General features: G+C 58.7%; 54 protein-coding genes and 3 pseudogenes (1 of these 57 cut by a window edge). 32 read left to right on the top strand and 25 right to left on the bottom strand.

Going from position 1 to position 55,564, the window contains the following annotated elements:
* Both J7E41_RS22515 and J7E41_RS22510 read left to right on the top strand, forming a co-directional pair.
* A protein-coding gene (locus J7E41_RS22515) for a sensor histidine kinase (protein WP_214996353.1) crosses the window boundary here: on the top strand, positions 1-1,850 show its 3' portion. Its footprint begins 802 nt before the window's first position; the window shows 1,850 of its 2,652 coding nt (coding positions 803-2,652); its start codon lies beyond the left edge, outside the window; the stop codon is at positions 1,848-1,850.
* A gap of 37 nt (positions 1,851-1,887) precedes the next feature.
* On the top strand, positions 1,888-2,583 hold the full coding sequence (locus J7E41_RS22510) for a response regulator (protein ID WP_169353731.1): 696 nt from the start codon (positions 1,888-1,890) through the stop codon (positions 2,581-2,583).
* A gap of 155 nt (positions 2,584-2,738) precedes the next feature.
* Here the strand turns inward: J7E41_RS22510 and J7E41_RS22505 are convergent, their stop codons facing one another.
* Positions 2,739-3,776, bottom strand: coding sequence for a patatin-like phospholipase family protein (locus J7E41_RS22505; RefSeq protein WP_214996352.1), 1,038 nt, complete (start codon positions 3,774-3,776; stop codon positions 2,739-2,741).
* Positions 3,777-3,994: 218 nt separating this feature from the next.
* Here J7E41_RS22505 and J7E41_RS22500 point away from each other — a divergent pair, with 218 nt between their 5' ends.
* From J7E41_RS22500 to J7E41_RS22490, 3 genes are all read left to right on the top strand, one after another.
* Positions 3,995-4,273, top strand: a complete 279-nt coding sequence (locus J7E41_RS22500; protein WP_155584321.1) for a hypothetical protein — start codon at positions 3,995-3,997, stop codon at positions 4,271-4,273.
* A 92-nt stretch (positions 4,274-4,365) separates the two neighbouring features.
* On the top strand, positions 4,366-5,139 hold the full coding sequence (locus J7E41_RS22495) for a CHAD domain-containing protein (protein ID WP_214996350.1): 774 nt from the start codon (positions 4,366-4,368) through the stop codon (positions 5,137-5,139).
* 97 nt (positions 5,140-5,236) lie between these two features.
* On the top strand, positions 5,237-6,034 hold the full coding sequence (locus tag J7E41_RS22490; RefSeq protein WP_214996349.1) for an acyl-CoA thioesterase: 798 nt from the start codon (positions 5,237-5,239) through the stop codon (positions 6,032-6,034).
* A 19-nt stretch (positions 6,035-6,053) separates the two neighbouring features.
* Here the strand turns inward: J7E41_RS22490 and J7E41_RS22485 are convergent.
* The 3 genes and pseudogenes from J7E41_RS22485 to J7E41_RS22475 form a co-directional block, all read right to left on the bottom strand.
* A pseudogene (locus tag J7E41_RS22485) lies at positions 6,054-6,311 on the bottom strand (terminase); the annotation flags it as partial.
* A gap of 89 nt (positions 6,312-6,400) precedes the next feature.
* Entirely contained in the window at positions 6,401-7,882 is a 1,482-nt protein-coding gene (locus J7E41_RS22480; RefSeq protein WP_214996345.1) for a methyl-accepting chemotaxis protein, read from the bottom strand.
* A gap of 96 nt (positions 7,883-7,978) precedes the next feature.
* Complete coding sequence (locus tag J7E41_RS22475) at positions 7,979-8,785, bottom strand: TatD family hydrolase (protein ID WP_214996343.1); 807 nt, start codon at positions 8,783-8,785, stop codon at positions 7,979-7,981.
* A gap of 233 nt (positions 8,786-9,018) precedes the next feature.
* Here J7E41_RS22475 and J7E41_RS22470 point away from each other — a divergent pair, with 233 nt between their 5' ends.
* The 3 genes from J7E41_RS22470 (at position 9,019) to J7E41_RS22460 (ending at position 11,535) form a co-directional block, all read left to right on the top strand.
* Positions 9,019-10,440 (top strand): transglycosylase SLT domain-containing protein, encoded by a 1,422-nt coding sequence (locus J7E41_RS22470; RefSeq protein WP_214996341.1) that lies wholly within the window; start codon positions 9,019-9,021, stop codon positions 10,438-10,440.
* A 103-nt stretch (positions 10,441-10,543) separates the two neighbouring features.
* Positions 10,544-10,978 (top strand): DoxX family protein, encoded by a 435-nt coding sequence (locus tag J7E41_RS22465; protein ID WP_214996339.1) that lies wholly within the window; start codon positions 10,544-10,546, stop codon positions 10,976-10,978.
* A gap of 248 nt (positions 10,979-11,226) precedes the next feature.
* Complete coding sequence (locus tag J7E41_RS22460) at positions 11,227-11,535, top strand: class I SAM-dependent methyltransferase (protein WP_214996337.1); 309 nt, start codon at positions 11,227-11,229, stop codon at positions 11,533-11,535.
* A gap of 6 nt (positions 11,536-11,541) precedes the next feature.
* Here J7E41_RS22460 and J7E41_RS22455 read toward each other — a convergent pair whose 3' ends face one another.
* Genes J7E41_RS22455 through J7E41_RS22445 form a run of 3 tightly spaced genes read right to left on the bottom strand, consistent with a single transcriptional unit; the run spans position 11,542 to position 15,008 of the window.
* A complete protein-coding gene (locus J7E41_RS22455; protein ID WP_214996335.1) occupies positions 11,542-13,344 on the bottom strand; it encodes a Gldg family protein in 1,803 nt (600 codons plus the stop codon).
* A 15-nt stretch (positions 13,345-13,359) separates the two neighbouring features.
* Positions 13,360-14,085: an ABC transporter permease gene (locus tag J7E41_RS22450; protein WP_214996333.1), complete on the bottom strand. Its 726-nt coding sequence runs from the start codon at positions 14,083-14,085 to the stop codon at positions 13,360-13,362.
* Complete coding sequence (locus J7E41_RS22445) at positions 14,082-15,008, bottom strand: ABC transporter ATP-binding protein (RefSeq protein WP_214996331.1); 927 nt, start codon at positions 15,006-15,008, stop codon at positions 14,082-14,084. The genes J7E41_RS22450 and J7E41_RS22445 overlap by 4 nt, the downstream gene beginning before the upstream one ends.
* Positions 15,009-15,298: 290 nt before the next feature.
* Here J7E41_RS22445 and J7E41_RS22440 point away from each other — a divergent pair, with 290 nt between their 5' ends.
* Both J7E41_RS22440 and greB read left to right on the top strand, forming a co-directional pair.
* Positions 15,299-16,552: a hypothetical protein gene (locus J7E41_RS22440; protein ID WP_214996329.1), complete on the top strand. Its 1,254-nt coding sequence runs from the start codon at positions 15,299-15,301 to the stop codon at positions 16,550-16,552.
* Between the two features lie 141 nt (positions 16,553-16,693).
* Positions 16,694-17,170 carry a transcription elongation factor GreB gene (gene greB / locus J7E41_RS22435; RefSeq protein ID WP_214996327.1) on the top strand — a complete coding sequence of 159 codons (477 nt, stop codon included), beginning with the start codon at positions 16,694-16,696 and terminating at the stop codon, positions 17,168-17,170.
* 39 nt (positions 17,171-17,209) lie between these two features.
* On the opposite strand, the gene J7E41_RS22430 is transcribed toward greB, so the two are convergent.
* Both J7E41_RS22430 and J7E41_RS22425 read right to left on the bottom strand, forming a co-directional pair.
* Positions 17,210-19,720, bottom strand: coding sequence for an ABC transporter permease (locus J7E41_RS22430; protein ID WP_214996325.1), 2,511 nt, complete (start codon positions 19,718-19,720; stop codon positions 17,210-17,212).
* Positions 19,720-20,403 (bottom strand): ABC transporter ATP-binding protein, encoded by a 684-nt coding sequence (locus J7E41_RS22425; RefSeq protein WP_155584335.1) that lies wholly within the window; start codon positions 20,401-20,403, stop codon positions 19,720-19,722. The genes J7E41_RS22430 and J7E41_RS22425 overlap by 1 nt, the downstream gene beginning before the upstream one ends.
* 10 nt (positions 20,404-20,413) lie before the next feature.
* Between J7E41_RS22425 and J7E41_RS22420 the strand changes: the two genes are divergently transcribed.
* The 3 genes from J7E41_RS22420 (at position 20,414) to J7E41_RS22410 (ending at position 22,411) form a co-directional block, all read left to right on the top strand.
* The gene (locus J7E41_RS22420) at positions 20,414-21,019 is read left to right on the top strand and encodes an arylesterase (protein ID WP_214996323.1); all 606 of its coding nucleotides are present in this window, start codon (positions 20,414-20,416) and stop codon (positions 21,017-21,019) included.
* A 58-nt stretch (positions 21,020-21,077) separates the two neighbouring features.
* Positions 21,078-21,371, top strand: coding sequence for a hypothetical protein (locus J7E41_RS22415; protein WP_003218723.1), 294 nt, complete (start codon positions 21,078-21,080; stop codon positions 21,369-21,371).
* Positions 21,372-21,442: 71 nt separating this feature from the next.
* Positions 21,443-22,411 (top strand): L,D-transpeptidase family protein, encoded by a 969-nt coding sequence (locus J7E41_RS22410; RefSeq protein WP_214996321.1) that lies wholly within the window; start codon positions 21,443-21,445, stop codon positions 22,409-22,411.
* Positions 22,412-22,546: 135 nt separating this feature from the next.
* Here the strand turns inward: J7E41_RS22410 and oprI are convergent, their stop codons facing one another.
* Positions 22,547-22,798, bottom strand: coding sequence for an outer membrane lipoprotei OprI (oprI, locus tag J7E41_RS22405; protein ID WP_003172710.1), 252 nt, complete (start codon positions 22,796-22,798; stop codon positions 22,547-22,549).
* A gap of 614 nt (positions 22,799-23,412) precedes the next feature.
* Here oprI and J7E41_RS22400 point away from each other — a divergent pair.
* A complete protein-coding gene (locus tag J7E41_RS22400; RefSeq protein ID WP_155584405.1) occupies positions 23,413-23,694 on the top strand; it encodes a GNAT family N-acetyltransferase in 282 nt (93 codons plus the stop codon).
* Between the two features lie 81 nt (positions 23,695-23,775).
* Here the strand turns inward: J7E41_RS22400 and J7E41_RS22395 are convergent, their stop codons facing one another.
* On the bottom strand, positions 23,776-24,852 hold the full coding sequence (locus J7E41_RS22395) for a 3-deoxy-7-phosphoheptulonate synthase (protein ID WP_155584338.1): 1,077 nt from the start codon (positions 24,850-24,852) through the stop codon (positions 23,776-23,778).
* A gap of 136 nt (positions 24,853-24,988) precedes the next feature.
* Positions 24,989-25,128: pseudogene (locus J7E41_RS28150) on the bottom strand (PilZ domain-containing protein); the annotation flags it as partial.
* On the opposite strand from J7E41_RS28150, the gene J7E41_RS22390 reads away from it, so the two are divergent.
* The 5 genes from J7E41_RS22390 to cysB all read left to right on the top strand — a co-directional run bounded on the left by J7E41_RS22390 (position 25,127) and on the right by cysB (position 29,054).
* On the top strand, positions 25,127-25,513 hold the full coding sequence (locus J7E41_RS22390) for a thioredoxin (protein WP_214996319.1): 387 nt from the start codon (positions 25,127-25,129) through the stop codon (positions 25,511-25,513). The pseudogene J7E41_RS28150 and the gene J7E41_RS22390 overlap by 2 nt on opposite strands.
* Positions 25,510-26,472, top strand: a complete 963-nt coding sequence (locus tag J7E41_RS22385; RefSeq protein ID WP_214996317.1) for a putative 2-dehydropantoate 2-reductase — start codon at positions 25,510-25,512, stop codon at positions 26,470-26,472. The genes J7E41_RS22390 and J7E41_RS22385 overlap by 4 nt, the downstream gene beginning before the upstream one ends.
* A gap of 14 nt (positions 26,473-26,486) precedes the next feature.
* Complete coding sequence (locus tag J7E41_RS22380) at positions 26,487-27,404, top strand: 5'-nucleotidase (RefSeq protein ID WP_155584342.1); 918 nt, start codon at positions 26,487-26,489, stop codon at positions 27,402-27,404.
* A 70-nt stretch (positions 27,405-27,474) separates the two neighbouring features.
* Positions 27,475-27,975, top strand: a complete 501-nt coding sequence (locus J7E41_RS22375; protein WP_169353753.1) for a universal stress protein — start codon at positions 27,475-27,477, stop codon at positions 27,973-27,975.
* A gap of 104 nt (positions 27,976-28,079) precedes the next feature.
* Complete coding sequence (gene cysB / locus J7E41_RS22370) at positions 28,080-29,054, top strand: HTH-type transcriptional regulator CysB (RefSeq protein WP_179449628.1); 975 nt, start codon at positions 28,080-28,082, stop codon at positions 29,052-29,054.
* 5 nt (positions 29,055-29,059) lie between these two features.
* Here the strand turns inward: cysB and J7E41_RS22365 are convergent, their stop codons facing one another.
* Complete coding sequence (locus J7E41_RS22365; RefSeq protein ID WP_214996315.1) at positions 29,060-29,542, bottom strand: GreA/GreB family elongation factor; 483 nt, start codon at positions 29,540-29,542, stop codon at positions 29,060-29,062.
* A gap of 15 nt (positions 29,543-29,557) precedes the next feature.
* Positions 29,558-29,926, bottom strand: a complete 369-nt coding sequence (locus J7E41_RS22360) for a hypothetical protein (RefSeq protein ID WP_214996312.1) — start codon at positions 29,924-29,926, stop codon at positions 29,558-29,560.
* A 136-nt stretch (positions 29,927-30,062) separates the two neighbouring features.
* Between J7E41_RS22360 and earP the strand changes: the two genes are divergently transcribed.
* Positions 30,063-31,196 (top strand): elongation factor P maturation arginine rhamnosyltransferase EarP, encoded by a 1,134-nt coding sequence (earP, locus tag J7E41_RS22355; protein WP_214996310.1) that lies wholly within the window; start codon positions 30,063-30,065, stop codon positions 31,194-31,196.
* A 49-nt stretch (positions 31,197-31,245) separates the two neighbouring features.
* Complete coding sequence (locus J7E41_RS22350) at positions 31,246-31,818, top strand: elongation factor P (protein ID WP_003172723.1); 573 nt, start codon at positions 31,246-31,248, stop codon at positions 31,816-31,818.
* An 87-nt stretch (positions 31,819-31,905) separates the two neighbouring features.
* Here the strand turns inward: J7E41_RS22350 and J7E41_RS22345 are convergent, their stop codons facing one another.
* The 3 genes from J7E41_RS22345 to J7E41_RS22335 all read right to left on the bottom strand — a co-directional run bounded on the left by J7E41_RS22345 (position 31,906) and on the right by J7E41_RS22335 (position 33,953).
* Positions 31,906-32,325 carry an organic hydroperoxide resistance protein gene (locus J7E41_RS22345; protein WP_214996308.1) on the bottom strand — a complete coding sequence of 140 codons (420 nt, stop codon included), beginning with the start codon at positions 32,323-32,325 and terminating at the stop codon, positions 31,906-31,908.
* A 148-nt stretch (positions 32,326-32,473) separates the two neighbouring features.
* Positions 32,474-32,926: a MarR family winged helix-turn-helix transcriptional regulator gene (locus tag J7E41_RS22340; protein ID WP_214996307.1), complete on the bottom strand. Its 453-nt coding sequence runs from the start codon at positions 32,924-32,926 to the stop codon at positions 32,474-32,476.
* 76 nt (positions 32,927-33,002) lie between these two features.
* A complete protein-coding gene (locus J7E41_RS22335; protein WP_214996306.1) occupies positions 33,003-33,953 on the bottom strand; it encodes a LysR family transcriptional regulator in 951 nt (316 codons plus the stop codon).
* Positions 33,954-34,062: 109 nt separating this feature from the next.
* On the opposite strand from J7E41_RS22335, the gene J7E41_RS22330 reads away from it, so the two are divergent.
* The gene (locus tag J7E41_RS22330) at positions 34,063-34,812 is read left to right on the top strand and encodes a sulfite exporter TauE/SafE family protein (RefSeq protein ID WP_214996305.1); all 750 of its coding nucleotides are present in this window, start codon (positions 34,063-34,065) and stop codon (positions 34,810-34,812) included.
* Here the strand turns inward: J7E41_RS22330 and J7E41_RS22325 are convergent.
* The gene (locus J7E41_RS22325; RefSeq protein ID WP_214996304.1) at positions 34,802-35,683 is read right to left on the bottom strand and encodes a LysR family transcriptional regulator; all 882 of its coding nucleotides are present in this window, start codon (positions 35,681-35,683) and stop codon (positions 34,802-34,804) included. The two genes, J7E41_RS22330 and J7E41_RS22325, sit on opposite strands and share 11 nt — an antisense overlap.
* A gap of 70 nt (positions 35,684-35,753) precedes the next feature.
* Here J7E41_RS22325 and J7E41_RS22320 point away from each other — a divergent pair, with 70 nt between their 5' ends.
* A complete protein-coding gene (locus J7E41_RS22320) occupies positions 35,754-35,960 on the top strand; it encodes a DUF1127 domain-containing protein (RefSeq protein ID WP_353049422.1) in 207 nt (68 codons plus the stop codon).
* Positions 35,961-36,024: 64 nt separating this feature from the next.
* On the top strand, positions 36,025-37,254 hold the full coding sequence (locus J7E41_RS22315; protein ID WP_214996302.1) for a winged helix-turn-helix domain-containing protein: 1,230 nt from the start codon (positions 36,025-36,027) through the stop codon (positions 37,252-37,254).
* Here J7E41_RS22315 and J7E41_RS22310 read toward each other — a convergent pair.
* Positions 37,234-38,580 (bottom strand): class II 3-deoxy-7-phosphoheptulonate synthase, encoded by a 1,347-nt coding sequence (locus tag J7E41_RS22310; protein ID WP_214996301.1) that lies wholly within the window; start codon positions 38,578-38,580, stop codon positions 37,234-37,236. The genes J7E41_RS22315 and J7E41_RS22310 overlap by 21 nt on opposite strands.
* A gap of 142 nt (positions 38,581-38,722) precedes the next feature.
* On the opposite strand from J7E41_RS22310, the gene J7E41_RS22305 reads away from it, so the two are divergent.
* Positions 38,723-39,478, top strand: coding sequence for a spermidine synthase (locus J7E41_RS22305; RefSeq protein WP_214996299.1), 756 nt, complete (start codon positions 38,723-38,725; stop codon positions 39,476-39,478).
* Between the two features lie 9 nt (positions 39,479-39,487).
* Here J7E41_RS22305 and J7E41_RS22300 read toward each other — a convergent pair whose 3' ends face one another.
* On the bottom strand, positions 39,488-40,279 hold the full coding sequence (locus J7E41_RS22300) for a crotonase/enoyl-CoA hydratase family protein (RefSeq protein ID WP_214996297.1): 792 nt from the start codon (positions 40,277-40,279) through the stop codon (positions 39,488-39,490).
* 423 nt (positions 40,280-40,702) lie between these two features.
* Here J7E41_RS22300 and J7E41_RS22295 point away from each other — a divergent pair, with 423 nt between their 5' ends.
* Positions 40,703-42,376 carry a DEAD/DEAH box helicase gene (locus tag J7E41_RS22295; RefSeq protein WP_169353769.1) on the top strand — a complete coding sequence of 558 codons (1,674 nt, stop codon included), beginning with the start codon at positions 40,703-40,705 and terminating at the stop codon, positions 42,374-42,376.
* Between the two features lie 69 nt (positions 42,377-42,445).
* On the opposite strand, the gene J7E41_RS22290 is transcribed toward J7E41_RS22295, so the two are convergent.
* Complete coding sequence (locus J7E41_RS22290; RefSeq protein ID WP_214996295.1) at positions 42,446-43,213, bottom strand: DODA-type extradiol aromatic ring-opening family dioxygenase; 768 nt, start codon at positions 43,211-43,213, stop codon at positions 42,446-42,448.
* 103 nt (positions 43,214-43,316) lie between these two features.
* Between J7E41_RS22290 and J7E41_RS22285 the strand changes: the two genes are divergently transcribed.
* Complete coding sequence (locus tag J7E41_RS22285; RefSeq protein WP_214996293.1) at positions 43,317-43,973, top strand: thiopurine S-methyltransferase; 657 nt, start codon at positions 43,317-43,319, stop codon at positions 43,971-43,973.
* A gap of 63 nt (positions 43,974-44,036) precedes the next feature.
* Here J7E41_RS22285 and htpX read toward each other — a convergent pair whose 3' ends face one another.
* Both htpX and J7E41_RS22275 read right to left on the bottom strand, forming a co-directional pair.
* Positions 44,037-44,924, bottom strand: coding sequence for a protease HtpX (gene htpX, locus J7E41_RS22280; RefSeq protein WP_154745634.1), 888 nt, complete (start codon positions 44,922-44,924; stop codon positions 44,037-44,039).
* Positions 44,925-45,237: 313 nt separating this feature from the next.
* Positions 45,238-46,449 (bottom strand): pyridoxal phosphate-dependent aminotransferase, encoded by a 1,212-nt coding sequence (locus tag J7E41_RS22275; protein ID WP_214996291.1) that lies wholly within the window; start codon positions 46,447-46,449, stop codon positions 45,238-45,240.
* Positions 46,450-46,651: 202 nt separating this feature from the next.
* On the opposite strand from J7E41_RS22275, the gene msrB reads away from it, so the two are divergent.
* From msrB to J7E41_RS22260, 3 genes are all read left to right on the top strand, one after another.
* Positions 46,652-47,044, top strand: a complete 393-nt coding sequence (msrB, locus tag J7E41_RS22270; protein ID WP_214996289.1) for a peptide-methionine (R)-S-oxide reductase MsrB — start codon at positions 46,652-46,654, stop codon at positions 47,042-47,044.
* Positions 47,045-47,263: 219 nt separating this feature from the next.
* Positions 47,264-47,749: a glutathione peroxidase gene (locus J7E41_RS22265; RefSeq protein ID WP_214996286.1), complete on the top strand. Its 486-nt coding sequence runs from the start codon at positions 47,264-47,266 to the stop codon at positions 47,747-47,749.
* On the top strand, positions 47,746-48,207 hold the full coding sequence (locus J7E41_RS22260) for a MarR family winged helix-turn-helix transcriptional regulator (protein ID WP_214996285.1): 462 nt from the start codon (positions 47,746-47,748) through the stop codon (positions 48,205-48,207). Before J7E41_RS22265 ends, J7E41_RS22260 begins: the two co-directional genes overlap by 4 nt.
* Here J7E41_RS22260 and J7E41_RS22255 read toward each other — a convergent pair.
* The gene (locus J7E41_RS22255) at positions 48,191-50,515 is read right to left on the bottom strand and encodes a hybrid sensor histidine kinase/response regulator (protein ID WP_214996464.1); all 2,325 of its coding nucleotides are present in this window, start codon (positions 50,513-50,515) and stop codon (positions 48,191-48,193) included. The genes J7E41_RS22260 and J7E41_RS22255 overlap by 17 nt on opposite strands.
* A 168-nt stretch (positions 50,516-50,683) precedes the next feature.
* Between J7E41_RS22255 and J7E41_RS22250 the strand changes: the two genes are divergently transcribed.
* Positions 50,684-51,574, top strand: coding sequence for an ATP-binding protein (locus J7E41_RS22250; protein ID WP_214996283.1), 891 nt, complete (start codon positions 50,684-50,686; stop codon positions 51,572-51,574).
* Entirely contained in the window at positions 51,571-52,053 is a 483-nt protein-coding gene (locus tag J7E41_RS22245) for a GAF domain-containing protein (RefSeq protein ID WP_214996281.1), read from the top strand. The genes J7E41_RS22250 and J7E41_RS22245 overlap by 4 nt, the downstream gene beginning before the upstream one ends.
* Positions 52,054-52,102: 49 nt before the next feature.
* Here the strand turns inward: J7E41_RS22245 and J7E41_RS22240 are convergent.
* Positions 52,103-55,549: pseudogene (locus J7E41_RS22240) on the bottom strand (transporter substrate-binding domain-containing protein); the annotation flags it as partial.
* Positions 55,550-55,564: the final 15 nt, after the last annotated feature.

Raw genomic sequence — 55,564 nt, 5'->3', positions numbered from 1 at the left:
GTGTGGCTCAGCGTCGGCATTTGCCCTGGAGCCTGGTGCACGTGGACAACGGCCGGGTACGGGATGAGCAATCGCGACTGCGCCTGCAAAACGCTCAGCAACTGGCTGAACGCCTGGGCGGTGAAGTAGTGCTGCTGCGGGCGGGAGAAGTGGCCAAGACCCTGATCCAGCACGCCGTCGAACGTCGCGCCAGCCTGGTGTTGGTGGGGCAATCGCGGCCGCGTTGGCATCGCAGGGTGTTCGGTGGTGGACTGGCGTCGCGGCTATTGCGCAATGCCCGTGGCCTGGAGATCAACGTCCTCGACAGCGACGACGCACCGGCCCCGCCACGTATGCCGGATGTGCGTGGCCTGGTGTGGTTCGACTATGCCCTTGCCGTGCTGGCGACCATGCTGGCCGCCGGTGTGGCCTGGGCGGTATCCAGTGTCCTGCCGTTGCCCAACATTTCGTTGGTGTTCCTCGCCGCCGTGTTGCTGGTAGCTGTGCGCAGCAGTCTAGGCCCATCGCTGGCCTGTGCGGCGCTGTCATTCCTGACCTATGACTTCCTGTTTATTCCGCCGAATTTCTCCTTCGCCATCCAGCGGGAAGAAGACGTGCTGACCCTGCTGTTCTTCCTGCTGATGGCCGCGCTGACTGGTAACCTGGCCGCCCGCCAACGCAGGCAACTGCAAGCCCTGCGTGACACCCAGGAAGAAACCAGTGAGCTGCTCGACCTGTCGCGCAAACTCACTGCCGCCACTGACCGTCAGGCGGTGATCAGCGCGGCGGCTCATCACCTTGAAGACTGGAACGACCTGCACCTGTGCCTGGTCAATCGCGACGGGAAGGGTGACTGGAAAGTCGATACCGGCGGCCCGATCACCTTCACCGAGGCTGAGCGCGCCGCTGCCGATTGGGCTTGGCAGCACGATCAGCCGGCGGGCATGGGCACCGGCACCTTACCGTTTGGTCGCTGGTGGTGGTGGCCATTGTCCGGCGAAGAAGGTCCGTTGGGTTTGCTGGGCGTCAGCCCGAAAGCCGGCCGGGAGTTGAGCGGCCAACGCCGTCGCTTGCTCACCGCGTTGAGCCAGCCGCTGGCCCAGGCGTTGGCCCGGGCACAATTGGCCCAGGAACTGGAAGCCGCTCGCCTGCACGGTGAAACCGAACAATTGCGCAGTGCCTTGTTGGCGTCGGTGTCTCATGATTTGCGCACGCCGCTGACCTCCATGCGCGGCAGCATCGACAGCCTGTTGGCCCTCGGCGAGGCCATCCCCCTGGAAGATCGCCGGGAATTGCTGGAAGGTACACGCGACGAAGCCGAGCGTCTGGACCGCTATATTCAGAACCTGCTGGACATGACACGCCTGGGCCACGGTGCCTTGAAGCTGGCGCGGGATTGGGTGTCGCCCGGCGATATCGTCGGCAGCTCGTTGGGCCGCTTGCGCGCGGTGCTGGCACCGTTGCACGTCACGGCTGATGTTCCGGCCGAGTTGCCGTTGTTGTACGTGCACGCGGCATTGATCGAGCAGGCGCTGGTCAATGTGCTGGAAAACGCCGCGCGCTTCTCTCCGCCCCACGGCCGTTTGCAACTACGCGCCGGCGTGCTCGACCAGCAGTTGTTTTTTGCGGTCAGCGATGAGGGCCCTGGGATTCCCGAGGATGAGCGGGCGAAGATTTTCGACATGTTCTACACCGCCGCCCGCGGTGATCGCGGCGGGCAGGGCACCGGGCTCGGCCTGGCGATCTGCCAAGGCATGGTCGGTGCCCACGGCGGGCATATCAGCGTGGCTGAGGGCATTGAAGGGCGGGGCACGTGCATCACCTTATTTCTACCTTTGCAGGCCCAGCCTGGTCTGGAAAGCGAACCTTGAGCTACCCTCTTTTTTTCACGGATTTTGATTGGACACCATGAGCCAGACTGCGACGATTTTGGTCATTGACGACGAACCGCAGATCCGCAAGTTCTTGCGCATCAGCCTGGCCTCCCAGGGCTACAAAGTCATCGAGGCCGGGACCGGCAACGAAGGCCTGGCCCAGGCCGCCTTGAGTAAACCGGACCTGTTGGTCCTTGATCTCGGGCTGCCGGACATGGACGGCCAGCAAGTGCTGCGTGAGTTTCGGGAATGGTCGACGGTGCCGGTGTTGGTGCTGTCGGTGCGCGCCAGTGAAGTACAGAAGGTCGAGGCGCTGGATAACGGGGCCAACGACTACGTGACTAAACCCTTCGGTATCCAGGAGTTCCTGGCACGTGTGCGGGCCCTGTTACGCCAGGCGCCGGCAGGGGAGGCCCAGGAAGCGGCCTTGCGTTTCGGGCCGCTGACCGTAGACCTGGCCTATCGTCGGGTGTTGCTGGACGGCGCCGAAGTGGCGCTGACCCGCAAGGAATATGCAGTGCTGGCGCAACTGGCGCGGCATCCTGGGCGGGTCATTACACAACAGCAACTGCTCAAGGATATCTGGGGCCCGACCCATACCGAAGACAGCCATTACCTGCGGATCGTGGTCGGGCATTTGCGCCAGAAGCTGGCGGATGATCCGACCCAGCCGAGGTTTATCGTGACCGAGGCGGGGGTTGGGTATCGGTTGTTGAATACCGAGGGCTGATACCTGATAGATGTGTGGTGCCTGTATGGACGCCTTCGCGAGCAAGTCGAATCGTCGCACCGCCGCTCCCACATTCGACCGAGTTCCATCTTTGTAATACGGTCGAATGTGGGAGCGGGCTTGCTCGCGAAGGCGTCAGTAGCCACACAGAAAATTCATTGCTGCTCACTCTCATACCGATCCAGCGTATCGCTGGCAATCTCCCGCCCCAGGGCGATCAATTCCGGTGCTTTGTAGAACTCGAAAAATCGGCACACCCGTTTCGGCACGTTGATCAGAATGTCCGGCGGGTAACCGGCGATCTTGTATTGCGCCAGTGACGTCTGCATCACCTCGAAGCTCTGGTTGATCAAGTCCAGCAGCGATGCAGGGCCGACGTTGTCGATGATGAATGAACCGGTGGCAGACTTCGGTGCTCCTGCCTGTTCTGGCGCGGCGGCAGGTTGTTGTGCTTCGGGTTCGGCGGACTCCAGCCACGGATTGATGTCGGCGGCCTGAGCCTGCAGCGCTTCCTGCTCCAGCAGCAACAGCTGCTCGGCCTGCTTGCGGCGAAACGGCAAGTGCGAACCCAGCGAACGCACCAAGTTGTCAAAGCGGCTCTTGAACGCGGGTGGACGTTGAATCACCGGCAGTTGGTAGTGCTTCTGGTTGGTGGAGTTGAGGTTGACCGCGATGATCAGGTCGCAGTGGCTCGACACCACCGGCACGATGGGCAGCGGGTTGAGCAGGCCGCCGTCCACCAACATACGGTTGCCTTGCATCACCGGGGTGAACAGGCTGGGAATGGCGGCCGAAGCACGCATGGCCTGATGCAGGCAGCCTTCCTGGAACCAGATTTCCTGCTGGTTGGTCAGGTCGGTGGCTACAGCGGTGTAGGGGATACGCAGGTCTTCGATATTGATCTCGCCGACGATCTTGCGAATCTGCCCGAAGACCTTCTCGCCGCGTATGGCACCGAGACGAAAGCTCACATCCACCAAGCGCAGTACGTCCAGATAGTCGAGGCTTTCGATCCAGTTTCGGTACTCGTCCAGTTTGCCTGCCGCGTAGATTCCGCCCACCACCGCGCCCATGGAGCAACCGGCGATACAGGCGATGTCATAACCACGTTTTTCGATTTCTTCGATCACGCCGATATGGGCGTAACCCCGGGCGCCGCCGGAGCCCAGCACCAAGGCAACACGTTTCTTCATGATCTGAGCCCTTCGCAAAACAGGTGCCCACAATGCACCCATCGAGAGGTGGCTTCAATATTCGCCGCCCGCGTGGATTATTTTTGCGAGCGGGGCATTCTGCTCGGGTATGCTCTGGCAATAAGAACTTTGGATTTCAGGCCACCTGACAAGGCACTTTTTGTTGTAGGCAACGTCTACTTACCACGACTGTTTTTTCTTTTTTTGAGGTGTCATCGATGAAAGCCTGGATGTGTTTGCCTGTGATCGTATTGGCGCTGGCCGGTTGCGCAGGAAAAACTGCCTATCGCGACAGCTGTGCTTCACAGTTGGATTCGGCCTGGAAGGAGCTGGACCTGGCCAAGGCTGAAGGTTTCGCCGGCACCGTGAGCTACTCCAAGGCCTTGTCCCTGCTGACCGGTGCCAAGACCCAGCAGCAATTCGAAGCCTTCGAAGGGTGCTCCAACAAGGCCGAGAAAGCCCGCTTCTACATTCGTGAGTCTCGTGCCGGGCGTTGATCCCGATCACCGTGTCATGGAGTTGTAGTCGTTAAGGTGGTACGTGGCGCTGGCTGCCTCAGGCGCCCCGATGATGAACAGGGGAAGTAAGCATGTCTGCCTTGGTGGATCAGTTAGTCGCTCAGGTCATTGGCCTGGAAGTTGGGTTGCTGAATTGCCAGGCTCGCCTTGCAGCGGTTACCGATGATGAAGCCCTGCACGACCTGCGTACCACCGTGCGACGCCTGCGCAGCCTGCTGCGGCCGTTGCGTGGATTACCCGGTGTCGAACAACTGGAGGCCGCCGCCCGTAGTGTCGGCCAACTGACCACGCCGCTTCGGGACCGTGAGGTCCTGGCGGCCTATCTTCACCAGCACGGCCATCATGAGGCCGCTGCTCGTCGTATGGCTCAACAGCCAATTGCATATCGTCAGGTAGCCCAAGGGCCGGAGCTGGCGCAAGTGTTGCTGATTCTCGATGCATTCCCGCGATTTATCCGCGCGTCCCAACGGCAAAAGCTGCTCAAGGGCCTGCGCCCGCGCATTGAAAAACGCCTGGCCAAGCAATGGCAGAAACTGGATGTGGCGTTGCACGATCCCGACCACGACCGTCATCGCTTACGCTTGTTGATCAAGCGAGTGCGCTATGCGGCAGAGGCCTACCCGCAACTGGGTAAATTACCGGACAAAGCCACGTCGCGACTCAAGTCTGCTCAAGGCGCGCTGGGTGACTGGCACGATTGCTGGCAATGGCTGACCCAGGCGGAACACCAAGCCGATTTGCAACCCTGTGTCGCTGTGTGGCATCGGACCATGTCCGAAGCCGAAGGGCGGGCGGATCGAGTGCTGGATAAATTGAGCGCCGACTGTTTCACGAATCCGGCCTAAGGCTTATCTGTCCGCTTGTTTGGCCGGAATAGGTGGTGTGCCGTTGCCGCGTGCTGGTTAAGATCCCTCAACCGTTTTTCGTTGAATTGAGGTCGCCATGCGCTTTTGTGATTTGCTCGACGCTGCCCGTAGCCATCCCCTGGACGTGACGATCCCGGCCGAGTGGGCTCAAGGGCGAGCCACATTTGGTGGCCTGGTCGCCGCCTTGCAGTACGAAGCCCTGCGCGCCCAAGTGCCGGCGGATCGCCCGCTGCGCTCGTTGGCCATTACCTTTGTCGGGCCGGTAGCGCCGGATGTGCCGGCAAGTTATCAAGTCGAAGTGCTGCGTGAAGGCAAGGCCGTCAGCCAGTTGCTGGGCCGAGTGGTGCAGAACGGTGAGGTGATGACTCTGGTGCAAGCGAGCTTCGGCGCTTCGCGGCCTTCGCAGATTAACGTCGTGGCCGAACCGGCACCTGCCTTCAAACATTGGGACGAGTGCCAGGAACTGCCCTACATCAAGGGCGTGACCCCCGAGTTCATGCGCCATCTGGCCATGCGCTGGAGTGTGGGTGGTCTGCCATTCACCGGTAACAAATCTCGCGAGATGGGCGGCTGGGTGCGCTTGCGTGGGGATGTGAAGGAAGAGCCGCTGACTGAGGCCTACATCCTCGCATTGGTGGACGCGTGGCCTCCGGCCCTGTTACCCCACCTGACCGAGCCGGCACCGGGCAGCACATTGACCTGGACCATCGAGTTCGTCCAACCCTTGCAGGCCCTCACCACGCTGGACTGGTGCCAGTACCATGTGCAGATCGAGCACGCCCGTGATGGCTATGGTCATGCCGCCGCTGCGCTTTGGAGCCCCGACGGCCAGTTGATGGCCCTGAGCCGGCAGACCGTGGTGGTGTTCGCTTAGGCCTTCAGACCAACAGATGCTGATCGCTGGAGGCGTTAGCTGTACGAGCTTCCAGGTTGCGGCCATGGTGTTGCAGGGCCATGGCCGCCAGCAACCCGACAACCCCGACGGCAACACTGGCCAGGTTCAAGCTGAACACACCAGAGGCGACCAGCAGGAAACCGATGATGAACAGCGGTAGTGCAATCAGTTGCAGGACCTGATTGGTTGAATGCTGATGGCTCTGCGGGTGATTGCGCCATTGCCAGGCGGGAATGTTTGGATGACGTTTACCCATGATCGAATCCTCTGTTCTGAAACTACTTGAACAGAGTTTAGATTGAGCTCGATAGCCAAGCGAATCAAGGCTGGCTATCGAGGCTATAGCTATAACTTCAACTGACCGATCGCCCGGCTCAACTCCCCGGCCAAGGTGGCGAGCGCATTGCTGGTGGTTGCCGAATCCACGGTCTGTTGCACGGTATTTTCAGTGACGTCACGAATGCTCACCACCGCCCGATTCATCTCTTCGGCCACATGACTTTGCTGTTCGGCAGCAACGGCGATCTGGGTGTTGCTTTCACGCATTTGCGCCACGGCCCCGGTGATCTGCGCGAGTGCTGCGCCCGCTTCCTGGGCCTGTTGCACGCAGTCGTCGGCCTTGAACGAGCTTTCCTGCATAAAGTCCACAGCATCCCGCGTGCCAGCCTGCAGCGCCGAGACCATGCGGGTGATTTCGTCGGTGGAGCTTTGTACCCGTTTGGCCAGGTTACGCACCTCATCGGCGACCACCGCAAAGCCACGGCCCATTTCGCCTGCGCGGGCGGCCTCGATGGCGGCATTGAGGGCCAGCAGGTTGGTTTGTTCAGCGATGCTGTGAATCACCCCAACCACACCGTTGATTTTCTGACTGTCCTCGGCCAGTTTCTGGATCATCTCGGCGGTTTGTTGAACGCCGGTGGATAACCCGGCAATCGAGCGTTGCACACGGCCTACCACTTCCTGGCCGCTGCCGGCCAGGGTGTCGGCGGTCTGCGACAGGTCACGGGTGGCGCCGGCATGTTGGGCGATGTGATACACGGTGGCGGTCATCTCATTGATGGCCGTGGCCGCCTGGTCGGTTTCGCTTTGCTGGCCGAGCATGCCGTGTTGGACTTCGTTCATGCTGCTGGCCAGGCGTGCGGCTCCTTCGTCCAGCTGTCTGGCGGTATGTGCCACAGTGTTGACTACCCGCTGGTAGCCGGCTTGCATGGCATTGAAGGCACTGGCCATCTGTCCGACTTCGTCGGTGCAGGCCAAGGGCACGCGGGCCGATAAATCGCCGGTTTTTTCCACATGCAGCATCACGTCTTTCAAGGTGTTGAGCTGGCTGAGCAGGAAGCGGATCAGCAGCTGCGAGGCGCCGAGCATGGCCAACATCAGGATCATCACCGCGACGGCGTAGTTGGCGAAGCGCTCGGCAAATACTTGGCTCAGGCTTGGCACATAAGCCAGCACGGCAACCTGCTGGCCGTCGGGCCGGGCGATCACGTCGGCCCCCATCAGCAGGTTTTCACCGAACAGCGGCATCTGATTGAACTCAACCCAGCCGCTGGCCGTGCTCAGGGCTGACAGATCCTCGCCTGCCAATTGTGGGATCTGGCCCCTTGTGAATGTCAGCCATTGCTCGCCTTTGGGCAGCGCCTGTCCAGCGGGCCAGGCGCCGAGCAATTGCCCCAGAGCCTGCGCAGAGGTTTGGGAGGCATGGCTGCGGGCCTGTTGTTCGAGCTGTACGGCGTACAGCACCAGGAGCAGGGTGGTGATGAAGGCGACCGCATTGACGGCCCAGAATTTGTACTTCAGTGAGATGTTGCTAAGCCAGGCACCCATGGAAGGTTTTCTCTGATAGCGGAAACAGCATTGGCAAGGTGCCATTATTGTGCCGCTACTCAGGGAAAGGCTCTTGATATGGGTCAATGCGCCGCGTCAATCCGGCACAGGCAACCCAAAAAAGGCGCGGGCGCAGGCGGTGCTGTGTTGGGCCAGGTCGTCCGTGCTTTCTTCTCGATGCAAGGCGACTTCGCGCAACACTTCCGGCAGGTAGGCGGGTTCATTACGGCCGTTCTTTGGCTTGGGACGCAGGGTGCGCGGCAACAGGTACGGTGCATCGCTTTCCAGCATCAGACGGCCTCGGGGAATTTCCCTGACTAACGGATGCAGGTGTGTCCCACGGCGCTCATCGCAGATCCACCCGGTAATGCCGATATGCAGGTCCAGGTCGAGGTAGCTGAACAGGGCGCGCTGTTCACCGGTGAAGCAGTGCACCACGGCGGCGGACAGGTGATCACGATAGTCCCGCAGGATTTCCAGCAAGCGCTGGTTGGCGTCCCGCTCATGGAGAAACACCGGCAACTTGAGCTCCACGGCCAGGGCCAGGTGCTCTTCGAGGACTTTTTCCTGTTGCGGGCGCGGCGAGAAATCCCGGTTGAAATCCAGCCCGCATTCACCCACCGCGAGTACGCGGCTTTCCTTGAGCAGTGCTCGCAGGCGTTGTGCGCTGTCAGCGTTCCAATCACTGGCGCTATGGGGGTGGATACCGGCGGTGGCGAATAACCGTTGGTCAGTTTCATCCAGCCGATGGCAGAGTTCCAGGGCCTGCTCGCTGCCCTCCACACTGGTACCGGTGAGGACCAATTGGCTGATCCCGGCGGCATACGCACGGTCCAGTACGGCCTGGTGCTTGTCGTCGAAATGTGGGTTGGTCAGGTTGACGCCGATATCAATGAGTTGCATGGTGCTATCTCCGCCTGCGGTCGGAAAGCATATCAGAGCTGTAGATTTATAAGAAAAACCAAGAACTACAACGAGTTGAAGCTGTCTTTGTATGTCGCGAGACACCGTGTTTGGCCCAGCGCCTTCTACTGTGCCACCCTTGCGGCCAAAGCCTGCGCTCACGGCGCTCTGTTTCTGTCCCCCAATACCTTGTCGTAGATGAGCTGTTGGGCAGTATTCTTTCCGGAGAGCGGATGATCCGACCCTCGGTGTTGCTCATGCTGTGCCTGACATTACTGCTGCCTACGGCGGCGGTTGCGCGTCTGGCCGGGCCGCCGGAAGCGGCCAAACCGGGCAAGGTCCGCGACCTGGCCGAAATTCGCAGCAGCCGCACCTTGCGTGTATTGGTCAACCAGAGCCGCAACAGCTCGGGTGAAGTCCAGGGCCAGGCCATCGGTGCCGAATACCATCGCTTGCGCGCCTTCGAGCAATACCTCAACGGCCACGCTCGTGACGGTCAGGCAATCAACCTCAAGATTATTCCCAAGGCCAAGGACCAATTGCTGGGTGCGCTGGCGCGTGGTGAAGGCGACTTGGTAGCACCCGGCGAACTGCTGGATGTGAAGACGACGCACAAGATCAGCCCCAGCGACCCGATTGTCAGTGACGTGCCGCTGTGGCTTGTCGGGGTCAAGGGTGAGCGACGGTTTACCCGGCTGGAGCAGTTGTCCGGCCGTACCTTGGCCCTGACCACTGGCAGTGCGGCGGGGGAGGCGGTGAACCAGATCAACCAGAAGCTGGCGCTGCGCAAGTTGCCACCGGTGAAAGTGGAGTGGGTTGACCCCAGCCTGGCGGTGGAGGATGTGCTGGAAATGGTCCAGGCCAGGATTTTCCACCTGACCATTGTCGAGCGCCCGATCGCAGAGCGCTGGTCGAAGATCCTGCCCAAGTTGCGCTTTGATCGACAAGTGACGATCCAGGAACCGGGGAAAGAGTACTGGTTTGTGCGCCAGGACGCCGCGATGTTGCGGGCCAGCATTGATCGCTTCCTGAAAACCTACAAGATTCCGTCCGATCAGAACGTTGCCTTTCAACGCGTTTACCAACGTCTGTATAGAGTGCGTTATCCACTGGCTCGAGCCGATCGTCAGCGCCTGGAAAAACTGCGTCCTGTGTTACAGAAACATGCCCGAGAGCAGGGCATGGACTGGTTGAACCTGGCCGCGCTGGCATTCAAGGAATCCTCACTTGATCCGAACGCTAAAAGTGGCAGTGCACCCACCGGCCTTATGCAGATCACGCCGTCGGCTGCCCGGCGGGTAGGGGTCAACAACATTCAGACCGTGGACAGTAATGTGCAGGCGAGCGCGCGTTACCTGGCGCTGATCCGTCGCAAGTTTTTCGCCAGCCCCAAACTTAACGAGCGTGAGCGCATGGCCTTTATCCTGGCGGCCTACAACATGGGACCGGAACGGGTACAAGGCATGCGTGCGGAGGCCCGGCGCCGGGGCTTGAATCCCGATCAGTGGTTCTTCCAGGTCGAGCGTATTGCCATGGAGCAGGTGGGAATGGGCGGTGTCAGCTATGTTAATAGCGTCAACAAGTACTATTTGGCGTTCGATCGGGAGCGCGAATCCCTTGAACCGTCTGCGCCGAAGGTCGCTTCGCGGAAATAATCAGTAAAATAGATATTGATTCGGCATTTTTTCGGCTTTTATCATTCTTTAAACTGATTAATATAGCGGCCAACCCACCCTACCTCGAAAAGGATTTACCCGCATGAGCCCAATGATCAAAAGCCTTCTGTCCACCCGCGCCGGCTATGGCTTGACCGTTCTGCGAATTTTTGTCGGTATCGTCTTCGCTGCCCACGGTTCGCAAAAACTCTTCGGCTGGTTCGGCGGCGGCGGCTTGGCCGGCACTGCACAGTGGATGGAAAGTATCGGCCTGGCGCCGGGCACCTTAATGGCGCTGTTGTCGGGTGGTACCGAATTCTTCGCGGGACTGGCACTGATCATCGGTTTGTTGGCGCGGCCTGCAGCACTGGGCCTGAGCATTATTTCGCTGGTAGCGATCTTCTCGGTACACATCCATAACGGGTTGTTCATGGCTAACAACGGTTATGAGTTCGCGCTGGCCTTGTTGGGTGGCACTGTCGCTGTGATGCTGGAAGGTGCTGGCAAATTGTCTGCCGACCGTGCAATCGCCAACTGAGAACTTGCAAGTCCCCTAAAAGGCCCGCCCGTGCGGGCCTTTTCGTTGCTCAGGATTCTTGACACCGCCCCACAGCGTTCTCTAGGATGCTGCTTATGCGCCGATTTAAACAGCTAATTGCGGGGCGCCACAGGTGACTGAGAACAGTCCCGACAGAAACCCGATCCAGGTTTCGAAATACCGCTAAAGCGCTGGTTCGGTGTTGCCTCTCACCTGCCCGCAGACTTTTGAGGCAGAGACACGACACGATGAATGCACTACGCCCTCTCATACGCCTGGCCCCGATCACTGCGGGCCTCACTCAGCGCAATCCGAAAATCCTGCTGGGTGGCAAACATCAGCCTACGTTGTTGCGTTATCTGGATGGTTGGCCACGCCGCACTGGTAGACCTTCGGCCTTTCTGATTCAGTTTGTCGACGACGGTGATTCTCTCTCCCGCTTTGCCACCGACAGTTTTGACCTGGCGGTCATTCAAGCCCCAAGTGCCGGCGAAGCAGGTGAAGTTATCCGGCAATTGACCCGTATCTCACGGCAAGGGTTGATTACACGGCGTTGAGCCACCTCAGTAATGGGTCACCGAGGGTGGGAACTGGCGATATCGGCGGGACAGGAAAACTCCCCAGGCAATCAGGCTCAGTATCAGCGGTAGCGTAAGGATGTTGAGCAGCTTCACGTTTCGCTCCAGCGCGTAGACTTTCGCATAGGCCTGAACCTGCAGGGCATGAAGCTCCATGGGCAAGCGCAGGCGTTCTTTGTTGAGCGCTTGCAGCACTGGGTTTGATGTGACCTGTCCTGTACTGAATGACGGCAGTTGCAGGGATTGCCATTCCTTTTCCGTCTGCTCCAGGCGCAATTCCAGCGCGCCGGACTTTTCCCGGTAATCCTGTGCAGCGTCGTGGCGTAACTTTTCCAGTACCCGCAGTGGTCGGCGGATACCTGCATGGGGCCGGATGTTCATCAGCGTATCGGGACCGGAAAGATTGTCCAATGTATTGAGGACAAACCTCGCGTTATCTGAATACGTGGTGTTTTTCCCATTGCGGTCTTGTACCGCGCTCCATACACGGTCGGTGAGCAGGTCGGTGTCGGCGACCACCACCACATGAATATGGGCTGCCTTTTGCAAACCGGAGTTCTGGTCGTTGGTCCCGTGCGCAAATGCCGAGTACGCAGGACCCTGAATACGAGCGGCGATGACATGGCGTTGTCCACGGGCGGTGGCCTCGCTGCTCAATGAGTCAAATTCGGTTGGGCTGACGAAGCGGCCAGCATCCAGCAGGGCGGCTTGGCCCGAGCTTTGGAGCAGGGGAGTGAAGGTGGTACGGCTCTTCTTGAGCGCAATAAGTGCGCCACTGCTCAACACAGTCACAGTGCCCAGCTTCCAGGTGCTGACGTCGTTCTGTGCCATTGCCTGGCGCGGCAGGGTAAGCGCTGCCGGATGGCGGATGGGTGGATGCCCATCGGTGAGAATGACCGGGGTGGCATAGAGGCGATCGGCGAGTACTTTATGCGCAGGCATCTGCACTCCCCAAGCGGTCAACATTCCCGCCAGGTTAGAGTATTTGCCTGATATTTCTGGGCTGGTATCCAGCTCGCTCAATGGATCAATAAATAACATCAGCTTGCCACCGCCCAGTACAAACTGGTCAATGGCATACAAGGTCTGATCGGGTAATTGTTTGGGATGAACCAGCATCAGGGTCTTAACATGATCGGGAATATGTTGGATGTCGGTCCCCAGGCTCATCAAGTTGAAGTGCCGACGAATCTCCTGCAGTAATCGCCAGGGAGGCGAGATTGTCAGGTTATGTTCATCCCGCTCTCCATCCATCGGCAGTCCTGATATCAGGCCTATAACGGCCTGTTCGGGATGGGTCACCTTGGAAATCAGGTGGCTGATTTCATACTCCAGTAGCGGCTCCTGGTCGGGACTGAATGACTCGATTTTTTGTGCACCATTGTTCGCATTGATCCCGACAAGGCCGAAGAACCCTTGCTTGCCGTCCAGGCCCAGTAGGCCTGCTTTGTATTCATCTTCGGAAAAAGGTATGGGGTCGATAACGTGCAATCTGATTTTGCCGTTTGCGGCCTTTTCGTATTCCTTGAGCAGTGTCTCGACATGCTTGCCGTAGCGTTCCATTACGGTGCTCTTTTGCGGGTGTTTTCTAGAGTTGAAGAAGTACAGATCCATGGAGCGCTCGAGTGTGGCGAGCATGGTTTTGGTGGGCTCGGACAGCGTGTGGATTCTTTGCTCTGACTGGTACAGACGAATATCAGGGAGTTTTAGTGCCCATACCAAATTGAAAGCGAGAAAGAGTAATAGTATGACGATAAGGGTTATGCCGACGCTTATGAGAGGTTTCATTGAGGTCTTTCCTTCTCAGCCTTTTCTAAATTTCAGGGTGACGATTGTTGCGGCGAGAAATGCAAGAATCATGCTGAGGAAATACGAAAGGTCTTGCAGTGTCAGAACGCCGTTGCCGATCGTGTCAAATCGCGCCGATGGGTTAAGAGAAATTAAACTTTCGATAAGCCAGACGGGGGTGTGATAGTCAAACGCATCGAGGACAGATGACAGTCCGCTGGCTGCAAGCAGTAAGAAAAAAGTTAAAATTAAAATAATAAGTCGATGGCAGGTCAACGCGCAGATAAAGAAACTTCCCGCCAGATAAGTGCCAGCTAATAACCAACTCACGAAGAGCTGAACGACGATGGTTTTATTTTCAGGGGATCCTAAATAATTGACGGTAATGACTATCGGAAATGTCAATAGCAGGGCCAGTCCTGAAACTGTCCAGGCAGCGAGAAATTTTCCAAGTGTCAGTTCGAAAACATTTATAGGCAAGGTGTTCAGGAAGTCGAATGCGCCTTCTTTTCCTTCGTCGGACCAAAGCTGTGTGCAGAGTGCGGGAATAAGGAAAAGATAAAACCAAGGGTGAAACCTGAAAAAATGATACAGATCGTTACTGTCATGCTCCAAAAAACTACCTAGCTGAAAGCCAGCAATAGCGGACACCAACAAGAAGGCTGCAATACAGAGATAAGTGGCCGGTGAGGAAAAGTAACTGCCGAGCTGGCGTTTGAATATAACGGGTAACAGTTTCAATTTGACGCCTCTTGGCTCAGGTGGTGAACCACATCATCCAAGCGTCCAGACTCCACCTGCAGCGAGTTGATTTTCCAGCCGCGGTTGGCGATCAAGGCGTTGATATGGGGGTAGATGATTTGCCCCGGCATTGCCAGTACCGTCACGGTGCCTGGTGCCTGCCGGTGTTCCTCGATGCCTGCAACACCCGGCAGTACAGCCAGCGCCAGCAGGTCCAGCGGACCATCGGTTGCCAGGGTGACCGCCTGGAAATGGCGGGAGCTGCGCTTTAGTGCTGACACAGGCAGGTCTGCCACTAATTGACCTTCAGCGATGACCAGCGCGCGGTCGCAGACGCAGGCAACTTCTTCGGGGCTACGGGAGGCAATGATGATGTTCATTTCGCTTGTCAACGAGGTGATGAGAGTCCTGATGTTGTGTTTTTGATGAGGTGCGAGGCCTTCGGTAGGCTCATCCAGCAGTAGCAAGGCAGGGTCATGAAGGATGGCTTGGGCAATCGCCACTTGGCGTTTCAGCCCTGTGGGCAGGGTATCAATGGAGTATTTGAGGGTACGCGTGAGGTCCAGTCGGTCGACAGCACGATCCACCATTTTGCGTTTGTTTTTACCGCGTAACCCACGAATGTCAGCAATGAAATCCAGAAAGACCTTTACTGTAATTGTGCGATGGTTGATCAGCGTCTCTGGTTGGTAGCCTATTATTTTTTTTACCTGTAGAGGATTAAGGCTTATATCGATTCCAGAGACATTTATATGGCCGGAGGACGGTCGGAGCGCTCCTGAGAGCATTTTCATTAATGTTGTTTTTCCTGCGCCGTCATGACCGAGAAGCCCCAAACTTTCGTTAGGTTCACCACGGAAGGAAATGTCGTTGATGATGAGTCTTCTATTAGTGATTTTTGTTAGGTTTTTTATCTCGAACATTATGTTTTTCTGTTGGGTGGGGTTGGGTTGATGGATGTGTTGAATGGTTTGGATGAGGTTATGACTTTATAAAGAATAAGGAATTAAAGGTCTTGGTCAGGGAGTGGGGTTGTAAAAATGGTACGTTCAAAGTTTGGGCTTGGATATGCCAGGAAAGCTAAATAGGATAACTCCTACGCGTGACTCGGTTGATTGTTGGAGTGATTAGGCGATTTCGGCTGATATTTACTGTGCGTTTGGTGTTGTATAGGGGGGTAACTTCTAACAATTCAAAAGAGGACCTGATTTTCATGATGCTTCTACGTACTCTTGTTCTTGAGCGCTCTGGCCACGACACTCCAGTTAATGGTGCGCTGCTTTGTGGCTTTTCCGTGGCTCAGGTCTCATCGAACTTTCTTGCCTATAGCCTGGATGAAGAGGCGGAGCCCGGCAGTTCACGGGTATACATTGCAGCGTTACGCAAGAAGTCTGAACGGTATTTTTTGGGAGGAATTGATTCCAAGAGCGACTTGCAGGTAGCGATGCACGTTTTCAAGCAGATCCTTACGTTGGCTGCCGGCCCTGGTAGTAAGTCGGGAAGCGCGTCGGAGCCGCAGATTCCCTATCACTTTGTTGATTTGAAGGGGTGCAAGCTGCCGCCGGCGCGTCCAGAGGATCACCACTCGTTGACGATCAAAAAGACGCTGGTGATGAAAGTGATCACGCTGGGGACTTCGGTTCCGGGTTTGCCGGCTATCGAAAGTACCTCGTTGATTGTCCCTTCGATTCGTTTTTCCTCACGCATGGTGGCTCCACCCAGAGCCGGGAGACAAGTCGAGCCGGAGTCACGTGAGATGCTGTTACAGGCCTCCGCTGTTGCACCTGTAGCACAGCAACTTGCGGAGTCTGTGCAGCAAGCGCAGGTTGAGCCAATATTGGAAACGGTGTTGGAAGAGTCCCCTCCCGAGACCTTGCATCCTGTGCCGGACCAGCAGGTGCGGGAAGCGCCCGAGTGTGAAACTGCACCGATTTCTCCTGTCGCCAAGGAGGAGCGGGTATCGCTCTTTGAGGTGGACAATACGCTGACCAATCTTGCTCGGGTGGCTCAAGAACTGACGCAGCAGAAAAACACCGTGCTCAAGCAGGAAGAAGAGCTTGGTCAGGCTCGCAGTCTGTTGCTACAGGAAAAAGCCGATTGGGAGCTAACGAAGCAGCAGGATGCCGGGCTAGCCTGCGAAAAAGAGCTCGCCCTGCAACAGCAGGCCCAGATGTTGAATACTCGTGAAGAGCAATTGCTGGGGCGTGCAGAGGGACAGCAGGCAGAGCAGCGCCGGCTGGAGGAATGGGCGCACGATCTGGAGCGTCAAGCCATTGAGTTACACAGTCACGACCTGGCAGTCCGTCATAGGGAGGAGCAATTGGCCGTAGGGCTGTCGCATTTATCCCGCTTCAGGGCTGGTCTCAGGGAGGTGCTCCATAATGTGGATGAAGTGCTCGGCTCTGGTCATGACCAGGCCGTGAGTGTAGAGCGGCAACTTCAAGCTGATGGAGAGGCGCCTGTGTAACAGTTGGGTGAGCCAGGCCTGGCTACTTTTCCCCGTTCATTTATCATCGACGCCAATCAACTGAAGTCAGACGATTGTGGTCTTCTGCTTGATATCGCAATGTGTCCGAATAAATGGAAATGTCCAGGGGATGTATAGCTTTTGAGTACCAAGCTGATTACCAAAGAAGGTCATGAAGCGCTAAAGAAAGAGCTTGATTACCTGTGGCGAGAAAAGCGCCCCGATACCACCCGTAAAGTGACGTGGGCTGCCTCATTGGGGGACAGAAGCGAAAACGCGGATTATCAGTACAACAAGAAACTGTTGCGCGAGATTGATCGTCGGGTGCGTTACTTGCGCAAGCGCCTGGAAGACATGCGCGTGGTCGAGTACATGCCGGAGCAGGAAGGCCGGGTGTTTTTCGGTGCCTGGGTGGAGATTGAAAACGAGCAGGGCGAGACCAAACGTTTTCGCATCGTCGGTTATGACGAAATTTACGAGCGTATGGACTACATCTCCATCGACTCGCCCATGGCCAGGGCACTGCTCCGAAAGGAAGTGGATGATGAGGCCATGGTGCAGACCCCCGGTGGTGAGGTGTGCTGGTGGATTACTGCTATTGAGTATGTGAAGTCATGATGACCCGCGCTCCATGTGGACAGCGGGCCATCCGCTTTTTCAGCCTTCGCGCAGGACAGTCAATGGGCTGGCATTCAAGGCCCGCCGTGTACCGAATACGCCGGCACCGCCAATCAGCACCGCACCGATGATGGGAAGAATCAGCAGCCACGGGTGCGGGTGCCAAGGCAGGTCAAAGGCGTAGCGGTACAACACCAGGGTTACCAACTCCGTCCCCAGCGCTGCCAGCAAGCCGCTGACGGCCCCCAGCAATCCGAACTCGATACGGCGAGCCGTGACCAGTAGCTTGCGCTCGGCCCCCAGGGCGCGCAGCAGGGCGCCTTGACGGATACGCTCATCCAGGGTGGCCTGCAGGCCGGAAAACAGCACCGCCATTCCTGCTGCCAGTACAAACAACAGCACATACTCCACCGCCAGGGTGACCTGGGCCAGAATGCTGCGCAGTTGGGCAAGCAGTGCCTCGACCTGCAGGATAGTCACTGCCGGGAAGGCCCGGGACAGGTCGACGATCTGCTGGTCATGGCCGGCTGCCAGGTAAAAACTGGTCAAGTAGGTGGCGGGCAGGTCTTTCAGGGTTCCCGGCTGGAAGATCATGAAGAAGTTGGGCTGGAAGTTGTCCCAGTTGATCTCTCGCAGGCTGGTGACCCGCGCTTCACGGTTTTCCCCGCCGACGGTGAAGACCAAGTGATCGTTGAGTTTCAGCTTCAGGCTTTCGGCAACCTTGGCCTCCACCGAGACACCGGGAATATCGTCGGTCGGTTGCGCCGACCACCAGGAGCCGGCTGTGAGGTTATTGCCTGGTGGCAGGTCGGCGGCCCAGGTCAGGCTCAAGTCGCGCTGGATCGCGCGATCACCGCTGGAGTCCTTGCTGACAAGCTCCCGTACTGGCTGGCCATTGATACTGATCAGACGGCCCGGCACCACGGGATACAAGGGGGCCGACTGCGCCTGCAATTCCAGCAGGCGCGCGCCGAAGGCGTCCTTGTCTGCTGGCAGGATGTTCAAGGCAAAGTAATTGGGAGCGTCCTTGGGGAGCTGGTTTTGCCAGGTGTCCAGCAGTTCGCCCCGCAGCAACGCGATTAGCCCCATGGAGAGCAGGATCAGGCCAAATGCCAGGGATTGTCCAGCTGCTGCCAGAGGATGGCGCAGCAACTGCCCCAGCCCAAGGCGCCAGGGCAGGGACGCTCGGGCCAGCAACCGTCGCAGGCTTTGCAACAGCAACAGTAGCAGGCCGCCAAGGATCAGTGCAGCCACCACGCCACCGCCGAGCAGGGCGAAGGTCAGCACCAGGTCCAGGCTCAAGCGCCACATGATCAGGCCCAGGGCGAACAGGGCTGCACCATAGACCATCCAGGTGCTGGAAGGGATTGGCAACAGGTCGCGTCGCAGTACCCGCAGGGGCGGTACTCGACCTAACGCTGCCAGCGGCGGCAGGGCGAAGCCGGCGAGGGCGACCAGCCCGGTGCCGATTCCGGCGACGGCGGGTAACAGGCCGCCCGGCGGAACGTCCGCGGGTAGCAGGTCATGCAGCAGATAAAACAGTCCCAACTGGGCCAGCCAGCCGAGCAGGGCACCGGTAAGGCTGGCCAACAGCCCCAGCACGGTCAGTTGCAGGCTGAACAGCAACATGGTTTCGCGACGCGACAAGCCGAGGCAGCGCAGTAACGCGCTGGCATCAAAACGCCGGCTGGCGAAGCGATTCGCCGAGAGTGCCACGGCTACACCGGACAGCAACACGGCTACCAGGCTGGCCATGTTCAGGTAGCGTTCGGCTTTGCCCAAGGCTCCGCCGATTTGCTGGTTACCATCTCGTGCATCCTGCAGACGCTGGTTGGCGGCGAGCCCCGGCTTGACCAGGTCGCGATAGGTTTGCAGGGCCGTGCCCACTTGCGGCGCGCGCCAGAGCTCGCGATAGCTGACCCGACTGCCAGGCTGTACCACGCCGGTGGCCTCAAGGTCGGCCAGGTTGATCATCACCCGAGGGGTGAGGCTGTACAGATTGCCGGCGCGATCCGGTTCATAGGTCAACACACGGCTCATGCGCAGCGTCTTCATGCCGACGTCGATGCTGTCGCCGATCTTCATGTCCAGCGCGGTCAGCAAGCGTGCTTCCACCCAGGCCTCACCGGGTTTCGGACCGCCCCCTGGGGTTTCCTCACCGAAGGGCTCGGCGGCGCTTTTCAGTTGGCCGCGCAGTGGGTATTGCTCGTTGACGGCCTTGATACTGGACAGCTGGATGCCATTGTCGGTGGCAATGACGCTGGAGAACTCCACGACCCTTGCATGCTCCAGGCCCAGCTCGGTCCCGCTTTTGATTTGCTCGGTCCGGGCTGGCGAGCTGCCTTCCAGCACCAGGTCGGCGCCGAGAAACTCGGTGGCGCGCAACATCATGGCGCCATTGAGGCGCGCACCGAAGTAACCGATGGCAGTACTGGCGGCGACGGCCACCAGTAAGGCGAAGAACAGCACACGCAACTCGCCGGCGCGGGCGTCGCGCAACAATTGGCGCAGGGCAAGGCTGAACAGGCGCAACAGCGGCAAACGTGCCATCAAGGCTCCAGGGGCGCGACCATCAGGCCGGCTTCAAGACGGATCAGGCGTCGGCAACGGTGGGCCAGGCGCTCGTCGTGGGTCACCAATACCAGGGTCGTGCCGTTTTCCTGGTTCAGTTCGAACAGCAGGTCGCTGATGCGCTCGCCGGTATGACTGTCGAGGTTGCCGGTGGGTTCATCGGCAAACAGCACGTCCGGCTCGGCGGCGAAGGCCCGGGCAATGGCCACCCGTTGTTGCTCGCCGCCGGAGAGCTGGCGTGGTGAGTGGGTCAGGCGCTGGCCCAGGCCGACCCGCTCAAGCAGGTGTTTGGCACGCTCGCGGGCGTCCTTGCGGCCGTCCAGCTCCAGGGGCAGCATGACGTTTTCCAAGGCGTTGAGACTGTCGAGTAACTGGAAGGACTGGAAGACGAAGCCGACATGTTCGGCGCGGATTCGTGCGCGCTGGTCTTCGTCGAGGGTGCTGAGGGCTTGCCCTGCGAGGGTGACTTCGCCGCTGCTGGGCAGGTCGAGGCCGGCCAGCAGGCCCAGGAGGGTGGACTTGCCGGAACCGGAACTGCCGACGATGGCCAGGCTATCGCCCTTGTTCAGTTCCAGGCTCAGTTGGTGCAGGATGGTCAGTTCACCTTCCGCGCTGGGAACCACTTTGCTAAGGTTTCGCGCGGTGAGAATGCTTGCGCCCATGGAGAATCCGATGCGAATGTGGTTTTTGAGTGCTGGCCTGGCCTTGATGTGCATGGCCCAGAACGCAGCGGCGGGTACAGTCCTGATCGTTGGCGATAGTATCAGTGCCGGTTTCGGCCTGGATACCAGCAAAGGGTGGGTCGCATTGCTTGAGCAGCGGCTCAAGAGCGAAGGTTTCGACGACAGAGTAGTCAATGCCTCCATTAGCGGCGACACCAGCGCTGGTGGCCTGGCACGGCTGCCGGCGGCGCTTGCAGAGCATAAGCCGGACCTGGTGATCCTTGAGTTGGGAGGCAATGATGGGCTGCGTGGGCAGCCGCCAGCTCAATTGAAACAAAATCTTGCGTCGATGATCGACCAGTCCAGGGCCGGGGGGGCCAAAGTGCTGCTCCTGGGCATGCAGTTACCGCCCAATTACGGTCCGCGCTACACCAAGGCGTTTGCCGAGGTCTATGGCACGCTGGCCGAGGAGAAAAAGATCCCCTTGGTACCGTTTTTCCTCGAGGGCGTCGGCGGCCATCCAGAGCTGATGCAGGCCGATCAACTGCATCCGGCGGTCGGCGCCCAGGGCAAGTTGCTGGAAAATGTCTGGCCGACGCTAAAACCGCTGCTATGACGCTTTTCTAGCAGCGGTCTTTCGGCTAAGGTGGCGCCCCCCCGATTTGGAGCCCTCGATGTCGCGCCCTGCCTGGTCCCTGTTTGCCTATCAACTGATCGAGCCTGACGAGCAGCTGGATCTGTTCGCCTGCCAGGAAGTCCGGGTGCATCTGGTGACGCGTCAACTGGAGTTGGGCGGCTCGATCGACCGCACCCTCTGTGGCACATTGCTGCCTGCCCAGCCGCGTTGGTCATCGGTGGATCGTTCCATCTTCCAGGACCAGCGCTTGTGCCCATTGTGTCGGGCGATCCTCGAATCCCAGAAGCGTGGTACCCCACCGATCTGGCCGGAGCTGCGCTTCGAGCTTTGAAGGTGGGTGCCCGCCGGGCACCCGTGTACAATCATTATTCACTACCCGTCGATCTGCGAAGGTATTCCCGGATGTTGTCTCGCCTTTCCGCTGTCACCTGCAGCCTGTCTCTCGCCGCGCTCTGCGCAGCCGGTTCTGCTGCAGCCTTGCAGTTACCTTTACCGCCGCCGGGTGAAGACATTGTCGGCCAGGTCCAGGTGATCAAGGCCAAGTACGAAGATACCTTTGCCGATCTGGGCACCACTTACGACCTGGGCTACTCGGAGATGGTCGCGGCCAACCCGGGCGTTGATGCCTGGTTGCCGGGCGCGGGTACCGAAATCGTACTGCCGACGCGTTTCATCCTGCCGCCGGGTCCCCGTGAGGGCATTGTGATCAACCTCGCGGAGTACCGGTTGTACTACTACCCCAAGGGCCAGAACGTCGTTTACACCTTCCCGCTGGGGATTGGTCGTGAAGGCTGGGGCTCGCCGATTGCCCACACCAGCATCATCGCCAAGACGCCGAACCCGACCTGGACTCCTCCGGCTTCGATCAAGGCTGAGCACGCCGCCAACGGCGACCCGCTGCCCAATGTGGTGCCGGCTGGCCCTGATAATCCGCTGGGACCTTTCAAGTTCACCCTGGGCACGCCGGGCTACCTGATTCACGGTTCCAACATGAAATTTGGCATCGGTACCCGTACCAGCCACGGCTGCTTCCGCATGTTCAACAACAACGTGCTGGAAATGGCCGGCATGGTGCCGGTGGGTACTTCCGTGCGGATCATCAGCGATGCCTACAAGTTTGGCTCGGCCGGTGGCAAGGTCTATCTGGAGGCGCATACACCATTGAACGACGATGGCACGCCATCGGTGGTGGACAAGCACACTGCGGTGATCAACGCATTGCTCAAGCGTGAAGACCTGTCCAATAACCTGCGGATCAATTGGGATCAGGTACGTGACGTGGTCGCAGCGGAAGATGGCCTGCCGACGGAAATCGGTGTGCCGGGTGGGGCGCCGATGGTGTCGAGCACGCCGGTCGACTTGCAGCAGTAACGCTACAGGATCAACAACCCGTCATGGCCTTGCGCGATGACGGGTTTTTTATTGCCTCTATTCCGAGACCAGATTGCGGGCAATAAAAAAGCCGATCCAAAAATGGATCGGCTTGATAATAACCCCGAAGGACTATTACTTGCGGCTTGCTTTCTCAAGCATGCGCAGAGCGCGCTCGTTAGCTTCGTCAGCAGTCTGTTGTGCTTTTTGAGCAGCAGCCAGAGCTTCATCAGCTTTACGGTAGGCTTCGTCTGCACGGGCCTGGGAGCGAGCTGCTGCGTCTTCAGTTGCAGTCAGACGAGCTTCGGTTTCTTTGGAGACGCTGCTGCAACCGGTAGCCAGAACTGCGGCCAGAGCCAGAGCAGAGAATTTCAGAACGTTGTTCATCGTGTTCCCCTTCAAGGACTTTCTATTAATGGCTACTTTCTCAGAGTGAGCTAATAGCCGGCGTACATACTACCCATTACTTGTAGTAAGTAAACTGACGTAGCGCAAGAAGCAAAAAAAATTCTTGTGCAGAATCTATTTTGGCTAATCTTTTGAGACTTTGTATAAAAATTATCCAATTTTTTGCACTCTGGTGAAAATTGGATCCAGGCTGAAAGGGCCGGCCAGCATGTGTTAAGCCGTGTAAACACAAGTCAATTTATATATCAGCGTTGACACTTTTGTTCAGATTCTCTTTGCACCAGTCGGTATCTTTTGTGCATGTTGAGGTGACTTTAAGAGCGAGTGTTCGTCTCAAGCTTCAACTGCCGGCAATGTTCAGGCCATCGACCTAAGGATGTTCGATTGGCCGTTTCTATGTCCGCCAGCGCGGGAGGATGACGAGTTTGCCTTGAGCAATTGCGCGATTGGCGCCTACTATTCCTACGTGCGGGTTGTGAGCGCTGTAAGGCTTTTCTCGTTGTCGGAACCGGCACGGGGTGGCGTAGATGTTCCTTCGCCGGAAAAACATCGGTAAGGTAGGGGTCATAAACCAAGACCCGCGAGGAGTAGTGATGAGCGAGGCGTTGTCCATCCACCATGACCAGGCTGGTCATCAGTTCGAGACCAATGTGGACGGTCATCGTGCCTACCTGACCTATATGGACCTCGGGAAGCAGACCCTGGATATCTATCGGACATTCGTGCCCAATGCCTTGCGAGGTCGCGGTATTGCCGCTGCGCTCACCGAGGAAGCACTGAAATATGCCGAAGAGGCAGGCTACACGGTGATCCCATCCTGCTCCTACGTGGAGCGCTACATGGAGCGTCACCAGCGTCATGCCGCAAAGCTCTGAGCTTCATAGAGCCATGGTGAAGTGAGCATCCAAAAAAAACGCCGGGCTAAAAGCCCGGCGTTTTTGTGTCCGCAGTTTTTTTCAGCCGCGTGTGCGCTTGGGTAGCACGTCTTTGAGCTTGGCGTGCATGCTGCGCAGGGTGTTCTCGGTGGCGGACCAATCGATGCAGGCATCGGTGATCGACACGCCGTATTGCAGGTCGGCCAGGTCCTTTGGAATCGCCTGGCAACCCCAGTTCAGGTGGCTTTCGACCATCAGACCGATGATCGACTGGTTGCCTTCGAGGATCTGATTGGCAACGTTTTCCATCACCAGCGGTTGCAGTGCCGGGTCCTTGTTGGAGTTGGCGTGGCTGCAGTCGACCATGATGTTCGGCTTGATCTTCGCCTTGTTCAGCGCCTGTTCGCACAGGGCGACGCTGACCGAATCATAGTTGGGCTTGCCGTTGCCGCCGCGCAGTACCACGTGACCGTAGGCGTTGCCTTTGGTGGTGACGATGGACACGCCACCTTCCTGGTTGATCCCCAGGAACCGGTGAGGGCTGGAAACCGACTGCAGGGCGTTGATTGCCACGGTCAGGCCGCCATCGGTGCCGTTCTTGAAGCCCACGGCCGAGGACAGGCCGGAGGCCATTTCCCGGTGGGTCTGGGATTCGGTGGTGCGCGCGCCAATGGCCGACCAACTGATCAGGTCTTGCAGGTACTGCGGGGAAATCGGGTCCAGGGCTTCGGTTGCCGTCGGCAGGCCCATTTCCGCCAGGTCCAGCAGCAACTGACGGCCGATGTGCAGGCCGTCCTGGATCTTGAACGAGTCATCCAGGTACGGATCGTTGATCAAGCCTTTCCAGCCGACGGTGGTGCGCGGTTTCTCGAAATAGACGCGCATGACCAGATACAGGGTGTCGGACACTTCCGCGGCCAGCACCTTGAGGCGCTCGGCGTACTCGTGGGCGGCCTTGAGGTCGTGGATCGAGCAGGGCCCGATGACCACGAACAGGCGGTGGTCGGTGCCGTCGAGAATGTCACGAATGACTTCGCGGCCCTTGGTGACGGTCTGCAAGGCAGCGTCGCTCAAAGGAATTTCGCGCTTGAGCTGATCGGGTGTGATCAGGGTCTCGTTGGATTCGACGTTAAGGTCGTTGATCGGTAAATCAGCCATCGTGTTACTCGTCAGGGTCACGGGTGCCGGCCGCCAGCGATCCCCGTGCGGCGGAGCACAGCATGATTTAAGTGCAAGGGGGGAGGAACCTTAGCGCGTAACAAGCCTGCTCGACAATGGGCAAAGGCCGCTTTAATCCAGCGTTGGCTGCACAAGGGCAATTGCATGCGACGCCGCCCAGGCCGATAGTGTGCAGCCGTGGGTGGGGAATGCGGGGGTAGGGGGTTGTGTCAGCTCAACAGAAACATCATCAGGGTGAGGCAAGAAACGACCCATGCACACGGATTCCGAGCACCGTCCAATTGGCGGCGGCAGCAGCAGTAGAGTGAAGGAACTGGAGTTGACCGATCTGGATATCGATCAGCAATTGTTAGCGCTGCCAGGGACGTCGCTGCTGGTGTTTACCAGCGCCGGTTGTTCCAGTTGCCGTTGGGCACGCCAGCAATTGCCAGGCTGGAACCTGCCGGTGGACCGAGTGTGCTGGATTGATGCCGGCCATAATGGCGGAGCGGTCGCGCGCTACGGGATTTTTCATTTGCCGGCGTTGTTTGTGGTATGCGAGGGTCAGTTCCACGGGCAATTACAGGCACGTCTGACGGCTCATGATCTTGACGCCGGCATGCATGAGGCGCTTACACGTACACCAGAGGAATTGCCATGAGCGGAGCAATCACGCAGTCGCCACGGATCGGGATTATCGGTACTGGTGCCATTGGGGGCTTTTACGGATTGATGCTGGCGCGTGCCGGGTTCGACGTGCACTTTTTGTTACGCAGCGAATACGCGGCGGTGAGTGATCGAGGCCTTCAACTCAATAGTGCGGTGCATGGAGCATTGAGCCTGCATCCGGTCCAGGCCTATGCCAGTGCGGCGGATATGCCGCTGTGTGACTGGCTACTGGTGGGGACGAAAACCACCGGTAACGTCGAGTTGGCACCCACTATTGCTCAAGTAGCGGCGCCGGATGCCAAGGTGGTGCTGCTGCAAAATGGCCTGGATGTCGAAGACAGCTTGCGCGAGCACCTGCCGGACTCGCTGCATGTACTCGGCGGCCTTTGCTATATCTGTGTCCATCGCTCGGGGCCCGGTATCGTCGAGCATCAGGCGATGGGCCGGGTCAACCTCGGTTATCACAGTGGCGCCGCCGCGAATGATGAGGTCAGGCGACAAGCGATCGTCGAGGAGGGCGCCGCACTGTTTCATCAGGCGGGCATCGATTCCCAGGCCATGCCCAACTTGCATCAGGCGCGCTGGCATAAACTGGTGTGGAATGTGCCGTATAACGGTCTTTCGGTCTTGCTGGGCGCGGGGACCACGGCATTGATGGCCGACGAGGCCAGCCGTGAACTGATCCAAGCGTTGATGGCCGAAGTGGTGCAAGGCGCGCGAGCGTGCGGCCATGAGATTGCCTCCAGTTATGCCGAGCAGATGTTCACCATGACCGAGAGCCTCACCGACTACTGGCCAAGCATGTATCACGATTATTTGCACAAGCGCCCGTTGGAACTGGCTGCCATCTACGCTCGACCCTTGGCCGCTGCCCGGGCTGCGGGTTGTGAATTGCCGCGGATGCAGGCGCTCTACCAGGCCTTGAGCTTTATTGATCGACGTAACTGCTGAGCGGGGGAAACAACATGGCTAAGGGAATGGGCGACAAACTGGTGCTGGCGATTTCTTCGCGAGCACTGTTTGACCTGAGCGAAAGCCACAAGGTCTACCTGGCGCAAGGCGTCGAGGCTTACCGCAAGTATCAGATTGACCATGAGGAGGAAACCCTTGAACCGGGTGACGCTTTCCCACTGGTCAAAAAACTCTTGAGCCTCAACGCCAGCCTGGGCCGTGCCCGGGTCGAGGTGGTGCTGGTATCACGCAACAGCGCAGACACCGGTTTGCGTGTGTTCAACTCGATCCAGCATTACGGCCTGGATATTTCCCGCGCCGCGTTCGTGGGCGGGCGTAGTCCTTATCCGTACCTGGCCGCCTTTGGCTGTCACCTGTTTCTCTCCACCCACGCTGACGATGTGCGCAGCGCTCTGGATGCCGGGTTTGCTGCGGCGACCATTCTGTCTGGGGGAGCCCGCCGGGCGTCCAGTGCGGAATTGCGGATCGCCTTCGACGGCGACGCGGTGCTGTTTTCCGATGAATCGGAGCGGGTCTATCAATCGGCCGGCCTGGAAGCGTTCCAGGCCAGCGAGCGTGAGTCGGCCCGGGAGCCTCTGCGCGGAGGCCCGTTCAAGGGCTTCCTGGCGGCGCTGAACCTGTTGCAGCGTGAGTTTCCTGATGATGCCTGCCCGATCCGTACGGCACTGGTGACGGCGCGTTCGGCACCGTCTCACGAACGAGTGATTCGCACTTTGCGCGAGTGGGATATCCGGCTGGATGAGTCTCTGTTCCTGGGTGGCCTGGAAAAGTCGGCGTTTCTCGAGGCCTTTGCCGCCGACGTTTTTTTCGACGATCAGGCCGGTCATTGCGAGAAAGCCAGGGAGGTGGTGGCCACGGGTCACGTTCCCCATGGCATCAGCAACGAGCTGAAAATACACACAGAGAGCTAAGTCCATCGAACTCCCGAAGGCGCTGCTAAGCTGAATCAATCCCCGCCATCCTGGCAGTCCAGGAGGTCCTATGATTGGTTCGATGCTGTATGCCACTGACCTCGGTCTGTATGCGCCCTATGTGATGCAGCATGCGCTGGCGTTGGCGCGGACGTTCAACGCCGAGTTGTATGTGATTCATGTGGTGGAGCCCATCGGCCTGTTCGCTGAATCGGTGTTGCAGAGCTACCTTGATGAGCAGGCACTGAGTGAATGGCAGAGCCAAGGGCTGGCGACGGTGATGGCCAACATCGAGCAGCGGGTACTGGACAGTCTTCGCGAGGAGCTGGGGGACGGCGAGCAGGACCTCAAGTTGATTCGGTCGGTGCGAGTGATTCAAGGCGATCCCTGCGAGGTGATTCTCGACCAGTCACAGAAACTCTCGGTGGATTTGTTGATCGTAGGTAGTCATAGCCAGGCTGTCGGAGTGGCAACGCCTCTGGGGCGAACCGCTGCACGGGTGTTGCAGCTCTCGCTGGTGCCGGTATACCTGGTGCCGCTGTTGCAGCGTCGACGCAGTGATGACGTGTGATGGGTAGGAAAGGATAAAAAGTTCTAGATTTATCTGTTCAACCTTTAATATAGTTATATACCGTCGCTGATACCCGTGGCGTCTATTTGCTTTGAGGGACACATATGAAGCTTCAACAACTGCGCTACATCTGGGAAGTGGCGCACCACGACCTCAACGTTTCCGCTACCGCTCAAAGCCTTTACACCTCGCAACCGGGTATCAGCAAGCAGATCCGCCTGCTCGAAGATGAGTTGGGCGTCGAAGTCTTTGCCCGCAGCGGCAAGCACCTGACCCGCGTCACACCTGCCGGCGAGCGCATCATTACCACCGCTGGCGAGATCCTGCGCAAAGTCGAAAGCATCAAGCAGATCGCCCAGGAATTCTCCAACGAGAAGAAGGGCACCCTGTCGATCGCCACCACCCACACTCAGGCTCGTTATGCGCTGCCGCCGGTGATCAGCAGCTTCATCAAGCAGTACCCGGACGTTGCCCTGCACATGCACCAGGGGTCGCCGATGCAGATCGCCGAGATGGCCGCTGACGGCACCGTCGATTTTGCCATCGCCACCGAGGCCCTGGAGTTGTTTGGCGACCTGGTGATGATGCCGTGCTACCGCTGGAACCGTTGCGTCGTGGTCCCGCAGGGTCACCCGCTGGCCAAGCTGCCGAAGCTGACCCTGGAAGCCCTGGCTGAATACCCGATCGTTACCTATGTGTTCGGTTTTACTGGCCGCTCGAAACTTGACGAAGCGTTCAGCCATCGTGGCCTGACCCCGAAAGTAGTCTTCACTGCCGCCGACGCCGACGTGATCAAAACCTACGTACGCCTCGGGCTGGGCGTCGGTATCGTCGCGAAGATGGCGGTCGACGCCACCCTCGACAAAGACCTGGTGGTGCTCGACGCCAGTGAACTGTTCGAGTCCAGCGTGACCAAGATCGGTTTCCGTCGCGGTACCTTCCTGCGAGGGTTCATGTGCGACTTTATCGAGAAGTTCGCCCCGCACCTGACCCGTGAAGTCATGGCCAAGGCCATCCAGTGCCACAACAAGCAGGAACTGGAAGAGCTGTTCGACGGCGTTGAACTACCGGTTCATTGAGCGGCTTACTTGACCTCGGTAACAGCAAACTGTTGCCGAGCGCCTGCCACCAGAATCTCCACTTCATCACCCTCGAACTTTCCTAGCAGGCTTTTGCCCAGGGGCGAGAGAGGGGTGATGACGGTCACCGGTTGCCCGACCACTTCGACCTTCAAGCCCGCAGCATCCGGCGCTAAAAATAGCCATTGCTGGCGACCGTTATCATCCTCCAGCCCCAGCAGCGCACCCACCTCAATACCCCGTTGCTCGTCGTAGGCACGCAGGCTCATGTTCTGGCAGCGAGTCAGCGCCAGTTTGATTTCCTCGACCCGCCTGGCCTGTCCGGCCGCCAGGTAAGACGCTTCGAGTCCGAGGGTGTCGTATTTGTTCTCCGCGATGTTTTCTTCATGGGTCGCGGTTTCGTAGGCGGTTTGTGCGGCGCGCTGGGCGATATCAAGATCGACCGCGAGCTTTTCCAGGATCAACGGGTGGACGGCGTGTTTATTCATGGGTCTGCTTGATCATCAGTCGCAAAATTGCAGGGCATTGGCCCGACTCTTGTCGCTGGGGGCGTTCTGGTCTTGTTGCAGCCAGAACTGGCATTTGGGGTTGGACAGGTTACGCGGGTTGTTGCGCGCCTGGTCCAGCGTCTGTTGCTGCTCCTGTTTGCGCAGGTTCTCCTGGTACTGTTCGAACATGCGGTTCGGCGGTTCCGGTGCCGCCGCCGCGGGTTTACCCAACTGCTGCATGGCCTGAGCTACGGGCGCTACGGTGTGCTCTGGCAAATAGCGGGACGCCAGCCACACGGTCAGCACAATGGCGATAAACCCCAGCCACAGTCCAAAGGCCACAGCGATACTGAGTTTGAACAGCGAGAACGGACGATCAGACATGACGGCCTCCTGGCGGGCATTTGCGTTGTAGCATGGCGCCGATTGTCCCACAGCAGCGCGCAGAATAATCGCGATCAACCCTTCTGCATCGGTGCATTTATGCGGACAATCGAGCCTTTGAACGTTGGAGCCCGGAATGAAAGCCCGCTGGGATATTTTTTGCAGCGTCGTCGACAACTACGGCGACATCGGTGTGACCTGGCGCCTGGCCCGGCAACTGGTAGCGGAGCACGGCTGCGAGGTGCGCTTGTGGGTGGATGACCTGCGCGCATTCGAGCGCATGTGCCCCGAGGTGGATGTGCGGTTGGACCGACAGGTGCAGGAGGGCGTCGATGTACACCGCTGGCCTGCGGATTGGCCGGCGACCGAGGCCGCAGACGTGGTGATCGCGGCATTCGCCTGCCAATTGCCACCTGGCTATATGGAAGAAATGGCCGGGCGGGAACGCACACCTTTGTGGATGAACCTGGACTATCTGAGCGCCGAGGACTGGGTAGTCGGCTGCCACGGCCTGCCGTCCGTGAAATTCAAGGGCGTACAAAAGTACTTCTTTTTTCCGGGCTTTCGCGCGGGCACGGGTGGCTTATTGCGTGAAGCGGGGTTACTGGATCAGCGCGCGGCCTTTCAGCGGAACGCCGCATTGCAGCAACAGTTTCTGCAAGCACTCGGGGTGTTTCCGGCTGTGGGCGCGCGGCTGATGTCGTTGTTTGCCTATGAAAACGCCGGGTTGGCCAGTTGGCTCGACGTATTGGCCGCCGACGGGCGTGCAACCCATCTGCTGGTTCCGGAAGGGCGAATCCTGGGTGACGTGCAGCGTTGGCTGGGTGTTGAGTCGTTGAGTGTGGGCGATGTGCAGCAACGAGATGCCTTGACCGTGCAAGTACTGCCGTTTGTACGTCAGGAGCAATACGACCGCTTGCTGTGGTGCTGCGACTTCAACGCCGTGCGTGGCGAGGACTCGTTTGTGCGGGCGCAATGGGCCGGTCGCCCATTCTTGTGGCACATCTACCGTCAGGATGAAGACATTCACCTGGACAAGCTCGACGCCTTCCTCGAGCTGTACACCGAAGGCTTGTCACCGGCCGCGAAAACTGCGCTGGTCAGCCTTTGGCAGGCCTGGAACGCTGATGGCGATATGGCATATGGCTGGAAAATGTTCATGGAGCATTGGCCGGAATTGACCGTTCACGCTGAAAAATGGTGTCTGGAACAAGGCTCCCAGCCCGATCTTGCGACGGCGCTGGTACAGTTTTATGTAAATTGGATATGATACGCGACCTTGATTTTTGTAAATCCCATCCAAATTTCGGATATACGCAATGAAAACTGGTAAAGAACTGAAACCCGGTACAGTGATCCGTCTCGAAAACGACCCTTGGCTGGTTCAGAAAGCTGAGTTCACCAAGTCTGGTCGTAACAGCGCCATCATGAAGACCAAGCTGAAGAACCTGCTGACCGGTTACAAGACCGAGATCGTCTACAGCGCCGATGACAAACTGGACGACGTGATCCTCGACCGCAAAGAAGCGACCCTGTCCTTCATCAGCGGCGACACCTACACGTTCATGGACACCACCGACTACACCATGTACGAGCTGAACGCTGAAGATATCGAAGCCGTTCTGCCGTTCATCGAAGAAGGCATGGAAGACGTCTGCGAAGCTATTTTCTTCGAAGAGCGCCTGGTTTCCGTAGAGCTGCCGACCACTATCGTGCGTAAGGTTGCCTACACCGAAGGTTCCGCTCGCGGCGACACTTCGGGCAAAGTGATGAAGCCTGCCAAACTGAGCAACGGTACCGAACTGCAAGTAGCCGATTTCATCGAAATCGACGACCTGATCGAGATCGACACCCGTGAAGGTGGTTCGTACAAAGGTCGCGCCAAGAAGTAATTCTGGCGACACCGATACGAAAAAAAGCCCGACCATTGAGTCGGGCTTTTTTGTGCGCGTCAGTTTTTACTTCGGGCGTGACGGGTGTCACACGATGACGTGCAGGCGTACATCGACATTGCCGCGGGTGGCGTTGGAGTAGGGGCATACCTGGTGGGCAGCATCGACCAGGCTTTGCGCTTCATCCTGGGCCAGGCCGGGCAGGCTTACGTGCAAGTCGATATCCAGGCCGAAACCACCGGGGATCTGACCGATACCGACGTGGGCGGTGATCGAAGCATCATCCGGGATTTTGCGTTTGGTCTGGCTGGCGACGAATTTCAAGGCGCCGATGAAACAGGCGGAGTAACCGGCAGCGAACAGTTGTTCTGGGTTGGTGGCTTGGCCACCGGCACCACCCAGTTCTTTTGGGGTGGAGAGTTTGACATCAAGGATGTTGTCGCTGGAAATGGCACGACCATCACGGCCGCCAGTGGCGGTGGCTACTGCGGTATAGAGCGTTTGCATGATGTATTCCTCGCGAGGTATGCGCTAAAAGTTTGCGCGCTAAGTAAGTGATGATATGAATGTATCGCGCTAATATTTAGTGCGCAAGATAAATTTACAAAAAATTCGCATTCTGTAGGCGCGAGGAGGGCGCCTACAGGCGGCGGGGTTACACGCTGGCCTGCAGGTTTGCGCGCAACGTCAGCAAATCAGCCTGCAGTTTGCGTAACTGTTCAATGTCCAGCCCGCTGGCGCCGAGGATGCACTGAGGAATATCCATGGCCTTGTCCCGTAGGGCGCGTCCGGTGTCGGTCAGTTCAACCACCACCACTCGTTCGTCTTCCCGGCTGCGGGTACGACTCAACAGACCTTCTACTTCCAGTCGTTTGAGCAGCGGCGTAAGGGATCCCGGATCAGTCAGCAGGCGGCTGCTGATCTCGCCCACGGTCAAGCCGTCCTCTTCCCATAGCACCATCATCGCCAGGTACTGCGGGTAGGTCAGGCCAAGGGCTTGCAACAAGGGCTTGTACACTTTGGTCATCAATAACGACGTGGAGTGCAGGGCGAAGCACAGCTGGTTGTCGAGCAGTAAGGATTCACAGGTGTCGGGGAGGGTAGTCATGGCGATGCCTTAAACGTGTCTGATCAGGAATCTAGCGGGCAAACCTTTAACGCGCCAGATAATTCTGTTCGGGTGGTCAGCCCAAGCCGCTCTGCAATGCCAGATCCCACGGCGGGACAGGGCTGAAACGTGCCTTGAGGTATTCCAGCAGTAACCGGCTGCGGGCGTTGGCATGCTGTTCCAGGCGCAGCGCATAAATCCCGGCGGTTTCCGGCGTAGGCAGGCCGTTTTCGCAGAACAGCGGCACCAATTCCCCGCGCACCAGGTACTCGCTGGCCAGCCAAGTCGGCAGGTGCGCGATACCCAGCCCGGCCAAGGCACCCGAAAGCAACGCTTCGGCATTGTTGGCGCTCATGCGGATGCGTTGTGGTCGATAGGTGGTCTTGCGTCCGTCCAGCTCGAAGCGCCAGGCAAACAACGGAGCGAGGCCCTCCCAATCCAGCCCGTCATGTTCGCTCAATTCGCGGGGATGAGTCGGTGTGCCGCGATTTTTCAGATAGGCCGGGCTGGCGCAGGCGATGCGTACGATGCTGGCCAGGGGCGTGGCAATCAACCGGGTATCGACGATGTGCCCGGCGCGCAAGACCAGGTCGACCTTGCCCAAATGCGCGCCCTGCATATCGACGAAGCTGTCGATCAAGTGCAGGTGCACATCCAGGCCAGGGTAGACGTTGAGGAAATCGGCGATCACCGGCGCCAGGTGCCGTCGACCAAAAGCCGCCGGGGCATCTACACGAATCAAGCCTTCCGGCGCATGGCTCAACGACACTGCCTCTGCACGCGCCAGCTGCAATTCGCTGACGATCCGCCGCGCCCGCTCGGCAAAGGCCAGTCCCGCCGGTGTCGGTACCACGGCGTGGGTGCTGCGCAAAAACAGGCGGCTACCCACCGAAGTCTCCAGGCTGTCGATCCGGCGGGCGACGGCGGAAGGGCTCAGCGGATGACGTCGAGCCGCTGCGGAAAAGCTTCCCGTCTCAAGCACATCAAGAAACAGGCTTAACTGATCGGTCAGGGTGTTGGGGTTCATGGCGGCGCTGCTTGTGCGAAATTGGCATAGCCATTGTGCGTTGCTGTGCGTTTCCACGCCAGAGGGGACTGCGTAGCATGCAAGACACTGGATTGCGAAGGAGCAAGTGGTGGCGGATTTAGCGATGTATTGGCTGTTGGGTGCGCTATTGGGCACGGTTGGCGGCTTGTTTGGCATTGGTGGCGGACTGATTGCCATCCCGGTGCTGGGCGTGCTGTTTGGCCTGGATCAACAAATCGCCCAAGGCACGGCGCTGGTGATGGTCGTCCCCAATGTGATGCTCGCGTTGTGGCGTTACCACCAGCGCAACCGGATTGAACTGCGTCATGCGCTGCCGCTGGGCGTGATGGGATTCTGCTTTGCCTGGCTGGGGTCGATCTGGGCGGTGGGTATTGATGCGGGCGTGATGCGGGTCGGCTTTATTGTCTTCTTGCTGGCATTGGCGGCCTACAACCTGCTGCGCATGTTCACCAGCAATGCGCCGCCGTCGGCGCAGATGCGTTATTCATGGCCGTGGCTCGGTGTACTGGGCGCTGCCTCCGGGTCCATGGGCGGTTTGTTCGGCGTGGGTGGCGCGGTGGTTGCGACGCCGGTATTGACCAGTATCTTCGGGACCAGCCAGGTGGTTGCTCAAGGTTTGTCACTGGCATTGGCCCTGCCTAGTACCGGTGTGACCCTGGTGACCTACGCCTACCACCATGAGGTGGACTGGGCGATCGGTGTGCCGTTGGCGGTTGGCGGTCTGTTAAGCATCAGTTGGGGCGTAAAGGTTGCCCATGCCATGCCAGAACGTATGCTGCGCGGCCTGTTTTGCGGCTTTCTGGTGGTCTGTGCGGTGATGTTGACCTTTAAAGTTTGAAGCCTTCGATGATGTACTCGGCCAGGCACTCGGTGATCGGGGAGGTCGTGCGCGTATTACGCAGCAGCCGCAGATTGACCGATGGCAAAGGCGGGAAGCCTTCGGCAGCGCCCAATATCCGCAGGTCTTCGGTCACCAGGCTTTCCATGGTGACCGTGACCGCCAGGCCGGCACCCACCACCGCCTGGATCGCAGCGCCGTTTGAGCTGTGATAGGCCAGGCGATATTCGCGCCCATCAGCATCCAGCGCCGCGCGGGTCCATTGGGTGCAGAAGCCGTCCATGCCGGAAACGGCCAGGGGAAGTGCGGTGTGTTCATCCACGCAGAAGCAGGGAGCGGCGACCCAGACCATGCGTTCATGGCGAAGCAATTCACCGATTTCATTACCCGGCTCGCGGCTGACGACGGTCAGGTCCAGGTCTCGGCGTTGCATCAGCACCGTTGACGACTCGCAATGCATTTCAATCTGGATCAGTGGGTAAGCCTTGGAAAAACGCTTGAGGATGCCTGGCAAAAACCGCATCACGTAGTCATCGGGTGTGCCGATGCGCACCAGCCCGACCATGTGCGGCTCGCGCAGGGTATTGAACACCTCGCTGTGCAATTTCAGGATCCTGCGGGCATAGCCCAGTAGCACCTGGCCCTCTGGCGTCAGCCTGACCTGGCGACCATCGCGCTCGAACAGCTTGCGCTGCAGCACATCTTCCTCCAGGCGTTTCATCTGCATGCTCACCGCCGACTGGGTGCGGTTGACCTGCTCGCCCGCGCGGGTAAAGCCGCCTTGATCAGCAATGGCGACGAAGGTGCGCAGCACTTCGGTGTCGATACTGGGGTAGCTGGACAATCGATCAATCTCCGAGATGTATTGCATAAGAAACATTCGTTGGATTGATCATAGACCCAGGCACAGACTTCAGTCATCCCCACTGGAGGGCGAAATGATGAAAGGTCAAAAAGGTTATGTGTTGATGGTGAAGCAACCCTTTCGTGGGCTGTTTCAGAGGATGGCACGTTGGCAGATGCTGCGCCGCGAGCGCGTGGAATTGGCCGGCATGAGCGACGATGCATTAAAGGATATCGGCCTGAGCCGCGCCGATGTCGAGTTGGAAAGCCACCGTCACTTTTGGGAAGACCCGCTGCGAAAATGACGCGGGTGTCCCTACACAACACGGGCTGCAGTAGGGTAGTTTGCGAGCATACAAGGAGATGCACATGCCTGCAGAACTGTCCTTTTCCCTCAAGCAAGCCCGACGTCTGGCGCTGGCGGCCCAAGGCTTTTCCGGGCGCCAGCCGCCTGCGTTGATCAAGGCTGTGCAGGTCAATCGTCTGATCGAACGCCTGGGTGTGTTGCAGATTGACTCGGTCAATGCCGTGGTGCGTTCCCATTACCTGCCGCTGTTCTCCCGCTTGGGCAACTACTCTCCTTCCATTCTTGAGCAAGCGGCCTGGAGCCAGGGTCGACGGCGCTCGCTGTTTGAGTACTGGGGGCATGAAGCCTCGCTGTTGCCGATGGCACTTTATCCATTGATGCGCTGGCGCATGGCGAGGGCTGAGCAGGGTGAAGGGATTTATCAGCAAATGGCGCGTTTTGGGCGTGAGCAACAAGCCACCATTCGCCGGGTTCTGGCCGTCGTCGAGCAGCAGGGGGCTTTGGGTGCCGGCAGTTTGTCGACGCGTGAAGAGCGCGCGGGCCCGTGGTGGGACTGGAGCGATGAAAAGCACGCCTTGGAGTGGCTGTTCGCGGCGGGTTTGGTGACTGTCGCCGGGCGTCGTGGATTTGAGCGGCTTTATGATCTGCCCGAGCGTGTGATTCCTGCCCAGATTCTCCAGCAGGCGCCCTTGAGCGAGGCTGAGGCGCAACGCGGTTTGTTGTTGCAGGCCGCGAGTGCGTTGGGTGTGGGCACTGAAAAAGACCTGCGCGATTACTTTCGCCTGGAGCCGGCTGACAGCCGCGCGCGGTTGGCAGAGTTGGTGGAGGAGGGGCTATTGGTTCCGTGTCAGGTCCAGGGTTGGAAGCAGTTCGCCTATTGCGCGCCTGAGCCGAAAGTCCCGCGCAAGGTGCCCGCCAGCGCATTGTTGTCACCCTTTGATTCGCTGATCTGGGAGCGCAGCCGCACCGAGCGCCTGTTCGATTTCCGCTACCGGCTGGAGATCTACACCCCACAGCACAAGCGGGTGTATGGCTATTACGTGCTGCCGTTTCTGCACAATGAACGAATCGCCGCTCGGGTCGACCTGCGGGCCGAACGCGCCGCCGGGCGATTGGCGGTGCATGCGGTGCACGAAGAGGAACCAGGGTTGGATGAGGAAGGGATGCTGGCGTTGGCCTTGAATCTGCGGCAGATGGCCGACTGGCTGGGGCTTGAGCGGATACAGCTCAATTGCCCGCGGGCCAGTGCGGCGCGGTTGCGAGTGGCGCTCTTAGCGCTTGACCTGTTTTAACGTCTCTGCAATCAAAAACGCCAATTCCAGCGACTGATCGGCGTTCATCCGGGGGTCGCAATGGGTGTGGTAGCGGTCCGACAATCCATCTTCGGTAATGGGCCGCGCGCCACCGATGCACTCGGTCACATTCTGCCCGGTCATCTCGATGTGAATCCCGCCGGCGTAAGTACCTTCGGCTTGATGCACCTGGAAGAACTCCTTCACCTCGCTGAGGATCTGCGCGAAGTCGCGGGTCTTGTAGCCGCTGCTGGCCTTGATGGTGTTGCCGTGCATCGGGTCGGAACTCCACAGCACCTGTTTGCCTTCGCGCTGTACGGCGCGGATCAGGTTGGGCAGGTGATCGCCGACCTTGTTGGCGCCCATGCGCGCGATCAGGTTGAGACGGCCCGGATCGTTGTCCGGGTTGAGGATGTCGATCAGGCGAATCAAGTCCTCCGGCTTCATGCTCGGGCCGACCTTGACCCCGATCGGGTTGTTCACCCCGCGCAGGAACTCGACGTGAGCCCCATCCAGTTGACGGGTGCGATCGCCAATCCACAGCATGTGGGCTGAGCAGTCGTAGTAGTCGTTGGTCAGGCTGTCCCGGCGCACGAACGCTTGCTCAAAGTTGAGCAGCAAGGCTTCGTGGGCGGTGAAGAAGCTGGTCTCGCGCAGTTGCGGCGAAGTGTCCATGCCGCAGGCGCGCATGAACGCCAGGGTTTCATCGATGCGGTCGGCCAGTTGGCTGTATTTTTCGGCCAGGGCGGAGTTGGCGATAAAGTCCAGGTTCCACTTGTGCACTTGGTGCAGGTCGGCAAAACCGCCCTGGGCAAAGGCCCGCAGCAGGTTCAGGGTGGCGGTGGACTGATGGTAGGACTGCAACAGGCGCTCAGGATCCGGCACCCGGCTTTTTTCGTCGAAGCCGATACCGTTGACGATGTCGCCCCGGTAAGCCGGCAGGGTCACGCCGTCGATGATCTCATCGTTGGCCGAACGCGGCTTGGCGAACTGACCCGCCATGCGCCCGACTTTGACCACCGGGCAACCGGCGGCGAAGGTCATGACCACGGCCATCTGCAGCAGCACCTTGAAGGTGTCGCGGATTTTCGCCGCCGAGAACTCGGCAAAGCTTTCCGCGCAATCGCCGCCTTGCAGCAGGAAGGCGCGACCGCTGCTCACCTCAGCAAATTGACGGCGCAACTCGCGGGCTTCCCCGGCGAATACCAGAGGCGGATAACTGGCCAGGGTCTGCTCGACCCGCAACAAGTGCGCAGCGTCAGGGTACTGGGGTTGCTGCTGGATCGGCAGGGCGCGCCAGCTATCGGGGCTCCAGGGTTGGCTCATCATGAACTCAAGTGATTTATAGTCGGAGAGCCATGTTATCAGCAATTAGTGCGTGACCTGCTGCGGTCGGTTCGCCGACAATCGCGCCTTTCCCGCTTGGGAACAGGCGGCTGGACCTTGTTGGTGGACGTTAGGAGTAGTCATGACTGAGGAGCGCGTCGAGCGCCTGCTGGCCGAGGTCCATGATGACTTCGGCATGATCCGTGTGCTGGAAGTGGCCGATTACCGCTTTCTTGAGTTTGGCGACGCCATCGAGCAGAGCTGCGTGTTTACCGCTGATCCGAGCTGGTTGGAGTATGACTACACCCGCGCCATGCTCATTGGCGCGTTGTGCCATGAGCAGCCGGAAAGCGCGCTGTTCCTCGGTTTGGGGGCTGGCACCTTGACCCAGGCCTGCCTCAAGTTCCTGCCCCTGGAAGATGTCGAAGCCATTGAGCTGCGCCCCGATGTGCCGCGCCTGGCTATCGAGTTCCTGGGGTTGGATGACGATCCGCGTTTGTATATCCGTGTCGGCGACGCCCTGCAGTTGCTGGAAACGGCAGAGCTGGCGGACCTGATTTTTGTCGACCTTTATACCGACGTGGGGCCGGGTGTCGGTCACTTGGCCTGGACTTTCCTGGAAAACTGCCAGAAGAAGCTCAATCCCGGCGGCTGGCTGGTGATCAATCAATGGGCGACCGATGATGGCAAACCGTTGGGCGCCGCCTTGTTGCGCGGTCTGTATCACCGGCATTACTGGGAGTTGCCGGTGAAGGAGGGCAATGTGATCCTGATTGTGCCGGCGGACCTGGATCAGGAACTCGATCTGGCAGCGCTGTCCACCCGGGCCGAGGGCCTTGCGCCACGATTGGGGTATTCGCTGCAATCGTTGATCAAGGCTATTCGGCCGGCAACTTGAGGCACGGGGTCAGAGTCCTTTGAATACACCGGGCCGCTTTTCAATCATGGCCCGGACACCTTCCTTGGCATCTTCACTGTTCAGCAGTTTCTCCACCAGCACGGGCAAACCGGCCGCGGCGGCTGTTTCACCTTCGATTCGGGCCTGGCGTGCCGACATCAGGGTTGCCTGCACGCCCAGCGGTGCCTGCCGAGCAATACGGTTGGCCAGCTCCAGCGCGCGCGGCAGCAGGTCTTCACTGGCCATCACTTCTTGCACCAGGCCCAGTCGCAGGGCTTCGTGAGCATCAAACTCATCACCGGTGAGCAGCCAACGCATGGCATTGCCCCAGCCGGCAATTTGATGAAAGCGCAGGGTTGCGCCGCCAAAGGGAAAGATCCCGCGCTGTACTTCCATCTGCGCGAAGCGGGTATTACTGGCGCACAGGTTGATATCCGCCGCCAGCATCAGTTCGATGCCGATGGTCAGGCAATAGCCCTGAGCCGCGACAATCACCGGTTTACTGACCCTGGGGCCTGCGAATACGCCCCAGGGGTCACAACCTCCCAGCGGCGGTTGCCAGCCCTGAGCCATTGCCTGTCCGACGTTTGCCAGGTCCAGCCCGGCGGTAAAGTGATCGCCGTGGCCAAAGACGATAGCCACCCGCGCTTCATCATTACGATCAAATTCGCCATAGGCCAGGCTTAGTTCGTTGAGCAGCTCCAGGTCAAAGGCATTGCGTTTGGCCACCCGGTTCAGTCCCAGCAACAGAACATGGCCTTGCTGTTCACGGCTGACGCGGCTGCTGCTGGCTTGATTCATGGGGTGTGTCCTCGGGCGCAAAGGGGGCGTTCGGACCGAAGGGCCCGCTGCGAAAGGTGAACCGTTTAAGTGTCATGACCAACAGGGCCGGGCCTTTGAAAAATAGACGTTGCTATCAGGATGTGCAAAGCCTTTGATACAGAGCTGTTTATCGGGTTTTTCCGATAAAAAAAGCTCCCTTTTTCAGCTATTTCCGGTATAGTGCGCGCCGGCCTTTAACCGGGCCGCGTTTAGGTAGTGCAATTCCCCGAAGCCAGCTTCGGCTGCTCGTCCGCACAGCGGACTCTTCCTTGACGAATCTTTTCCATTCATTCGTTTTCGCAAATCCCCGCCGACAAAGCAGCCAGGGCGACTCTTGAGTCTCAACACGGCATGCGCAGCTTTGGAGCATGGGTCTTTGCGGATGCACTTAGAGGCAGACCCATGACCCAGGAAACCGGCGGCTTCGCCGCTTTTAATCTTAACCCGAATATTCTTGCAGCCGTCATCGCGACTGGCTACGAAGAGCCTTCGGCTATTCAGCAGCAATCGATCCCGATCATCATGGCCGGCCAGGACATGATTGGCCAGGCGCAAACCGGTACCGGTAAAACCGCCGCGTTCGCACTGCCTATCCTGCACTGCATCGATCCTGCCAAGCGCGAGCCGCAAGCCCTGATCCTGGCGCCAACCCGTGAGTTGGCGCTGCAAGTAGCAACCGCTTTCGAAACCTACGCCAAGCAAATGCCAGGCGTTACCGTTGTGGCCGTTTACGGCGGCGCGCCTATGGGCCCACAACTGAAAGCAATCCGTAATGGCGCACAGATCGTTGTCGCCACCCCGGGCCGTCTGTGCGACCACCTGCGCCGCGACGAAAAAGTTCTGTCGACCGTGAACCACCTGGTTCTCGACGAAGCTGACGAAATGCTCAAGCTGGGCTTCATGGACGACCTGGAAGTCATCTTCAAGGCACTGCCAGCGACCCGTCAGACCGTATTGTTCTCGGCCACCCTGCCGCAGTCGATCCGTGCCATTGCTGAGCGCCACCTGCGCGATCCGCAACACGTGAAGATCCAGACCAAGACTCAGACCGTTACCGCGATCGAACAGGCTCACCTGTTGGTTCACGCTGACCAGAAGACCTCGGCTGTATTGAGCCTGCTGGAAGTCGAAGACTTCGACGCCCTGATCATGTTCGTGCGCACCAAGCAAGCGACCCTGGACCTGGCCAGCGCCCTGGAAGCCAAAGGCTACAAAGCCGCTGCGCTGAACGGTGACATTGCCCAGAACCAACGTGAGCGCGTGATCGACTCCCTCAAGGATGGCCGTCTGGACATCGTTGTGGCTACCGACGTTGCTGCTCGTGGTCTGGACGTTCCACGTATCACTCACGTATTCAACGTTGACATGCCTTACGATCCAGAGTCCTACGTTCACCGTATCGGCCGTACTGGCCGTGCCGGTCGCGAAGGTCGTGCCCTGCTGCTGGTGACTCCACGTGAGCGCCGCATGCTGCAAGTGATCGAGCGTGTTACCGGTCAGAAAGTTGCCGAAGTCCGTCTGCCGGATGCTCAGGCCGTTCTCGATGCCCGCATCAAGAAACTGACCAACAGCCTGTCGCCGCTGGTGGCTGACGCTGAATCGACCCACGGTGATCTGTTGGATCGCCTGACTGCCGATATCGGTTGCACCCCGCGTGCCCTGGCTGCAGCTCTGCTGCGCAAGGCTACCAACGGTCAAGCGCTGACCCTGGCGGCGATCGAGAAAGAACGTCCACTGGTACCGAACAACGCTCCACGCGGTGATCGTCCAGAGCGTTCCGGTGATCGTCCGGACCGTGGTGATCGTGAGCGTCGCGCTCCGGTTCCACTGGCCGAAGGTCGTGCTCGTTGCCGTACCGCGCTGGGCGCGCGTGACGGTATCGCGGCCAAGAACCTGTTGGGTGCAATCCTCAATGAGGGTGGCCTGGCACGTGAAGCGATCGGCCGTATCCAGGTTCGTGACAGCTTCTCCCTGGTGGAGCTGCCGGAAGATGGTCTGGAGAAGTTGCTGACCAAGCTGAAGGACACTCGCGTTGCCGGTAAGCAGCTCAAGCTGCGTCGCTATCGCGAAGATTGATCCGCTCTCGGGCTGATTGATCGAACATAAAAAATCCCCGACTGGTTCGGGGATTTTTTATGCCTGGAATTAACCAAATCGGTAAATGTCCATGCCCAGCGCGCCCAGGGTGAATCCCTGGTGCGCCACACTGAACGTCCCACCCGCGCCCCTGGCGAAATAGAGCGGTAACAAATGTTCATCACTGGGATGACTACGTACCGCATGGGGTGCCTGGCGGCGGTAGTCGTGCAATGCGGCTTCATCCTGGGCGACGAGTTTGTCGACGACCCAGTCTCGGAATTCACGAGCCCAAGGCTCGATGCTTTCCGGGCCTGCGTGCCAGTCCAGTTCTCCGAGATTATGGGTAATGCTGCCTGAGCCGATCAGCAGTACACCTTGTTCGCGCAGGCTGGCGAGTGCTCGCCCGACTCGGGTTTGCAGTGCTGGCCCCATGCGGCTGGGCAGCGACACTTGCACCACTGGGATGTCGGCGTCCGGATACATCAGCGACAGCGGCACCCAGGTGCCATGGTCGAACGGGCGTTGGTTATCGATACGGGCATTCAGGCCGTCCACCGTCAGCAGTTCGACGATCTGTGCGGCCAGTTGCGGTTGGCCGGGGGCAGGGTATTGCACGGCAAACAGCTCCCGTGGAAAACCGCCGAAGTCGTGCCAGGTCTCTGGGGCCGGGTTGCCGGTGACCAGCAACTCCTGGCTTTCCCAATGCGCCGACACCACCACAATGGCTTTGGGGCGCGGTATCTCGGCAGCCAATCGCTTGAGTGCCGGACCGCTGGCACCGGGCTGCAGTGCGAGCATGGGCGAACCGTGAGAGATAAACAGGCTGGGAAGCATGGGCAGGGTCCTGAGGAGTAAGATGGCCCATCTTCAATCAGATCATTGATCTAAATCTAATATAAGTTTTAGCGCTATTTGATCGAATTTTCAGGGCAGAATCATGGAGCCGAAATTTTGGCATGAGCGTTGGGCGCGCAATCAGATTGGTTTTCATTTGTCCGAGGTAAATCCCTATTTGCCGCAACACTGGTCCGGCCTGGGTTTGGCGAGTGGGGGGCGGGTGTTGGTGCCGTTATGCGGGAAAAGCCTGGATCTGTTGTGGCTGGCCAGCCAAGGACATCGGGTCCTGGGTGTCGAGTTGTCGGAAAAGGCCATCGAAGAGTTCTTCAGCGAACAGGGGCTGACGCCGCAGATCAACAGCCAGGCTGCTTTCAAGGTCTATCAGGCGGGGTCCATCGAGCTGTGGTGCGGTGATTTCTTCGCCCTGGAGGCGGGAATGGTGGCCGATTGCACGGCGCTTTACGACCGCGCAGCGCTGATCGCCTTGCCACCGTTGATGCGGGAGCAGTATGCCGCGCATTTGAACAGGCTCCTGGTATCAGGTTGCCAGGGAATGTTGATCACCCTTGATTATGACCAGGCTCAGAAGGCAGGCCCGCCCTTTGCCGTGACCGATCAAGAAGTCCGGTTGCTCTTTGGAGAAAGTTGGCAAATGTCTGTAGTGGATGAGCGAGATATTCTGGGCGAGAGCTGGAAGTTTGTGCAGGAGGGCGTCACGCGCCTGGAAGAGCGGGTTTATCGATTGACCAAGGCCTGAAGCGCGCCCACAAAAAAGGGCGATCCAATTGCCCCTTCTGTATTACTGCATTACTGCGGACTCTCAGCCCCGACGGCGCAGCGCGTCGATCCGCTCTTCCAGCGGTGGGTGGCTCATGAACATGCGAGCCAGGCCTTGCTTGACGCCACCGTTGATGCCGAAGGCGTTCAGGGTGTCGGGCATGTGCACCGGCAGGCCCTGTTCGGAGCGCAGGCGTTGCAGGGCGCCGATCATCGCATTGGTACCCGCCAGGCGCGCACCGGCTTCGTCAGCACGGAACTCCCGTTTGCGCGAGAACCACATCACGATCGAGCTGGCAAGGAAACCCAATACCAGTTCGGCGAAGATTGTCGCCACATAGTAGGCGATACCCTGGCCACCTTCGTTCTTGAAGATCACCTTGTCGACGAAGTTGCCGATGATGCGTGCGAAGAACATCACGAAGGTGTTCACCACACCCTGGACGAGTGCCAGGGTGACCATGTCACCATTGGCCACGTGGCCGATTTCGTGGGCCAGCACGGCCTTGACTTCGTCGGGCGAGAAACGCTCCAGCAAGCCTTGGCTAACGGCTACAAGAGCATCGTTCTTGTTCCAGCCGGTGGCGAAAGCGTTGGCTTCATATGCCGGGAAGATCCCGACCTCGGGCATCTTGATTCCGGCTTCACGGGACAATTGCTCGACGGTTTGCAGCAACCATTGCTCATGCCGGGTGCGTGGCTGAGTAATGATTTGGGTGCTGGTGCTCATCTTCGCCATCCACTTGGAGATGAACAGCGAGAAAATCGAGCCGGCGAAACCAAAGACCGCACAGAAAACCAGCAGCTGATTGAGGTTGAGATCAACCCCGTTGGCCGCCATGAACCCGTTGAAGCCGAAAAGGCTCAGGGTGATGCTGGCAATCAGCACGACCGCCAGGTTAGTGGCCAAGAACAGCAGGATGCGCATCATGGTTGTAGAGTTCTCCTCATGCTTAATATGTCGCGTACTGCGGGGTATATAAGGTGCGGCACGGGGCTATTCAACCGAGCGACTATTTCAAACTGTGTCCTACAGCTTTAATGTAGAGCCTTGAAGGGATATTCCGATCCCGGATGCTGGTCGTTATGCTCGCCCCAGTGCCTTACAGCCCTGTAATTATTGGGTGGAAGGTTATCAAGATTGAGACCGGCATAAGGTGAAGATGTTTGTGCCCGCATCGGACAGAGAAGTGTTGCTAGATAATCGTTGTACGACCCTAGGAGGGCCGTACAGCGCAAGGGCCTTACTGGCGATAGGATTTCAGGAAGTTGCCGATGCGACCTATGGCCATGTCCAGGTCATCCACTCGTGGCAAAGTCACCACACGGAAGTGATCAGGCCACGGCCAGTTGAACGCAGTGCCCTGGACGACCAGTAGCTTTTCCGACAGCAACAGGTCGAGCACGAATTTTTCGTCGTTGTGGATCGGGCAGACTTTCGGGTCGATCCGCGGGAAGGCATACAGCGCACCCATGGGTTTGACACAACTGACGCCGGGAATGTCATTGAGCAACTCCCACGTGCGGTTACGCTGTTCCAGCAGGCGACCCTGCGGCAACACCAGGTCATTGATGCTCTGGTAGCCGCCGAGAGCAGTCTGGATGGCGTGCTGGCTCGGTACGTTGGCGCAAAGGCGCATGTTGGCCAGCATGTCGATGCCTTCGATGTAGCTCTGGGCATTGTGCTTGGGGCCGGAGATGGCGATCCAGCCGGAGCGGAAACCCGCTACCCGATAGGATTTGGACAGGCCGTTGAAGGTCAGGCACAGCAGGTCTGGCGCCAGCGAGGCGGTGCAGATGTGCACGGCGTCGTCGTAGAGGATCTTGTCGTAGATCTCGTCGGAGAACACCACCAGGTTGTGCTGACGCGCCAGTTCCAGCATGCCCAGCAGCACTTCTCTGGAGTACACGGCGCCGGTGGGGTTGTTCGGGTTGATGATCACCATGGCCTTGGTGTTCGGGGTGATCTTGGCCTTGATGTCGGCCAGGTCCGGAAACCAGTCGGCGCCCTCGTCGCACAGGTAGTGCACCGGATGGCCACCCGCCAGCGTCACGGCGGCGGTCCATAGCGGATAGTCGGGTGCCGGTACCAGCACTTCGTCGCCGTTGTTGAGCAGGGCCTGCATGGACATGACGATCAGCTCGGAAACGCCGTTGCCCAGGTAGATGTCTTCAATGCCGACACCTTCGACCTGCTTTTGCTGGTAGTACTGCATCACGGCCTTGCGCGCACTGAACAGGCCTTTGGAGTCGCTGTAGCCCTGGGCGGTGGGCAGGTTGCGGATCACGTCCTGGAGGATTTCATCGGGCGCTTCGAAACCAAAGGGTGCCGGGTTGCCAATGTTCAGCTTGAGGATGCGATGGCCTTCCTCTTCCAGGCGTTTGGCGTGCTTGAGCACTGGGCCGCGAATGTCGTAGCAGACGTTGGCGAGCTTGTTCGATTTGCTGACCTGCATGGCGATGTGATCCTGAAAATGAACGATCCAGACGATGTGAAGACAACCGTACTGTGAATCCTGCGCTGGGTGCATCCATAAATACGTTTGAATGCCGGTAACGCGGGTGCCAGACTGGCGTTTTGACGAGGCGCAATCATACGTGCCGCCTGATCCATGGAAAAGACACAGATCAGGCTTTTTCAGTTGCCGAGGTGTACTGATGGAAAAGTTGCAGAAAACCGTTGATGAGTGGAAGGCGATGCTCGACCCGGAACAATACAACGTGTGCCGTCTCAAAGGCACCGAACGGCCGTTTTCCGGCAAATACAACGGCACCAGGACCGAGGGTGTTTACCACTGTATTTGCTGCAACGAACCGTTGTTCGATTCCAACGCGAAGTTTGACTCCGGTTGCGGCTGGCCCAGCTTCTACGAGCCGATTGCCGAACAAGCGATGGTCGAGATTCGCGACGTGAGTCACGGCATGATTCGCACCGAAGTTACCTGTGCCAAGTGCGACGCGCATCTGGGGCACGTATTCCCTGATGGACCGCCGCCCACCGGTTTGCGTTATTGCATCAACTCGGTGTGTCTGGACCTGGTTGCGCGCTAGATTTGCTCCTGTAGCCGCTGCCGAGGTACGAGGCTGCGATGCGGTCCGCAGGACCGCCCAAAGGGCCACTTGTCGCAATGCCGCCCTCAGTTCATCGCAGCCTCGTACCTCGGCAGCGGCTACAACGTTATAGGCGTTGATAAGCGCGAGTGATTAAATTGCACGCAATTGAATTGAACGCTATGTTTTTGCCTTCTTCTCTTCTTCCGAGGCACCGCCATGAGCGACAACCTGCTAAGTATTCCTTGCACCACCATCAAAGGTGAGCAAAAGACCTTGGCCGATTTCTCTGGCAAGGCAATCCTGGTGGTCAATACGGCCAGCAAATGCGGGTTTACCCCACAGTACAAGGGCCTGGAGCAGCTCTGGCAGCAGTACAAGGACCAGGGGTTGGTGGTGCTGGGCTTTCCGTGCAACCAGTTCGGCAAGCAGGAGCCCGGTAATGAGGGTGCTATTTCCGAATTTTGCGAGCTGAACTACGGTGTCAGCTTCCCGCTGTTCAAGAAGATCGATGTCAACGGTGACGCCGCTCACCCGTTGTTCGTGCAACTGAAAAAACAAGCGCCGGGGTTGCTGGGTTCCAAGGGCATCAAGTGGAACTTCACCAAGTTTCTCATTGGTCGCGACGGTCAGGTGGTCAGGCGTTTTGCGCCCACGACCAAGCCTCAGGACCTGACGCAAGAGATTGAAGCGCTGCTCAAATGACGGATCTGTCCATCGAGTCGCTGACCCTTGATAACCAGTTGTGTTTCAAGCTGTACGCCGCGTCACGGGCGGTGACGCGAGCCTATAAGCCGATGCTCGATCAGTTGGGCCTGACGTACCCGCAGTACCTGGCGATGCTGGTGCTGTGGGAATGGCAGGATGCGGCGCCGGCACAGCCGACGGTCAAGGCTCTGGGTGAGCGTCTGCTGCTTGACTCCGGTACGTTGACGCCACTGCTCAAGCGCCTTGAGCAGCTCGACCTGGTCAAGCGTCAGCGTAGCCAGCGGGATGAGCGTGAGGTGCACTTGAGCCTGTCCGAGGAGGGTAGGCGCCTGCGTGATCAAGTTCAGCCACTCAAGACGCGCCTGTTGTGTGACGCCGGCGTCGACCTGCGTCAGGCCGATGCCTTGCGCCAGGGTCTGGACCAACTGCTCAAGCAGATCAAAGACTGGTCGTAGTCGGTACCCATAAGTCGATCAGGGCCTTGAGTTCTTCCCGGCGAAAGGGTTTTGCCAGGTAATCGTTCATCCCTGCGGCCCTGCAGCGTTCCCGTTCTTCGGACAGGGCGTTGGCCGTCAACGCGACGATCGGCAGTTCCGGCCAGCGCCCGCTGCGACGGATCTGTCGACTCGCCTCATAGCCGTCCATGACGGGCATGTTGCAGTCCATCAACACCATGTCGAAGCTTTGCTCCTCAAGTCGCTTGAGGGCCTCGCCACCATGGGCGGCGACGATGACCTCGCAACCGAGTTTGCCGAGCATGCCCTTGGCGACCAGTTGATTGACCGGGTTGTCCTCCACCAACAGGATGCGCGCCCGATGGGCGAGAGGGGCGGTTTCCAACTGGGCGAGATCAAGGACCAACTCTGAGTCGGGGCGTAAGTTGCGCTGCAGAATCTGGTACAGCGCAGTGCGACTCAAAGGCCGCGCCTGCTGTTGCAGAGGCGCCAGGGCCGCCACTTCTTCGTTGGGCATGAAGCTGCCATAGGCGGTGACCAGCAGGATGGGCGCGGTAATACCCGGGCGCAGGCGGAACAGGCATTCGGGGCAGTCGGTGATCAGCAGGTCGGGGCTTATCCCGCTCAAATCGTCGTCAATGGTGTAGCAGTCCAGGGTCAGCCCCCAGCTTGGCAGCAAGGTGGCCAGCAACTCCGCCAGGCCGCTGCTGGTGCTGGTAATGACAACCACCTCACCAGCCAGGGGCGCCTGGTGTGCTGCGGGTGTATGGGCAGGTAGCGGCAAGTCGGCGGTGAACTGGCTGCCGAAGCCGGTTTCCGAGCTGATGCTCAGACGACCGTGCATGGCCTCGCAAAGGTTACGGGTCAAGGCCAGCCCCAGCCCGGTTCCACCGAACTGGCGCGTGATGCCAGCGCCCGCTTGGGTGAACGGCTGGAAGATCTTGACCTGGGCGTCCTGGGCAATGCCGATCCCGGTGTCGCAGACCTCGATCCGGATGCCGCCGTTTTCTACGCGCAGACGTACATCCACTCGGCCAAAGCGGGTGAACTTCAAGGCATTGGAAAGCAGGTTGCTGACGATTTGCCGCACCCGGGTTGGATCACCCAGCACTTGGGCGGGAAATTGCGGATCGATCAGGCAGGTCAATTCGACGCTGGGTGCGGCGTTTTGTGACAGCAGGTTGGCGGTGTCTTCCACCAGCGCACCCAGGTCGAAGGGGATGCTCTCCAGCTCCAGTTGCCCGGCATCGAACTTTGACAGGTCGAGAATATCGTTCAGCAATTCCACCAGCACTTTGCCGGAGTCATGGGCAATCGACAGTTGCTGGCGCTGTTCCGCATTCAGCGGGCTGTCCAGGGACAAGGCGATCATGCCCAAGAGGCCATTGAGTGGTGTGCGGATTTCGTGGCTCATGTTGGCCAGGAACGCAGCCCGCGCCTGGGCCATGCCCAGCGCCGTCATCTTCGCCGCTTCCAGTTCTTCATTGGAGCGGCTTAACCGTTGATTGATGGTTTTGAGCTCGGCGGTACGGGTTGAAACGACGTTTTCAAGTTGCCCGAGGTACTCGGTCAGGCGGTCCTCTGCCTGTCGGCGCTGCTGGATTTCGGTCTCCATGTTTTCGAACTGCTGGTTGGCGACGTTGACCAGCACGCCGATTTCGTCGTGCTCATGGCCCGCAGGGCAGTCCAGGTGGGGCTGCGGTGTGCCACGGGGGTTGCGTGTGCTCAGTTCGCGGATAACTCGCACCAGCGGCTGGGTCAGCATCACGTAGAACAGGCCCAGCAGGATGCCGGTCAGGATCAGGCTACGGGCAAAACCGTTGAGCAGGGTGATCTCTGCTCGGTGCAGGAAACGGCTGCCAAAGGCGTAGGTGTCGACGTCAAGACGCAAGACCCCGAGAGACTCGGTGGGCATATGAGTGAGATACAACCGGTCTTCGAACTGGCGGTTAGCGCCGAACAGGAAGTCACTGATGGGGCGGTAGCTGCTTTCCTTGTGCGGTCGATCAACGTCAGCCAGCACAGTGCCGTTATTGTCGATCAGTTGCGCATGGATGATCGCGGGGGAGTGCAGCAGGCCCAGCGTCAACTCTTGGGCCAGCTCGGCGTCGATGTTGTAGGCGATACGGGAGGCCGGGTTATGACTGATTTCAAGCAGCGAACGTATTTCCCGGTTGATGGACGCGTCTTCGCTGGCATAATCGATCCAGATTTGGATCAGGCTGAGCAAGGTTCCCAATACGAAACCGACCAGCACAGTCAGTCTGGCTTGTTTATAAGACAAGCGGTGGGCGAACTTGATATCCATCGGTTGCTGAACCACTTTGCGTTTCCCTTCGCCCGGCAAGCATAGCTGAATATCCACAGCTATCGGCTTTGCCCGGCATGAATCGATTTATTCGGGTGCAGCCCTGTACGGTCTGCCTCAGGGTTGCCAATACGCCATCTTTTACAAGAACTTGCCAGAGGAATAGTCGTGGATTCTCGATTGAATGCCTTTCTTGAGCGCGCCGATGCCGTGCTTGCTCGCTTGGAACCCTTGTTACCCGCTCCGCGCCAAGCCATTGACTGGAACCAGTGTCTGGCCGCTCGTTGGCAGCGTGAAGGCCGCAGCGGCTTTTTATTGCCACTGGAAGTGAGCTTGGACATGCGTCTTTCCGATTTGATCGGTGTGGACAAGCAACGTGAACAGCTGGCCCGTAACACCCAACAGTTTCTCGATGGCCTGCCCGCCAACCATGCCTTGCTCTGGGGCTCGCGAGGCACTGGTAAATCCTCCCTGGTCCGTGCCTTGCTGGCCCAGCACGCCAAGGCGGGTCTGCGCCTGATCGAGATCGAACGCGATCACCTGGCCGATCTGCCGCGGGTGGTCGAACAACTGGTCAAGTTGCCACAGCGCTTTGTGCTGTTTTGCGATGACCTGTCTTTCGAGGCCGGTGAAAGCGATTACCGGGTCCTCAAGAGCGTTCTCGATGGCTCGCTGGAACAGGCACCGGAAAACGTCTTGCTGTATGCCACGTCCAACCGTCGTCACCTGGTCCCGGAAAACCAGAGCGACAATGAGAACTGGAAGGTGGTGGATGGCGAGTTGCATCCCAATGAGGCTGTGGAAGACAAGATCGCCTTGTCCGACCGTTTCGGTTTGTGGCTGTCATTCTATCCGTTCAATCAAGAGCACTTTCTCGATGTGGTTGAGCACTGGATCGGTGAACTGGCGAGCAAGGCCGGGTTGCAGTGGCAGCGCGATGAAGCGCTGGACATCCTCGCGGTGCGCTGGGCAACCGGGCGCGGTAATCGTAACGGCCGTTGCGCTTATCAGTTTGCCCGTTACTGGGTGGGCCTGAAGTTGCTGGAGCGCCAGTCATGATCGATTTGCAACAGGCCGGAACCGGTCTTGATGGCTACGCCATGCTTTGCGCTCAGCTTGAGTCCTTGCTGGCCGATGAGCGTGATTTCATTGCTAATGCTGCGCAATTCTCTGCTTTTCTGTTTAATCAACTGGACGATTTGAACTGGGCGGGTTTTTACCTCAATCGCAATGAAGAGCTGGTGCTCGGGCCTTTCCAGGGCCAGATCGCCTGCGTACGCATTCCATTTGGGCGTGGGGTCTGTGGTGCTGCGGCAGCCACACGGCAAACCCAGCGCGTGGAGGATGTGCATGCATTCGCGGGGCATATTGCCTGTGACAGTGCGTCGAATAGTGAGCTGGTGGTTCCGTTGATCAAGGAGGGGCGGCTGATCGGGGTGCTGGACCTGGACAGCCCTTCGTTGGCGCGGTTTACCCCGCAGGATCAGGCCGGTATTGAACAACTGGCGGCCATTTTCCTGCGGTTGACCGAGTGCTGATGGCGTAATCCCTTGCAGGAGCGAGCAACCTCGCTCCTGCAAGGGCTTGTTAACGACCCTCCAGGCTGGTTAGTTGCGTCTGCAACATCCTCTCCAGCTCAAGCATGGCCTTTTCCGTGGTCTTGACACCTGCTTCGATGGTTTTCGGGTTGATGCCGTGGGTACAGGCCTGCTCGAGGGCTTCGCATTGTGTGGCCAGCGTATCGGCCTGGACTATGCGGGCTGCGCCTTTGATCTTGTGGGCCAGCTCAATGAGCTCCTGGGGGGAGCCTTGTCTTGCCAGCAAGTCCATGAGCTCCTGACGATCGTGGCGACTGCTGCTCAACAACTCTTCCAACAAGCGTCGACTCAACTGCGGATCGCCTCCTGTCAGGGCATCCAGGCTGCCTGGATCGAAGAGTTTGCCGGTGGCGATCGGTCCGATTTTCGCCAGCTCTCGCTCCAGCGCAGTGAGGCTGATGGGCTTGAACAGGCAGTCATTCATGCCAGCTTGCGCACAGCGCTGTTTCTCCTCGGGTTGGGCATTGGCGGTGAAGCCCAGGACGATGCAGGGAGTCATCTGTTCTCGTTGTTCGTACTCCCGAATCGAACGACTCAACTCGTAGCCATTCATGATCGGCATATTGCAGTCGGCAATCACGAGGTCGAAGTGTTCCTGGCGCCATGCCTGGAAACCTGCTGCGCCATGGACGGCAGCGGTGAACTGGTGACCGAGGAAACCCAGTTGCTGGCACATGAGCAAGCGGTTGGCTGGATGATCGTCCACCACCAGCACGTTGAGCACCGGGGCGGGGGCCACTTGGACTGGCTTGTATTCGTCCACGACTTTTACAGCGGGCAGACAGGTCATCTTCAGGGCGATATGCACCTGGGTGCCTACCATGGGAACGCTGCTCAGGCTCAGTTGGCCGCCCATCATCGCGCACAGGCTGCGGCAAATCACCAGCCCCAGGCCCGCGCCGCTTCTGGCCAGGTGACCGGAGTTGTCTGCCTGGGCAAAGGGCTCGAATAGCCGTTGTTGATCGTCTCGACTGATCCCGATGCCCGTGTCCTCCACCACCAGCTTCATCTGGACTTGCTGCGGTAGCGCCGTGGCCTCCACGTCGACCTTGACCTTCACCTGGCCGCGCTCGGTGAACTTGATGGCATTGCTCACCAGGTTGGAAAGTACCTGCTTGAAGCGTAACGGATCGATCAGCACGTCGGTGTCTTCGATGTCGGGATTGAACTCCAGTATCAGGCTGAGGGTTTTCTGTCGTGCGAGCCCGTCGAATACGCGTACTACTGATTCGACCACCTCGCGCAGATTGACGCGCTCCGGGGCCAGGCTCAATCGGCCGGACTCGATTCGTGCGATGTCGAGGATATCGCCGATCAACTCCAGGAGGTCTTTCGCCGAGTTGTAGGCCACCTCAATGGCCGGCCGGTCCAAATGGCCATGGTCGGCACGCTTGAGGGTCAACTCAAGCATGCCGATGACCGCATTCATCGGTGTGCGGATTTCATGGCTCATGGTAGCGAGGAAGGTACTTTTCGCTCGATTGGCTTCATCGGCACGTTCCTTGGCGGCGCGAAGTTCATCGAAGAGCTGGCGACGTTCGCTGATATCGATCCAGCCACCAATGATGCCCTGGACCTCGCCGGTGGAGTCGCGGTACGGAAGAATCCAGTGGTAGATCGTGAGCTTTTTCCCTTGGATATGCAGGGCACGATCAAGGATCAACGGATTGCCTTCAGCCACCACTCGCCGATAGTCGGCATGGTATTGCGCGGCCTCTGTTTCGAGGGTCTGGCTCATCTGGATGACGCTTTTGCCAATCACGTCTTCGCGTTTGGCGTTGAAAACCTGCAGGTAACTGTCATTGCAGGTCTGCAGCAAACCGTCGCGATCGCGCACGTAAATCGGATGGGGGGTTTCATTGACCAGAGCTCGCATGAATTCGAACTGGTCGTTGAGGGCGCGCTCGGCCATTTGTCTCTGCTTGATTTGCCGACGCATGTACGCGTTCCACGTCAAGGAGATCAATAGCAACAGCCCGGTCCCCACGATGATCTGGGCAATCAAGTTGTGATAGTTGCGCCAGTAGCTGTCGGACGCGGCGGTGTAGCCACGCCAGCGACTGTTGATTATCCCCAGTTCATCCGGAGCAATGCTTAGTAGCGCCTTGTCGAGAATTGAGCTCAGCTCGGTGGCGCTACGTGACGTGGCCAGTGCAAATGAAGCGGGCAGGGTGCCGATGCTGGAGGTGATCTGCAGCTTGTCCTGAAACATCAACGAGGAAAGAAAGTAGTTGGCGATCACCAGCGAGTTCACGGCACCTTCCACTTGACCTTGGGCCAGCAATTCCGATGCCTTGAATGTATCGCTGGTTTCCACCAGTTGGATCTGCGGAAATTCCTCGCGAAGGCCCTTTACCAGCGGATTACCTTGAGTGATTGCCAGGCGCTTGCCTGCCATTTGCTCAAGGTTCGAGGGTGCGCCCGGCTCTTTGCGTGTCAGCAGCACGTAGGAGTTTTCCAGGTATGGGCGGCTGAAATTCAGGTGGGACTCGCGCTCGGCGCTGGGGGTGATAGCCCCGATGATGTCAGCCTTGTGGGCGCTGATCTGGTCGATCATGGTGCTGACGTCGCGAGTGCGCTGAACGTCGAAGCGCAGGCCGGTACGCAGTCGAATCAACTCCAGAAGGTCGGCGGTGATGCCGCGGAAATTGCCGTCTGCGTCGAAGAAGGTCAGTGGTGCGAAGGTTTCATTCACCACGACTTTTACCACCGGGTTTTCTTTCAGCCAGCGCTCTTCGCGCTGGGTCAGTTGCAGCTTGTGATCGGTCAGCAATATATCGCTGCCGGCGCTCCAGCGTTTAGCAATGCTGTCCCGTTCATGGGTGGACACGCTGACAAGCACCAAGTCGACGATGCTTCGGAGCAAATGTTGATCCTTGCGTAAGGCAAAGCTGAATCCGTAAGCCTCATGTTTGCCAAAATTGGCCATGCGAATATTTTTCAGGTAGCCCTTGTTGATCATGTAGTGGGTTGAAATGGTATCGCCAAGAAAGACGTCGGCTTGGTCGAATGCAACGGCATTCAAGGCATTTTGATAGGACGGATAGGACTGTATGATCGCTTTTGGGTACAGCGCTTCCACTTCTTCCTGTGGCAGGTAATGGTAGACAAGGCTTAATCGCAGACCTGCAAGGCCCTCGAGAAGGCTGCGGCTTTCCCCTTCGCGAGTGACCAATACCGGTTGGTCCACAGCGTAGGGTGCCGACAGCGTCAGGTTGGGGTTTACGGCCTCAAAGCCGTTGGCGGAGCCAAGAAGATCGATTTGTCCGGTTTCAAGCGCCTGAATAGCAGCCTTTCGGTTAGGGTAGCGCAGTACTTTGACCGGCAATGCCAGGGCTTTGGCCAACAGGCCTGCGTAATCGGCGGTTAACCCTTCGTAATCATGACCGCTGGAGGTGATATCGAAGGGCGGGTAGTCGGGTGCCGAGGTGCCTAGTGGCCTGAGCGGTTA

Source organism: Pseudomonas fluorescens (genome assembly GCF_018614655.1).
GTDB lineage: Bacteria > Pseudomonadota > Gammaproteobacteria > Pseudomonadales > Pseudomonadaceae > Aquipseudomonas > Aquipseudomonas fluorescens_BX.
The sequence above is the reverse complement of the archived record's forward strand: the minus strand, read 5'-3'. Positions and strand labels throughout refer to the sequence as shown.

Coding starts and splice junctions, on each gene's coding strand:
- J7E41_RS22480 (WP_214996345.1), bottom strand. CDS start 7,882: ATGGGTGCCTGGCTTAGCAACATCTCACTGAAGTACAAATTCTGGGCC.
- J7E41_RS22460 (WP_214996337.1), top strand. CDS start 11,227: ATGAATGCACTACGCCCTCTCATACGCCTGGCCCCGATCACTGCGGGC.
- J7E41_RS22365 (WP_214996315.1), bottom strand. CDS start 29,542: ATGAATAAACACGCCGTCCACCCGTTGATCCTGGAAAAGCTCGCGGTC.
- J7E41_RS22445 (WP_214996331.1), bottom strand. CDS start 15,008: ATGTTCGAGATAAAAAACCTAACAAAAATCACTAATAGAAGACTCATC.
- J7E41_RS22290 (WP_214996295.1), bottom strand. CDS start 43,213: ATGCTTCCCAGCCTGTTTATCTCTCACGGTTCGCCCATGCTCGCACTG.
- J7E41_RS22390 (WP_214996319.1), top strand. CDS start 25,127: ATGCACACGGATTCCGAGCACCGTCCAATTGGCGGCGGCAGCAGCAGT.
- J7E41_RS22320 (WP_353049422.1), top strand. CDS start 35,754: ATGAAAGGTCAAAAAGGTTATGTGTTGATGGTGAAGCAACCCTTTCGT.
- J7E41_RS22315 (WP_214996302.1), top strand. CDS start 36,025: ATGCCTGCAGAACTGTCCTTTTCCCTCAAGCAAGCCCGACGTCTGGCG.
- cysB (WP_179449628.1), top strand. CDS start 28,080: ATGAAGCTTCAACAACTGCGCTACATCTGGGAAGTGGCGCACCACGAC.
- J7E41_RS22400 (WP_155584405.1), top strand. CDS start 23,413: ATGAGCGAGGCGTTGTCCATCCACCATGACCAGGCTGGTCATCAGTTC.
- J7E41_RS22490 (WP_214996349.1), top strand. CDS start 5,237: ATGCGCTTTTGTGATTTGCTCGACGCTGCCCGTAGCCATCCCCTGGAC.
- J7E41_RS22305 (WP_214996299.1), top strand. CDS start 38,723: ATGACTGAGGAGCGCGTCGAGCGCCTGCTGGCCGAGGTCCATGATGAC.
- J7E41_RS22340 (WP_214996307.1), bottom strand. CDS start 32,926: ATGACTACCCTCCCCGACACCTGTGAATCCTTACTGCTCGACAACCAG.
- J7E41_RS22495 (WP_214996350.1), top strand. CDS start 4,366: ATGTCTGCCTTGGTGGATCAGTTAGTCGCTCAGGTCATTGGCCTGGAA.
- J7E41_RS22420 (WP_214996323.1), top strand. CDS start 20,414: ATGCGAATGTGGTTTTTGAGTGCTGGCCTGGCCTTGATGTGCATGGCC.
- J7E41_RS22455 (WP_214996335.1), bottom strand. CDS start 13,344: ATGAAACCTCTCATAAGCGTCGGCATAACCCTTATCGTCATACTATTA.
- J7E41_RS22510 (WP_169353731.1), top strand. CDS start 1,888: ATGAGCCAGACTGCGACGATTTTGGTCATTGACGACGAACCGCAGATC.
- J7E41_RS22275 (WP_214996291.1), bottom strand. CDS start 46,449: ATGCAGGTCAGCAAATCGAACAAGCTCGCCAACGTCTGCTACGACATT.
- J7E41_RS22475 (WP_214996343.1), bottom strand. CDS start 8,785: ATGCAACTCATTGATATCGGCGTCAACCTGACCAACCCACATTTCGAC.
- J7E41_RS22245 (WP_214996281.1), top strand. CDS start 51,571: ATGATCGATTTGCAACAGGCCGGAACCGGTCTTGATGGCTACGCCATG.
- J7E41_RS22465 (WP_214996339.1), top strand. CDS start 10,544: ATGAGCCCAATGATCAAAAGCCTTCTGTCCACCCGCGCCGGCTATGGC.
- J7E41_RS22265 (WP_214996286.1), top strand. CDS start 47,264: ATGAGCGACAACCTGCTAAGTATTCCTTGCACCACCATCAAAGGTGAG.
- J7E41_RS22380 (WP_155584342.1), top strand. CDS start 26,487: ATGGCTAAGGGAATGGGCGACAAACTGGTGCTGGCGATTTCTTCGCGA.
- msrB (WP_214996289.1), top strand. CDS start 46,652: ATGGAAAAGTTGCAGAAAACCGTTGATGAGTGGAAGGCGATGCTCGAC.
- J7E41_RS22255 (WP_214996464.1), bottom strand. CDS start 50,515: ATGGATATCAAGTTCGCCCACCGCTTGTCTTATAAACAAGCCAGACTG.
- J7E41_RS22310 (WP_214996301.1), bottom strand. CDS start 38,580: ATGAGCCAACCCTGGAGCCCCGATAGCTGGCGCGCCCTGCCGATCCAG.
- J7E41_RS22415 (WP_003218723.1), top strand. CDS start 21,078: ATGTCGCGCCCTGCCTGGTCCCTGTTTGCCTATCAACTGATCGAGCCT.
- J7E41_RS22410 (WP_214996321.1), top strand. CDS start 21,443: ATGTTGTCTCGCCTTTCCGCTGTCACCTGCAGCCTGTCTCTCGCCGCG.
- earP (WP_214996310.1), top strand. CDS start 30,063: ATGAAAGCCCGCTGGGATATTTTTTGCAGCGTCGTCGACAACTACGGC.
- J7E41_RS22440 (WP_214996329.1), top strand. CDS start 15,299: ATGATGCTTCTACGTACTCTTGTTCTTGAGCGCTCTGGCCACGACACT.
- J7E41_RS22345 (WP_214996308.1), bottom strand. CDS start 32,325: ATGCAAACGCTCTATACCGCAGTAGCCACCGCCACTGGCGGCCGTGAT.
- J7E41_RS22395 (WP_155584338.1), bottom strand. CDS start 24,852: ATGGCTGATTTACCGATCAACGACCTTAACGTCGAATCCAACGAGACC.
- oprI (WP_003172710.1), bottom strand. CDS start 22,798: ATGAACAACGTTCTGAAATTCTCTGCTCTGGCTCTGGCCGCAGTTCTG.
- J7E41_RS22360 (WP_214996312.1), bottom strand. CDS start 29,926: ATGTCTGATCGTCCGTTCTCGCTGTTCAAACTCAGTATCGCTGTGGCC.
- J7E41_RS22470 (WP_214996341.1), top strand. CDS start 9,019: ATGATCCGACCCTCGGTGTTGCTCATGCTGTGCCTGACATTACTGCTG.
- J7E41_RS22260 (WP_214996285.1), top strand. CDS start 47,746: ATGACGGATCTGTCCATCGAGTCGCTGACCCTTGATAACCAGTTGTGT.
- J7E41_RS22500 (WP_155584321.1), top strand. CDS start 3,995: ATGAAAGCCTGGATGTGTTTGCCTGTGATCGTATTGGCGCTGGCCGGT.
- J7E41_RS22425 (WP_155584335.1), bottom strand. CDS start 20,403: ATGGGCGCAAGCATTCTCACCGCGCGAAACCTTAGCAAAGTGGTTCCC.
- J7E41_RS22430 (WP_214996325.1), bottom strand. CDS start 19,720: ATGGCACGTTTGCCGCTGTTGCGCCTGTTCAGCCTTGCCCTGCGCCAA.
- J7E41_RS22350 (WP_003172723.1), top strand. CDS start 31,246: ATGAAAACTGGTAAAGAACTGAAACCCGGTACAGTGATCCGTCTCGAA.
- J7E41_RS22325 (WP_214996304.1), bottom strand. CDS start 35,683: ATGCAATACATCTCGGAGATTGATCGATTGTCCAGCTACCCCAGTATC.
- J7E41_RS22375 (WP_169353753.1), top strand. CDS start 27,475: ATGATTGGTTCGATGCTGTATGCCACTGACCTCGGTCTGTATGCGCCC.
- J7E41_RS22300 (WP_214996297.1), bottom strand. CDS start 40,279: ATGAATCAAGCCAGCAGCAGCCGCGTCAGCCGTGAACAGCAAGGCCAT.
- J7E41_RS22335 (WP_214996306.1), bottom strand. CDS start 33,953: ATGAACCCCAACACCCTGACCGATCAGTTAAGCCTGTTTCTTGATGTG.
- J7E41_RS22285 (WP_214996293.1), top strand. CDS start 43,317: ATGGAGCCGAAATTTTGGCATGAGCGTTGGGCGCGCAATCAGATTGGT.
- htpX (WP_154745634.1), bottom strand. CDS start 44,924: ATGATGCGCATCCTGCTGTTCTTGGCCACTAACCTGGCGGTCGTGCTG.
- J7E41_RS22505 (WP_214996352.1), bottom strand. CDS start 3,776: ATGAAGAAACGTGTTGCCTTGGTGCTGGGCTCCGGCGGCGCCCGGGGT.
- J7E41_RS22295 (WP_169353769.1), top strand. CDS start 40,703: ATGACCCAGGAAACCGGCGGCTTCGCCGCTTTTAATCTTAACCCGAAT.
- J7E41_RS22385 (WP_214996317.1), top strand. CDS start 25,510: ATGAGCGGAGCAATCACGCAGTCGCCACGGATCGGGATTATCGGTACT.